Below are 40,716 nucleotides of genomic sequence, written 5' to 3'. Positions count from 1 at the left end.
TAGTAAACCAGTTTCTTACGTCCCACTTTGTCGATGATGACAAGCGCCAGGACGGTGGTCAAGGTGTTAACTAGTCCTACGAGAACTTGGTAAAAATTGCAAGTTTGTAGCTTTGTTTGTTAAATATATGCTGAGAAAATCTTATCTTTGTCATCGTTATACTAACTAATACCCCCATTTATGAAAAGAAATCATTATTTACTTACCCTTGTTCTCTTGATAGGGTGCTCCCTTTATGTGAAAGCCTCAGACACAGTTTTTGTCCATCAGACACAAATTCCTATTTTAATTGAGCGGCAGGACAATGTATTGTTCTACTTTCGTTTAGATGCAAAAGAAAGCCGGATGATGGATGAGATCGTTCTTGATTTTGGCAAGAGTGTGAATTTGTCGGATGTACAGGCCGTTAAACTCTATTATGGAGGTACAGAAGCTTTACAAGATAGAGGAAAGAAAAGGTTTGCACCGGTCGATTATATATCCAGTCATCGTCCGGGAGGAACATTGGCAGCGATACCATCTTATTCAATTAAATGTGCGGAAGTACAGAAACCTTCTGCGAAAGTCGTATTGAAGAGTCATTATAAGTTATTTCCGGGTGTTAATTTCTTTTGGATCAGTTTACAGATGAAACCCGAAGCTTCTCTTTTCACGAAAATAAGTTCCGAACTCCAGTCGGTAAAGATAGATGGCAAAGAAGCTGTTTGTAAAGAACGGTCACCGAAAGATATAATTCACCGGATGGCTGTCGGTGTTCGGCATGCCGGTGATGATGGCTCAGCTTCTTTCCGCATTCCCGGATTGGTCACTTCCAATAAAGGAACACTGCTTGGCGTATATGATGTTCGTTATAATAGCAGTGTCGATCTGCAAGAATATGTAGATGTCGGTTTGAGTCGTAGCACGGATGGCGGCAAAACATGGGAGAAGATGAGACTGCCTCTTTCGTTTGGTGAGTACGATGGTTTGCCTGCTGCGCAGAATGGAGTAGGGGACCCTTCTATTCTGGTAGATACCCAAACGAATACAATATGGGTTGTTGCGGCATGGACACACGGCATGGGTAATCAGCGTGCCTGGTGGAGTTCTCATCCCGGGATGGATATGTATAAAACGGCACAATTGGTTATGGCAAAAAGTACGGATGACGGTAAGACTTGGTCGAAGCCGATTAATATAACCGATCAGGTAAAAGATCCTTCCTGGTATTTCTTGCTTCAGGGACCGGGACGGGGAATCACGATGAGTGACGGAACTTTAGTATTTCCTACTCAGTTTATCGATTCTACCCGTATACCTAATGCCGGAATCATGTATAGTAAAGACAGAGGAAAAACGTGGAAGATGCACAATCTGGCACGTACCAATACAACCGAAGCGCAAGTGGTAGAAATAGAGCCCGGAGTGCTGATGCTGAATATGCGGGATAACCGTGGAGGAAGCCGTGCCGTAGCAATTACAAAAGACTTAGGAAAGACATGGACAGAACATCCTTCCTCTCGAAAGGCACTGCAGGAGCCTGTGTGTATGGCAAGTTTGATTCATGTTGGAGCTAAAGATAATGTACTTGATAAGGATATTCTTTTATTCTCGAATCCGAATACTACCAAAGGACGTAATCATATAACTATTAAAGCAAGTCTGGACGGAGGAGTGACCTGGCTTCCCGAACATCAGTTAATGCTGGATGAAGGAGAAGGCTGGGGATATAGCTGTCTGACAATGATCGATCGGGAGACTATTGGCATCTTATATGAAAGCAGTGCAGCTCATATGACATTCCAAGCGGTGAAACTGAAAGATCTGATTCGATGAGAAGTCTTCGAATCTTTTTAGGAATTGCATTTTTATTCCATACATTATATATATTGGGAGCAGGTCAGTTGCATCTGCTTCCCCAACCTCAGCAATGTATTTTGGCAAAAGGATATTTTGTCATGGGTAAAATGCGGCTTTCTACTCCTGTGCTTTCACAGGAATGGAAGCAGTTTGTGACAGAGATGGGAGGTACTTTGGCCGATCAGTCGGCATCCTCCATAAATATAAAACTGATTGACACGATTGAAAATATACCTGTCAATCAGGAAGAGGCTTATCGTCTGACTATTACTCCAAAGACTATTACGGTAGAGGCTGTAGCAGAGCGTGGCGTATATTGGGCGATGCAGACACTTTTTCAATTGAAAGAAGCGGGTGGAAGAAGAAATCGTTTGCAATGTTGTACGATCACTGACTGGCCGGCTTTCCGGATTAGAGGTTTCATGCAGGATGTAGGACGCAGCTACTTGTCTGTAGAGGAACTGAAGCGTGAGATAGCTATATTATCCCGGTTTAAAATCAATACTTTTCACTGGCATTTAACGGAGAATCAGGCATGGCGTTTGGAAAGTAAAATTTTTCCAATGCTGAACGATAGTATCAATATGACTCGTATGGCGGGCAAATATTACACGTTGGAAGAAGCCAAAGACTTGGTAGCTTTCTGTAAGGCCCATCAGGTACTATTGATTCCGGAGATTGATATGCCCGGGCATAGTGCGGCATTTATTCGTACTTTCCGTCATGATATGCAAAGCCCGGAAGGAATGAAAATATTGAAGCTTCTGTTGGATGAGGTCTGTGAAACATTTGATGTTCCCTATATCCATATTGGTACAGATGAGGTGCAGTTTACCAATCCACAGTTTGTCCCTGAAATGGTGGCTTATGTCCGTAACAAAGGAAAGAAAGTGATTTCCTGGAATCCCGGATGGAAGTATAAGGCAGGTGAAATTGACATGATGCAGCTTTGGAGTTATCGGGGAAAAGCCCGGCAAGGTACTCCGGCCATTGATTCCCGTTTCCATTATCTGAATCATTTTGATACGTTCGGTGATATTATTGCATTGTATAATAGTCGTATTTATAATGCGGATATGGGAAGTGATGATCTTGCGGGAGTTATTATGGGCATCTGGAATGATCGTTTGATAGATAAGGAATGGAATATGATTCTGGAGAATAACTTTTACCCGAATATGTTGGCGATTGCAGAACGTGCGTGGCGGGGAGGAGGAACTGAATATTTTGATAAGCAGGGAACAATTCTTCCTGCGGATGAGAAGTCGGAAGTCTTTAGCAACTTTAAGGACTTCGAAAGTCGTATGTTATGGTATAAAGAGCACATGTTTAAAGGATATCCATTTGCCTACGTCAAACAGACTAATGTAAAATGGAATATTACAGATGCTTTTCCAAATGAAGGAGATCTGACTAAAGTGTTTCCACCGGAAGAGGAGTTGAAAGATTCATATATTTATGAAGGAAAACACTACGGAGTACGTCCTGCCATAGGAGCTGGTATTTATCTTCGACATGTCTGGGGCAAAATAGTACCGGCTTTTTATAAAGATCCGCAGGAAAATCATACAGCTTATGCCTATACGTATGTTTATTCTCCTAAAGCACAGGAGGTAGGTCTATGGGCAGAATTTCAGAACTATGGACGTTCGGAGAATGATCTGCCTCCATTACCGGGGAAATGGGATTATAAAGAAAGCCGTATTTGGATTAATAATCAGGAGATATTACCTCCGGTATGGTCTGCTACTCATCGGGTGAAAAATTCGGAGACAGCTTTAGGAAATGAAAATTGTGTGGCTCGTCCGCCGCTACAGGTTCATTTGAATAAGGGCTGGAATAAGGTATTGCTGAAACTGCCTGTCGGTAAATTCTCGATGAATGAAGTACGATTGGTGAAATGGATGTTTACTACGGTATTTGTTACTCTTGACGGAGAAAAGGCTGTGGAAGGACTGATCTATTCTCCGGAGAAGAAATTGTAAAAGCTTACGTTAACAAGAAAAATGAAGAAGTCTTTTATTATTTATTTGTTTCTGACTTTGAGTGTAGTACTCTATGCGCAGCAACATCGTATAAAAGTCGCTTGCATAGGTAATAGTATAACCTATGGTTATGGATTGCCCGACCGGGCTACACAGTCATATCCGGTGCAATTACAGAAAATGCTGGGAGAGTCCTATCAAGTTGAAAACTTCGGTAAGTCCGGTGCTACGCTGTTGAATAAGGGGCACCGGCCTTATATGCAGCAAGATGAATACCACAGGGCTATTGACTTTGCCGGAGATATTGTGGTCATTCACCTGGGCATCAATGATACTGATCCTCGTGACTGGCCCGATTACCGTGATTTCTTTGTGAAAGATTACATTGCACTGATTGACTCTTTTCGGGTTGCCAATCCCGAAGCCCGGATTATGATTGCCAGACTCACACCTATTGCCGACCGTCATCCTCGTTTCCTGTCAGGAACACGTGACTGGCATGGAGAAATACAACTGGCGATTGAAAATGTGGCCTGCTATGCCGGGGTGCAGTTGATTGATTTTCATAAGCCGTTGTACCCTTATCCTTTTATGTTGACGGACGCTGTACATCCTGATCCCGAAGGAGCATTTGTTTTGGCTCAGACAGTATATTCAGCCATCACCGGAGATTATGGCGGACTAAAAATGCCGTTGCTTTATACAGATAATATGGTATTGCAACGGGAGGTTCCATTAACGATTCAGGGAACTGCCAATGCGGGAGATCAAGTGACTGTAAGTATAGCTGACCGACAAATGAAAACAAAGGTAGGTCCGAATGGGAAATGGTCGGTAACGCTGCCTCCTTTAAAGGCAGGGGAGCCTTATACCCTGAAGATTTCAACCAATCAGAAGGTACTTCAATATCATAACGTATTAGCGGGTGAAGTCTGGCTTTGCTCCGGTCAGTCCAATATGGAATTTATGCTGAAACAGGCTGCGACTGCCCGGCTTGATATTCCACGTGCCGCAGATCAGGAGCTTCGTCTGTATGATATGAAAGCGCGTTGGCGCACAAATGCTGTCGAATGGGAAACGACTGTACTTGATTCATTGAATCATCTCCAATATTATAAGGATACAGAGTGGAAAGAATGCGCTCCGGAAACCGTTTCTGATTTTTCGGCAATTGCATACTATTTTGGTAAGATGTTAAGAGACAGTCTGAAAGTTCCGGTTGGATTGATTTGTAATGCTGTTGGTGGTTCTCCCACAGAAGCTTGGATAGATAGAACTAGTCTGGAATATCATTTCCCTGCCATTTTAAAGGATTGGACCCAAAATGATTTTATTCAGGAATGGGTACGTGGACGGGCTGCATTGAATATAAAAAAGTCAGTGAACAATCGGCAGAGACATCCGTATGAGCCCTGTTATTTATATGAGTCGGGTATTCGTCCTTTAGAACAGTATCCGATACGAGGGATAATCTGGTATCAGGGAGAATCGAATGCTCATAATTGGGAAGCCCATGAGGCGTTATTTAAACTACTGGTGAATGCTTGGCGAAAGAACTGGAATGATGATTGCTTACCTTTTTATTATGTGCAATTATCCAGTCTAGATCGTCCGTCCTGGCCTTGGTTTCGTGATAGTCAGCGCAGAATGCTGAATGAAATCTCTGACATCGGAATGGCTGTGTCCAGTGATCATGGTGATTCTTTGGATGTACATCCTACTTGTAAACAACCAGTGGGAGAACGTCTGGCACGATGGGCTTTGAATAAGACATATCTGAAAGACATTGTTCCTTCAGGTCCCTTATTCCGTGGTGCAGATGTTCGGGGTGAGAAGGTTTATTTGTCTTTTGATTATGGACAAGGGATGCGAAGCTCTGATGGAAAGTCTTTGCGATGCTTTGAGGTTGCGGAATTTGAGGGTATCTATTATCCGGCAACGGCTGAGGTGGTAGGAGAACAAGTGAAGGTATACAGTAAAGAAGTACGGAATCCTCGTTATGTACGGTATGGCTGGCAACCTTTCACGCGGGCTAATCTGGTTAATCGTGCGGGACTTCCTGCTTCGACGTTTCGTGCTGAATTTGCGGTGAAATGAGATATTTTGTGGCTTCAATAGGAAATATTTGACAAAAAAGTAATATCTTTACTCCGTTAATATCTAATGCCCCCACTATGATCTTAAATTTGACAGAAAAGATAGCTCCGATAGCATGTGGATTGCTATGTTGCTGTAGTATGGTTTATGCTCAGGGAAATGACACTTCGGAAGTCATGCTACTGGATACCGGTTGGGAATTTTCTCAATCAGGAACAGAAAAGTGGATGTCAGCTACGGTTCCCGGTACGGTCCATCAGGATCTGATCAATCATGAATTACTGCCGAATCCCTTTTATGGAATGAATGAAGAGAAAATTCAATGGGTGGAGAATGAGGACTGGGAATACAGAACCTCTTTTATAGTTTCCGAAGAACAATTGAATCGTGACGGAATCCAGCTTATATTTGAGGGTCTTGATACTTATGCAGACGTATATCTGAATGGTTCATTATTGCTTAAGGCAGATAACATGTTTGTCGGTTATACGGTTCCTGTGAAATCTGTATTGCGAAAGGGCGAGAATCACTTATATATTTATTTCCATTCACCTATCCGGCAAACATTGCCACAATACGCCTCTAATGGTTTTAATTATCCTGCGGATAATGATCATCATGAGAAACATCTTAGTGTGTTTACTCGTAAAGCTCCGTATAGTTACGGTTGGGATTGGGGAATCCGAATGGTGACAAGTGGAGTCTGGCGTCCGGTCACACTTCGTTTTTACGATGTGGCTACCATATCCGATTATCATGTCAGACAAGTATCGCTGACGGATGAAACGGCACGCTTATCTAATGAACTCATTGTAAACCAGATCCTTTCTCAGGAAGTTCCGGCTGAAGTAAGAGTTCGTGTTTCTTTGGATGGTACTGCTGTTGCAGAAGTTAAACAGCAGGTGAAATTGCAGCCCGGAATAAATCATATAACTCTTCCTTCCGAGGTGACGAATCCTGTACGATGGATGCCTAATGGTTGGGGAACTCCGACTTTGTATGACTTCTCTGTTCAGATAGCTTGTGGAGAACGGATTGTTGCAGAGCAATCTCACCGGATCGGTTTGCGAACGATTCGTGTTGTGAATGAAAAAGATAAGAATGGAGAGTCTTTTTATTTTGAGGTCAATGGCATACCGATGTTTGCCAAAGGAGCCAATTATATTCCTCAGGATGCATTGCTGCCTAATGTTACTGCTGAACGATATCAGACCTTGTTCCGTGATATGAAGGAAGCCAACATGAATATGGTTCGTGTATGGGGTGGCGGGACATATGAGAATAATCTTTTCTATGACCTTGCTGATGAGAATGGTATACTCGTCTGGCAGGACTTTATGTTTGCGTGTACTCCTTATCCTTCGGACCCTGCTTTCTTGAAGCGGGTAGAGGCAGAGGCTGTTTATAACATTCGTCGTCTTCGGAATCACGCCTCTTTAGCTATGTGGTGTGGCAATAATGAAATATTGGAAGCATTGAAATATTGGGGCTTTGAGAAGAAGTTTACTCCGGAAGTTTATCAGGGATTATTGCATGGCTATGATAAACTCTTTCATGAATTACTGCCTTCAATGGTCAAAGAATTTGATGCAGATCGTTTCTATGTGCATAGTTCTCCTTACCTTGCCAATTGGGGACGTCCGGAATCGTGGGGGACAGGAGATAGTCATAACTGGGGAGTTTGGTATGGTAAGAAACCTTTTGAGTCTTTGGATACCGATTTGCCGCGTTTTATGAGTGAATTTGGTTTCCAGTCATTCCCGGAAATGAAAACTATTGCAACTTTTGCTGCCCCCGAAGATTATCAGATTGAATCGAAAGTGATGAATGCCCATCAGAAGAGTAGTATTGGAAATTCATTGATTCGTACTTATATGGAACGCGATTATATCATTCCTGAAAGTTTTGAAGATTTTGTCTATGTCGGATTAGTCTTGCAAGGGCAGGGGATGCGACATGGACTGGAAGCTCACAGACGCAATCGTCCTTATTGTATGGGGACATTGTATTGGCAGTTGAACGACAGTTGGCCTGTGGTATCCTGGTCAAGTATTGATTATTATGGAAACTGGAAGGCGTTGCATTATCAGGCAAAACGTGCTTTTGCTCCCATCTTGATTAATCCTATACAGCAGAATGACAGTTTATGTGTCTATCTGATTTCAGATTGGCTGGATGCGATGGAGCAAATGGCATTGGAAATGAAAGTGGTAGATTTTGATGGAAAAACATTAGGCAAGAAGGTGCAGATACATTCGTTGAAAGTTCCGGCTAATACTTCCCAATGTGTTTATCGCGTCAATATTGATGGTTGGCTGACTCCCGAGGAGTGTCAACGCTGCTTTTTACAATTGATACTTAAAGATAAATCAGGGCATCCGGTTGCAGAGGCCGTCCATTTCTTTAAAAAAACGAAAGATTTGCAGCTTCCTCCGGCATCAGTATCATATAAAATGAAACAGACAGATGGTAAATGTGAATTGACTCTTTTCTCGTCAACATTGGCAAAAGACCTTTTCATTGAGATTCCATTGCAAGGAGCCCGTTACAGTGACAACTTCTTTGACCTTCTGCCTGGAGAACGTAAAAAAGTGATTATTACTTCTCCTCAGATAAAAAAAGGGGAGGAGCTCTCTGTAAATATCAAGCACATTCGTGAAACCTATAAATAAAACTAATTTATTAACTACTAACACCTAATTTTTTATTTTATGAAACAACTCCTAAAACTAACCGGATGTCTGGCACTGGCAGGGCTAATGAGTTCTTGCGGTTCAGTACAAGAAGAAGCCAATTATCAGATTATCCCGTTACCACAAGAAATTGTCACAACGCAAGTAAACCCCTTTATTCTGAAAAGCGGTGTGAAAATCCTCTATCCGGAAGGAAATGAGAAGATGCAACGTAATGCGAAATTCCTTGCTGAATACCTGAAGACTGCAACCGGCAGAGATTTCTCGATTGAAGCCGGAACAGAAGGAAAAAATGCAATAGTGCTGGCATTGGGATCGGAAGTAGAAAACCCTGAAGCTTATCAGTTGAAAGTCACCGACCAAGGTGTTACGATTACTGCCCCTACAGAAGCTGGAGTTTTTTATGGTATTCAAACGTTGCGTAAGTCATTGCCTATTGCACAGGGAGCTGACGTAGCACTGCCTGCTGTAGAAATTAAAGATGCCCCCCGCTTCGGTTATCGTGGTGCACATTTCGATGTCAGCCGTCATTTCTTCACAATAGATGAAGTGAAGACTTATATTGACATGCTGACCTTGCACAATATGAATCGTCTGCACTGGCATATCACTGATGACCAAGGATGGCGTCTGGAAATCAAAAAATATCCGAAGTTGACAGAGATCGGTTCTCAAAGATCAGGAACTGTAATCGGACGTAACTCAGGCGAATATGATAATACGCCTTATGGTGGATTCTATACGCAGGAACAGGCAAAGGAAATCGTTGACTATGCTGCTGAGCGTTATATTACCGTTATTCCGGAAATTGACCTTCCGGGACATATGCTGGCTGCACTTACTGCTTATCCAGAATTAGGATGTACCGGTGGCCCGTATGAAGTATGGAGACAATGGGGAGTAGCCGATGATGTGCTTTGTGCTGGAAATGATCAGGTCTTGAAATTTATAGAGGATGTATATACTGAATTGATAGATATCTTCCCGTCGGAATATATCCATGTTGGTGGTGACGAATGTCCGAAAGTTAGATGGGAAAAATGTCCGAAATGTCAGGCACGTATCAAAGCATTGGGATTGAAATCGGATAAGAACCATAGTAAGGAGGAACGTTTACAGAGCTTCGTTATCAATCATATCGAAAAATTCCTGAATGATCACGGACGTCAGATTATCGGTTGGGATGAGATTCTGGAAGGCGGACTTGCTCCTAATGCAACTGTTATGTCATGGCGTGGTGAAAGTGGTGGTATTGAAGCTGCCAAGCAGAAACACGATGTTATCATGACACCGAACACTTATCTGTATTTTGATTATTATCAAGCTAAAGATACTGAAAACGAACCTTTTGGTATCGGAGGTTATTTGCCAATCGAAAGAGTTTACAGCTACGAGCCCATGCCGGCTTCTCTTACTCCGGAAGAACAGCAATATATAAAAGGTGTACAAGCTAATCTTTGGACAGAGTATATTGCTACTTTCTCTCATGCTCAATATATGGTATTGCCTCGTTGGGCAGCTTTGTGTGAAGTACAGTGGTCAACACCTGATAAGAAGAACTATGAAGATTTCTTATCTCGTCTTCCACGACTGATTAAATGGTATGATGCAGAAGGATACAATTATGCAAAGCACGTATTTGATGTGAAAGCTGAATTTAATCCGAATCCGGCTGATGGTACTTTAGACATTATACTTTCTACAATCGACAATGCACCTGTCCATTACACTTTGGATGGTACTGAGCCGACTAGCGCTTCTCCAGTTTATGACGGTGTCTTGAAAGTCAAGGAGAATGTAGATTTCTCAGCTATTGCCATTCGTCCCACAGGAAATAGTCGTGTCGTTTCAGAGAAAATCAATTTCAGTAAATCAAGCATGAAGCCGATTGTTGCTAATCAGCCTGTGAATAAACAATATGAGTTTAAAGGTGTGACTACTTTGGTCGATGGCCTGAAGGGAAATGGTAACTATAAAACCGGACGTTGGATTGCATTTAGAGGTAATGATATGGATGTGACCATTGATTTCAAACAGCCTACCGAGATTTCAAGTGTTGCCATTTCTACATGTGTAGAGAAGGGAGACTGGGTATTTGATGCAAGAGAATTTTCTGTGGAGGTATCAGATGATGGCACGAACTTCAAGAAAGTGGCATCCGAAAACTATCCTGCAATGAAGGAAACTGATAAAAATGGCATCTATGACCATAAACTAACATTTACACCTGTAACAGCACAATATGTGAAAGTGATAGCTTCGCCCGAGAAAAGTATTCCGGAATGGCATGGTGGGAAGAATTATCCAGGTTTTTTATTTGTAGACGAAATTACTGTTAATTAATGGATATAAGAAAGAGATACACTAAAGTTTGTCTTTTCTTATGGGTAATCGGGATGTGCTTTTGTGCACATCCCATAAAAGCACAGTCCGTAATACCTGTTCCCTTAAAGATGGAGCAGGGTACGGGCTCTTTTTTACTTTCTGAAAAAACTAAGCTTTATACAAACTTACAAGGAGAAGAAGCTGCTCTTCTTGGCGACTATTTGAGAACTGCCTTATCACTACAATTTAAGGAAGGAAAGAAGAAAGATAAACAGAATGTCTTGTCTTTACTAATATCAGAAAAGAATCCTCTGCTGGTGTCACCGGAAAGTTATATACTGTCTGTTACTCCTGAGCATATTTTAATCAAAGCTTCTTCTGGGGCAGGACTATTTTATGGAATTCAGACATTGTTGCAGCTGTCTCAACCTTCGGGTACAGATTATTCTATAACTTCTGTTGATGTGCAGGATACCCCTCGTTTTGCCTATCGTGGAATGATGCTGGATGTTTCCCGTCACTTCCTCTCTAAAGAATTTGTGAAAAAACAGATAGATGCACTGGCATTTTATAAAATAAACCGATTGCATTTGCATCTGACAGATGCAGCAGGATGGCGACTTGAAATAAAGCAATATCCTTTGTTGACGGAATTTGCAGCTTGGCGTACAGATGCTAACTGGAAGAAGTGGTGGAACGGCGGACGGAAATATCTTCGTTATGATGAACCCGGTGCTTCCGGTGGTTACTATACTCAAGATGATATGAAGGAGATTATTGCATATGCACGACAACATTATATCACAATCATTCCTGAAATAGAGATGCCTTCTCACTCGGAAGAAGTATTGGCTGCCTATCCGCAATTATCCTGTTCGGGCGAACCATACAAGAATGCTGATTTCTGCGTGGGGAATGAAGAGACATTTACTTTCCTGGAAAATGTATTAACTGAGGTAATGGAACTTTTTCCATCGGAATATATACATATAGGCGGTGATGAAGCTGGTAAGGGGGCATGGAAGACTTGTCCGAAATGTCAGAAAAGGATGCAGGATGAACATCTTTCTAATGTAGACGAACTGCAGAGTTATCTGATTCATCGTGTAGAACTGTTCCTGAATGCTCACGGACGTAAGTTGTTGGGATGGGATGAAATCCTCCAAGGTGGTTTGGCTCCTAATGCTACTGTAATGTCATGGCGTGGCGAAGAAGGAGGCATTGCTGCTGTACGTTCTGGTCATCAGGCAATAATGACACCCGGTAAATATTGCTATTTGGATAGTTACCAGGACGCTCCATATTCTCAGCCGGAAGCTATCGGAGGGTATCTGCCATTGGAGAAAGTTTATTCGTACAATCCAGTCTCAGATTCTTTAACCGTAGAACAGGCAGAACTTGTTTATGGTGCGCAGGGTAATCTCTGGGCTGAGTATATTCCTACACCGGAACATATGGAGTATATGATATATCCTCGTATCTTGGCTTTGGCAGAAGTGGCGTGGTCAGCTCCTGAACGTAAATCATGGCCCGATTTCCATAATCGTGCTTTAAAAGCGGTTGATGATTTGCAAGCAAAGGGATATCATACCTTTGATCTTAAAAATGAGATTGGAAGTCGTCCGGAGTCTTTAAAACCGATCAACCATCTGGCTGTAGGGAAGAAGGTTATTTATAATGCTCCCTATAGTCCTCATTATCCGGCTCAGGGAAATACAGCTCTGACTGATGGTATTCGTGGCGACTGGACCTATGGAGATGGATCTTGGCAAGGATTTATCGATAAAAAACGTTTGGACGTTATAATTGATATGGGGGCAAGGACTTCCATCCATTCGGTTTCTGCCGATTTTATGCAAGTAGTAGGAGCAGAAGTCTTTCTGCCTGAGTCCGTCCTTATTTCTGTTTCCGATGATGGGACCAGCTTCACAGAGTTGAAACAATACACTTCTAAGGTTAATAAAGAGGAAGCTATTAAATTTATTAGTGTTTCATGGGAAGGCAATGCTAAAGGTCGGTATATACGCTATCAAGCTTGCGCCGGAGAAGAATTTGGCGGATGGATATTTACGGATGAAATAGTTGTGAAATAATTAGATGTATATTTATGACTTTAAATATTAAGAATTTATTAGGAATAGCCGTGCTTTTTTCTTTCTCTGTGATCAGTGCGCAAGTACGTACCTCATACACTTTTGAGAAAGGATGGAAGTTTACGCGTGAAGATAATGCCGATTTTATTCAGCCTGACTATAATGACGTCAAGTGGCAATCGGTAGTAGTACCTCATGACTGGGCTATTTATGGACCTTTTGGTATAGATAATGATAAGCAGTTGACCGCCATTGCCCAAGACGGGCAGAAAGAGGCAATGGAGCATGCCGGACGTACGGGGGGGCTTCCTTTTGTGGGGGTAGGCTGGTATCGGCTGAATTTTGATGCTCCTTCTTTTGCTAAGGGTAAAAAGGCAACATTGATTTTTGATGGAGCTATGAGCCATGCACGTGTATATGTCAACGGTCAGGAGGCTGGCTATTGGCCCTATGGATACAATACTTTCTATCTGGATGTAACCCCTTATCTGAAAGAGGGGATGATGAATACTTTGGCTGTTCGTCTGGAGAATGAAACGGAATCCTCCCGCTGGTATCCGGGAGCCGGACTTTACAGGAATGTGCATTTGGTAGTGACGGAAGATGCACATATTCCGACATGGGGTACACAGTTAACTACTCCGGTAGTAAAGGACGACTATGCGAAAGTTAATATAAAGACTACTTTGGTTGTACCTTCCGGAAAACAATTTGATGCTTATCGTATTGTGACTGAACTAAAAGATAAAAATGGAAAGGTAGTAACTACCAATGAAAAACAAGGTACTCGTTTTGATGATAATGTCTTTAGTCAGGAACTTGTTGTTACTCATCCGGCTTTATGGAGTCCGGAAACTCCTGTCCTGTATCAAGCCGTCTCTAAAGTCTATGAAGGCAATACATTGAAAGATGAATATGTAACATCATTCGGTATCCGTACTATTGAAGTCATTCCCAACAAAGGATTTTTCCTGAATGGGAAGAGAACTCCATTCAAAGGTGTATGCAATCATCATGATCTCGGTCCTTTGGGAGGTGCCGTAAATGATGCCGCCATCCGTCATCAGATTCGTATCCTGAAAGATATGGGCTGTAATGCGATCCGTACTTCTCATAATATGCCTGCTCCTGAATTGATCAGAGCTTGTGATGAGATGGGAATTATGGTGATGGCAGAATCGTTTGATGAATGGAAAGCTATGAAGGTAAGGAACGGCTATCGCCATGTTTTTGACGAATGGGCAGTGAAGGATTTGACGAACTTAATACGCCATTATCGTAATAATCCGAGTGTGGTGATGTGGTGTATCGGAAATGAGGTTCCCGAACAGTGGGATGGGAATAAAGGACCTAAAATGTCTTATTTCCTGCAAGAAATCTGTCATCGTGAAGACCCGACCCGTCCTGTCACACAGGGGATGGATGCACCGGATGCCGTTGTCAATAATAATATGGCTGCAGTAATGGATGTTGCCGGATTTAACTATAGACCGCATAAATATCAGGAAAATTATAAAAAGCTTCCCCAGCAGATTGTTTTGGGGAGTGAGACTGCTTCTACAGTTAGCTCTCGTGGAGTATACAAATTCCCCGTTACCCGTCAATGGATGAAGAAGTATGACGATCATCAGTCTTCTTCTTATGATGTAGAGTCTTGCTCCTGGTCCAATCTTCCCGAAGATGACTTTATCCAGCATGAAGATCTGCCTTATTGTATAGGAGAGTTTGTTTGGACAGGATTCGATTATCTGGGCGAACCGACTCCCTATTATACAGATTGGCCTAGTCATTCTTCCCTGTTTGGTATTATCGATTTAGCAGGTTTGCCGAAAGATCGCTACTATCTCTATCGCAGTCACTGGAATAAAGAAGAGGAAACACTGCATATTCTTCCTCATTGGAACTGGGCGGGACGTGAAGGAGAGATAACTCCTGTCTTTGTCTATACTAACTATCCTTCAGCTGAATTATTTATCAATGGAAAGAGTCAGGGAAAACGTACCAAAGACCTTTCTGTAACCATCAATAATAGTGCCGACTCTGTTTCAATAATGAACTTGAAGCGTCAGAGTCGTTATCGTCTGATGTGGATGGATACAAAATATGAGCCGGGTACGGTGAAAGTTGTGGCTTATGATGCAAATGGTAAAGCTGTAGCTGAAAAAGAACTTCATACAGCCGGTACTCCCGACCATATTGAATTGGTAGCTGATCGTGATGTTATTAAGGCAGACGGGAAAGATCTCTCTTTTGTGACAGTACGTGTAGTAGACAAAGATGGTAATCTGTGTCCAGATGCCTCCCATGAGATTAGTTTCAAAGTGAAAGGAGCAGGCACTTATCGTGCAGGAGCTAATGGGAATGCGGCTTCTTTGGAATCTTTCCAGCGTCCGAGGATGAAAGTCTTTAGTGGCATGATGACTGCTATTGTGTCTTCAACAGAACAATCGGGGAAAATAACCCTTGAAGCTACGGGTAAGGGCTTAAAAAAGGGAGTCTTGATCATTGAAAGCCGCTAGGAAGCTAAGAAGTAAGAAATGTCGTTGTAATATGTGTAATTCCTCTAAGTGTATCGCTATGAAACACTTAGAGGAATTTCTGTTGGCTCAGGCAAGAGTTTAACATCTTGGTGGGCAAAATAAAAGCTGTAAAAGTATGTTCTTTTATTAATTTGTATTACTTTTGCATCGTTTTAGTACTGTATCCGTTTCTCTATGAACCTTGGTTCTTATATGGAGATAAGATAAAAAGGCTAAATCCTTAAGAGATGCGCTACTGCTTCATAAATGGATTTCATTTGTGGAAGTCAGGGCGCTTTTGTCTTTTAAGTAAGTGATGAAATAAAAACAAGGGGTAATGGGTGATAATGAATGATTTGGACAAAGAACGACAAACAGAGGGAAGGAAGGCATGGTATGCCATACAAACCTTCTATTGTAAAGAAGAGCATTTGGGGAAATATTTGGAGGAAAAAGGGGTAAATTATTTTATTCCGATGCGTTTTGTAGAGTATGAGACACTCGATGGTAAAAAGCATCGGAAGCTGACTCCAGCTGTACACAATCTGCTGTTTATCGAGAAAGAATTTACGGAAAAGGAACTATTAGAGAGGGTAAAGGATTGTACTATACCTTTTCTGCTTGTTCGTGACCGGAGTACACGGCGGTGTTATGAAATTCCAGACCATGAGATGTTGGAATTCCGTGCCGTATGCGATCCTAATTATAAAGGAACTCTTTATGTCGATACAGTTACAGCAGAAGCCCGTCCCGGACAAGCAGTTCGGGTGATCCGTGGCCCGTTTGCCGGACTCGAAGGCAAACTTACGCAATACAAGAAGAGCTATTACGTAGTTGTTACGTTGGCTACTATCGGCGTCATGCTGCACATTCCAAAGTGGTATTGCGAAAAAATCAACTAATCATAACATTACGATCATCTGGTCGACACCTTGTCGTCGGACAACTTATGTCTGGCTTGTAGAACTATTTTTCAAATTCAGAAGATAATCTATTTATTTAATAAAATATTCAGTTTTTGAGTAGAAGGATATATCCTGCTATTCTAATTTTGAGTACTCATAACAAATCAATGAAAGGAATCGTTTTAGCCGGTGGTTCAGGTACCCGTTTGTATCCGATCACAAAAGGAGTGAGCAAACAACTGCTCCCTATCTTTGATAAGCCAATGATTTATTACCCTATTTCAGTGCTGATGTTGGCTGGTATCCGTGAGATTTTAATAATTTCTACTCCTTATGATCTTCCAGGCTTTAAACGCCTTTTGGGAGATGGTTCAGATTATGGTGTGCGTTTCGAATATGCGGAGCAGCCTTCTCCGGATGGATTGGCCCAGGCTTTTATTATCGGAGAAGAATTTATCGGTAACGATTCTGCTTGTTTAGTGCTCGGTGATAATATTTTCTATGGACAAAGTTTCACCCGTATGCTTAAAGAGGCTGTTCGTACTGCAGAAGAAGAAAATAAAGCTACTGTTTTCGGATATTGGGTTGCTGATCCAGAACGATATGGTGTTGCTGAATTTGATAAAGAGGGAAATGTCTTAAGTATAGAAGAAAAACCTGTTCAGCCAAAATCTAATTATGCAGTAGTTGGTCTTTATTTCTATCCTAATAAAGTGGTGGAGGTAGCTAAAAATATCAAACCGTCTTCGCGTGGTGAATTAGAGATTACGACAGTGAATCAGCAATTCCTGAATGATCAGGAACTTAAAGTGCAGCTACTGGGGCGTGGATTCGCCTGGCTAGATACGGGAACGCATGATTCTCTTTCAGAAGCCAGTACTTTTATTGAAGTTATAGAAAAACGTCAAGGTTTGAAAGTAGCCTGCTTGGAGGGTATCGCTTTGCGTCATGGATGGATAACTGAAGATAAAATGCGCGAACTGGCCAAGCCTATGTTGAAGAATCAATATGGACAATATTTGCTTAAAGTCGTAGATGAATTAAAAATGAGTTGTTTATAATCTATAATTGCTCTGATAAGTATAATTATATAGATGCAAACTTCAGTTTTAATGATTAACCTGTATATGGCAAAAGAGAAAATGTATGTGATTGGTTGTACGTCATTGATCATGCTCGTGCTATTGATGTGATTTTTCATAATGGGGGGAGATAGCCAAAACTTATACCATACACTAGATTAGTACTAAATAATAATGACAGAATATTCTAGTAATAATAAGCGAATAGTTAAAAATACATTATTGCTATATATCCGTATGATGTTTACAATGGCAGTGGCGTTGTTTACAAGTCGTGTAGTGTTAAATGCTCTTGGAATTAGCGATTTTGGTATTTACAATGTTGTTGGTGGGTTTATAGCAATGTTTACTGTACTAAGTGGTAGCTTTTCTAATGCAATTACGCGTTTTATAACTTTTGAGTTAGGTAAGAAAGATTCTCAAAGGTTAAATGCTGTCTTTTGTACAGGTGTAAATATTCAGTTGATAATGTCTGTGGTAATTGTTATTGCGGCAGAAATTATAGGTCTGTGGTTTTTGAATTATCACATGAGTATTCCTGATGACAGATTGAATGCTGCTCATTGGGTATTACAATGTGCTATTGGTGCATTTGTTCTAAATTTGATAAGTGTTCCGTTTAATGCTGAAATTATAGCTCACGAAGAAATGGGGGCTTATGCTGTGATTAGTATTGTTAATGCAGTTCTACAGTTAATTATTGCATATATGCTGTACTTGTCGCCATTAGACAAGTTGAAAACATATTCGGTATTATATTTGGTTGTTGCATTTATTATTCGTATAATATATGGTATTTATTGCAGGCGTAAGTTTGAAGAATGTACCTATCATTTACTTCTTGATAAAGACTTGTTTTCCGAAATGGGTAAATTTGCTGGTTGGAACTTTCTAGGTTCATCAGCTTTTATGCTGAACACACAAGGCGTAAATATGCTGATGAATATTTATTTCGGTGTGGCAGCAAACGCAGCTCGTGGTATTGCCGTACAAGTTGATTCGGCAGTAAAATCTTTCGCCAATAGTTTTACTACAGCAATTAATCCTCAGATAACGAAATCTTATTCTGCAGGAGAATTGGATTATATGTATCAATTGGTTTGTCGTGGAGCAAAGTTTAGTGCATTTCTATTTCTGTTTATTGCGGTGCCTATTGTGCTTGAAACACCGACAATACTGAAAATTTGGCTTAAAACTGTTCCAGAATATACGATTGTGTTTGTAAGGCTGATAGTGTTTTCTTCATTTGTAGATTCTCTATTAGGAAATTCATTTTGGACTGCTATTATGGCAACTGGTAAGATAAAAGGCTATCAGATAGTCATAGCAATTGTCGGGGTTATGGTTTTTCCTTTTTCATGGTTATGTTTTGAATTTGGTTGTGGTCCTGAATCTACTTATATTGTATACATAATTATTTATTGTATAGCATTGCTGGTTCGTTTGTATTTTATGAAAGTACTATTATATATGCCATTGAGTTATTTCTTTAGAGATGTATTGGGACGTGTAGCTGGCGTTATGTTATTAACATTTATAATCCCATTACCATTACTTTTGGTTTTAGACGGTGGTTGGATTAGATTATCTGTTGTTTGTTTGTGCAGTTTGCTTGTAACATCTACTGTTGTTTATACAATAGGTCTCACACAGAATGAGAAAGTTACTGTTACGTCCAAGTTAAAGAAAATCGTACAGAGGTTTTCATAAGAATGTAATTTTTGCAAAAGTCTTAAAGCGGAATATATGAATTTAAATGTAAAAAGTGGCATTTTATGAATAATCAAAGATTAAAAATTTTATTATTGGGTGGAACTGGGGCGATGGGAATACATCTTTCGAAGATATTGAATAATCAAGGGGAGGATGTGTATGTGACTACACGTAGAGAACGTAAAGGTGTAGGAATTACTTATATACAGGGTAATGCACATGAAACCGCTTTCTTAAGTGATATTTTACGAAAGTATCATTTTGATGTACTTATTGATTTTATGATTTATAATACATCAGAGTTTGCAGATAGAGTGGATTTGCTGTTATCTTCCGTAGGACAATACATTTTTCTGTCGAGTTCCAGAGTTTATGCCGATTCGGAAACTCCTATAACGGAAAATTCTCCGCGTCTTTTAGATGTATATAAAGATGAAGAATATCTCAAAACAGATGAATATGCTCTTAGTAAGGCGCGGCAAGAAGATATTCTTCACAGATCCGGAAAAAATAATTGGACAGTTATTCGCCCGTATATTACATATAGTGAAATTCGTTTGCAATTAGGTGTGTTAGAAAAAGAATTATGGCTTTATCGTGCTTTGAATGGACGAACAATCGTTTTTTCAAAGGACATCGCAGAAAAAAGTACTACGCTTACATATGGGTATGATGTAGCATTGGGAATAGCATCAATAATCGGTAAAGAAACAGCATTAGGGGAGGCATTCCATATAACATCGGATGAAAGTTATACATGGAAGGAAATATTGGAAATCTATCTTGATACTATAGAAAAGAAAACTGGGATGCGTCCAAAAGTGCTGTTACTTGATAAAAGTCCACATTTAGAATGGATAGGTGCGAAATGGCAGGTTATATTGGATAGATATTATAACAGGCGGTTTGATAATAGTAAGATACAGCAGTATATAGATACATCTCAATTTGTACGAACCGAAAGTGGACTAATATCTTGTCTTGAATCTTTTCTTTGTCATCCTCAATTTAAAAAAATGGGATGGGGTATACAGGGTACATATGACAGAATAACTGGAGAGTGGGCTCCATTTAGTGAGATCTCTATAATAAAAGATTGTATAAGTTATTTGCTTCATAGAACTGTAGTGCCCCCAAAAAGTAAATTGTCAATATAAATATCAGATAAATATGAAAGAGTATTATTCAGCAGAGCGTAATGTACAGATTGTTATAGCTTTGCTTAAAGCCTATAATATAAAGAAAATAGTTGCAAGTCCAGGTACTACTAATATACCTTTTGTATGTAGTGCTCAAAATGACTCTTATTTTGAAATGTATTCATGTGTTGATGAACGTTCGGCAGCATATATGGCCTGTGGACTTTCGGCAGAATCTGGTGAGCCTGTCGTATTAACATGTACAGGCGCTACCGCATCTCGCAACTATTTTTCAGGTTTGACAGAGGCTTTTTATCGCAGACTTCCGATTTTAGCATTGACTTCAACACGTCCATTGTCATATATTGGTAACCATTTAGCCCAAGTTATTGATCGTACGGCAGTTCCAAATGATATTGTAAAAATTAGTGTGTTTGCCCCTCTTGTAAAAGACAGTAATGATGAATGGGATTGCCAATTGAAGGTCAACAGAGCGTTGATTGCATTAAAGAAAGATGGGGGGGGGCCTGTACATATTGATTTGGAAACAAACAGTAGCTTTGATTTTTCTGTGCAAGAAATAAAAGATGTTCATGCTATACAGTATATTACGATACGTGATACTTTTCCAATATTACCGAAAGGACGTATTGCTATTTTTGTCGGTTCGCATACAACCTTTACACAAGAACTTACTGTAGCAATAGATATTTTCTGTGAAAACAATAATGGTGTCGTTTATTGTGATCAAACAAGCAATTATCGTGGAAAGTATAGGATTATGTCTTCTTTGTTGGGATGCCAAGATAAATACAAGAGCGTTGCTTGCCATATGGATCTACTCATTTATATCGGTGATATATGTGGTGCTTATGAATCAGTGCTGCTTATGCCTAAGGCAAAGACTGTTTGGCGTGTAAGCGAAGATGGTATTATTCGCGATCCTTCACATAGTTTATCGAAGATGTTTTATATGCAGGAGGTTGACTTCTTTAATCATTATATTGAAGCGCAGACGAATGAAAAGAACTTATCCTTTTATAATGAATGTAAGCAAGATTACGATCATCTTTATTCACTGATATCGAAGAAAATACCATTTTCGAATATTTGGCTAGCATATGAGTTGTCTCCACGTATCCCGGAAGGTAGTGTGATGCATTATGCTATTTTAAACTCATTACGTGCATGGAGTTTCTTTGAAACGCCTAATACTGTGAGGGGATATAGTAATGTAGGGGGATTTGGTATTGATGGTAATATTTCTGCGTTGATAGGTGCTTCATTGTATAATAAGGATAGATTGTATTTCGGTATAATAGGTGACTTGGCATTTTTCTATGACATGAATACATTAGGCAATAGACATGTAGGGAAAAATGTCAGAATATTACTTGTAAATAATGGCAAAGGTATGGAATTTCGTAACTATACACATCCAGCCTCACGTTTTAGCGATGTACTTGTGGACCAGTATATGGATGGTGCTGGGCATTTTGGACAGAAGTCAATATCGTTGGTACGTCATTACGCTGAAGATTTAGGATATGAATATCTAACAGCTTCCTGTAAAGTAAGTTTTAGTAAAAATGTAGAACGTTTTCTTATTCCTGAGATTACAGATAAACCTATGATTTTTGAGGTTTTTACAGAACAAGTTGATGAGAATGAGGCTTTGTATACAATACGTAATTTAGAAAAGTCTACAGATAAGATTATGGAAAGTATAGCAAAGAAATTAATTGTCAATGTAGCAGGGGAAGAGGGATTTGAAAAAGTGAAAAAAATAATTAGAGGTAGATAATAATGAAAATTGGTATATTGACATTTTATCGTGTAGCTAATTTTGGAGCTAATTTGCAGGCGTTATCTACTTATAGTTACCTATGTAAACATGGACACGAGGTAGTATTTCTTGAATATGTATCTTTTCAAACAGTATGGTTAAGATTAGTCTCATATTACAAGAACTTTATAAAGCCAAAACGTAGCTATTTGCAGTTGGCAGAACATTTTAAGTTTATTGATAATAATATGAAAGAGCAAATACCACATTTGCTAACTGCTGACCGAGTAAGGAATGCTATAAAAAAACATGGAATTGATGCTGTGATAATAGGTTCTGATGCAGTTGTACAGAATTGGCCGTTATTTTCAACATTAAAGTTAGGTAAACGGCGTCCATATTGGATTGAGCCATTGCCTTCAGAACGTCGTTACCCCAATCCTTTTTGGGGGTATGGTTTTTCTGATATCATACCTACGGCTATGATGTCTGTGTCATCACAGAATAGTAAATATCAGAAATTTAGTAGGTATATGCTTAAGCGCATGGGCAAAAGTTTGAAAAGACTGAAATATATTTCGGTGCGTGATGCTTGGACCAAGGACATGATGCTTGCTGCAGGACCTGAACTTTCAATTGACATCACTCCAGATCCTGTTTTTGCTCTTAATCAAAATGTAGGAGAAAAGATACCTTTGGAAGAGGATATTCGTAATCGTTTTGTTCTTCCCGATAAATATGTATTGATAGGGATGCGAACTCAGATCTTGTCTATACCTTTTCTTGAAGCTCTAAATGACGCTATGCGGATAGAAGGTAAAGAGTGTGTTGCTTTCCCTATAGATGGAGCAATGGCATTCAGTCATCCATTTAAACACTCAATATCTATACCACTTTCTCCACTTGATTGGTATGCTTTGATTAAATATTCAGCAGGATATATAGGAAGCAATATGCACCCTATCGTATCTAGTTTGGCGAATGGTGTTCCTTGTTATAGTTTAGATAATTGGGGAAGTACAAATTTCTGGGGAAAAAAGGAAAATAATGCTAGTAGCAAAGTTTTTGATATTTTGAAACAATACGGGTTGGAGAATAATTGGGCTCAAATAGAAAATAATGTATGTAATGTTACTGTTAATGAAATAGTTAAGAGACTAAAAGAATATCCAATTGAACAGGTTATTACAATTTCAAAGGTAAGATATGCAAAATATGAAAAAATGATGCAGGATATTATTGAATCTCTGTTTGGCAGATAAGTATATTCAAAATCTTTTGAATATTAAGAATGAAAAGTTACAATACTCTTAGAATCATAAAGAAAGCTATTACTATATATATGCTATTTTGCATAGTTATAGAATGCATAGCTTTTCCTGCTCTTGAAAATCTGTTTGGTTGTGTGGTACTACTATATGGGTGGCTATTTATAAGTCGGACAGTATTGAAAGTAGATTTTTTATATCATTATTTTATACCTTTTGTTGCGATTTTCTTTTATGGAATTTGCTTTTTTGCTTTACCATTAGGCGTAACATTGATAGAAGGTAAACCTATAACTTTCCGTTTTAATGTACCCTATATTACGTTTTTCAATTTAATGCTGAATGTGACAACTATTGTATTGGCGTTTCATACTTGTCGACGGATATATAAAGAAGGGTGGCTTTTAGGTATATGGAAAAAACTTGGATATTTTAAAGTTCCTACAGAAGCTCAAATATGGGCTATGGCCGGTGCGGGCATTTTTGCCTTACTATACAATATAACTATTCAAGGGACTGATATGATGGACGCAGAGAATAAAGGTGCTTGGGGACAAATTATGAATCAAATGACTAAGTTTGCAATACTTCCAATCGCTATGCTTTTTCCCAAATATTATGGTCGGAAGAATACCGCGATTCCTCGTACTTCATTGATTGTCTACTTTTCTTTTATCATTTTTTTAGCAATTGTTACTACTAAAAGAACATTGATGTTTACCGGCATAGTCTCATGGGGGCTTATGGCTTTCTTGGTCGTTTTACTTGAAAACAAAAAATTATTTAAGACAAAAACAAATATTCTGATAATTATTGGATTATATTTGGTGACAGGGCCTGTTGCAGACTTGGCTACGGCTATGATATTGAATAGGCAATCAGCTTATTCAAGCAAAGCAGGGGAAACATTTACCAATATTTGGAAGTTGTATTCTGATAAAGAGAAATTGCATAATGCTTATAACATGGCATCTTTGTCTAATTCTGATAATGGAGGAGATAATTTCTATGCTTGGAGTGAATATTATGTAGACAATATTTTATTGGACAGAATATGTAATCTTCGTACTCAAGACTTGACATTGGATTATGCCACTAAATTAGGGTATGACAATTCAAAGATGCACAGATATGCTGAAAATTTCCTCATGTTTCAAATACCTACGCCTATTTTGGATATTTTCGGGTATACAACTAATAAATTTGATAGCAACTACACACCTGGTGATTTACTCTCTACAGAAGGGCTTGGTCTCAAGAATATGTATAAAGGGTTTCGTGTCGCAGGCGATTCAGGTATAGGGCTTTATTGGATGGGATATTCTTATTATATTTTCGCGTTCTTTATATACGTTTTAGTTTTCTACTTTTTTTCTTCATTGGTTTCTACGAAGTTACAATTTATTATTCCTATTCCCATTATAATAGCTTTGTTGAAATATATGACCTATTTTAATAATTCTACAGGCATCTTTAAAAGTTTGAATCTCATACTTAGAAATGGAATGCAGGATATTTTATTGTATGTAATATTGTTTGGTGTAATTCGTTTAATAATTAGACAAAAATAAGTTGTGATAAATGCATTGTAAAATGAAATATGGAATAATACAACCAACATATGCTCTTACAAATAATAGTGGTGTAATGGTACAATGTAAAATGTGGGCAGAGGGATTAAGAAAATTGGGGCATGAGGTCTTGTTAATAAACTTCTGGGATAAAAATGAATGGAAAAGTTTTGATGCGATTATTGTAGTCAGTTTTTCATTGGGATTAAGGATCTTGATTAAGGACTTGTTTAAAAATAACGCCAACTTGGTTATGGCTCCTATTATTGACCCTAGCATACCAGCTTGGCGTTATAAGTTTTATTGTAAGTGGTGGGGAAATCAGAAATATTTAGGATTGACATCTCGTTTTCATGACTTATGGTTGTCTAAAGACTGGTTTAAACTTTGGTTAGTTCGTTCTGAAGAAGAACGTCACTATACTAATTACTGTTTAGAACGTTCACAAAAGATAATTAAAAAAGTTCCATTACATTTTCGTATTCCGCCTATAGAAGAGATGCCGCTTAAAGAAAATTTCTGTTTTCATGCTAGTCGATTGGCTTCAACTAATAAAAATGTTCCTCGTCTTATTGAAGCTGCAAAGAAGTATGGTTTTAATTTGAAATTAGCAGGTTATCTTCACGGAGTATTAGAAAAGAATTGGCTTGAAACTTTAATAGGTGATGCAGAAAATATAGAATATGTTGGTGAAGTATCTGAGAAGGAGTTATGGAATTTATATAAGCATGCTAAAGTTTTTGCTTTGCCGTCACTTCAAGAGGGGGTTGGAATGGTAGCATTAGAAGCAGCAGCATATGGATGTGAAATAGTATTAACTAACTATGGTGCCCCTAAAGAATATTATGGGGGGCGGGCAATATTGGTGAATCCTATGAATGTTGATGAAATAGGTGAAGCTATAATGACTGCAATGAATAGAGGTTATGCTCAACCAGAACTGATGTACTATATGAATGAAAACTATAGTGAAAAGGCCTGCTGTCAATTGCTTGATAAATATATTCAGGAGGCTATATCTTTAAAATAGTCGGAATATACGTCTTATGTGAAGTTTTATGTTAGTTGTAATTTTATTCCAATAAGAATGAACAAACCTTCTATTTCAATAATTGTTCCCTGTTATAATGTTGAAGAATTCCTTAATGAAACCATTGAATGTATTCTAAATCAAACTTACCAGGATTGGGAACTACTACTGGTAAACGATGGTTCTAAAGACTTTACTCCGCAAATATGCGATGAATATGCAAACAAAGATAAACGAATTAAAGTAATTCATAAAGAGAATGGCGGACTTGTGTCAGCACGCAATGCTGGATATGATGCAGCAATAGGTGATTGGCATATGTATTTAGATGGTGATGACTGGATAGACATAAATACTTGTGAGAAATTGATGTTCTATCTTTCTAGGCATACGGATGTGGATATAGTATTTTGGAAATGTATTCAGGAGTTAGGTGATATCTCCATTAAAGGAAAATGGGAATGGATATGTTCGGAGCAAGAGCATATTTACATAGATGATGAGTGCCATGATTTAGCCAGACATACTCTTATCTACAAAAGTGGTATTGCAACAGCTTACTGTAAACTGATACGAGCAGATTATGCGAAAAGGAATGGGATAAGACATAATGATCGTCTGAAACAAGGAGCCGAAGGACTAGAGTTCTCTTTACGTTCATTTTATCATGCAAAGAAAGTTCTTTTTGTTAATGAATATTTTAATCATTATAGATATAATCCTAACTCAATATCTAAGAAGGTTGATGAAAAAAATACTGGATATTTGGTAGACTGCTTTCATGTAATTCAGGAAAATATTGAAACATTTCCAGACAAAAAAGTATTTATCGAACCGTTATACCAAAGAGTGGCTTATGTGGTTATAGCTATAGCAATGAGTACTTACTTCCATCCTGATAATAAGGATTCTGTGTTTAAGAAGATAAACAAGTTTGCAAAGGTTATTAAAGAGAACGATTTATTCTCGACATCTATTGCTAAATGCACTACTACAGGAATGGATAAACAACGTAAATTGACACTAACTTTTATTAGACTACATATATATATTATGCTTCCATTTATTGGCTGGTTAAAACAATATTGTCTAAAAAAAGGAAAATATAATTATTGATATATCAGTATGACTAATAAAAAACTAGCTCTTGTCACTTGCTATTTTCAACCCAATTATGGGAGTCAGTTGCAGGCATATGCTACCCAGTTACTATTTGATAAGATGAAAGTAGAAAATGTAACAATCTGCATAGATGGGTTGCAAAGTGAGATTAATAAAGCGAAATATCGTTATTTCTTGAGCAGAATATGGGATATTAATACAGTAAAAGATAAGTGGGCAACGGTGAAAAAAATGACAGCTATCTATACTAAGGGGAAGGAATATCGGGATAGCATGGCTTTACGTAAAGAAATGTTCAAGAGCTTCAGCCAAACTAAATTCCATATTTCTGAGGTTTACAACTCGAAGCAAGAGCTTGCCAATGCTGCGCACGAATATGCGGCTTTTATAGTAGGCAGTGACCAGTTGTGGTTACCTTCAAATATTGAGGCTAATTACTATACGTTGAATTTTGTTCCTGACAATGTGCCTAAGATAGCTTTAGCTACTAGTTTTGGTATAGCAAGACTTCCTAAACGACAGGCGCAGAAAGCTGCGAAATTTCTGAAGCGGCTGGATTTTTGCTCCGTACGTGAATTAAGCGGACAGAAAATAGTGAAAGAACTTACGGGAAGAGAAATCCCTGTGGTTTGTGATCCGACTATCCTTTTCGCCGCCGAAGAATGGGATGGTATCACAAAGAAGGAACATTTTGTTAAGGAGCCCTATCTGTTTTGTTATTTTCTCGGCAACAATCCAGAGCAGCGGGATTTTGTGAAACGTTTCAAGGAGAAAACTGGTTATAAGATTGTGCAGCTACAGCATTGCGATGAGTATATAAAAAGCGATGTAGGATTTCCAGATTATACTCCCTATAATGTCGGTCCTGCAGAGTTCGTACAGTTGATTCGGGATGCGGAGTATGTGTTTACAGATTCGTTTCATTCGTCTGTATTTTCTTTGTTGTATGGGAAACGGTTCTTTACTTTCAGGCGGTATAATAATGATGGCATTGTTTCTACAAATGGTCGTTTGTACTCATTGCTTTCGTTGGTAGGATTAGAGGAAAGACTTTTAAAAGCGGATGAAGACGTGGAGAAGTGTATGTTAATGCAGATTGATTATATAAAGATACATAGAAAATTAGAAACATTAAGAGAATTCACCAAACAATATATAAAAGAGGCTTTGTTCCAATCGGGTATAAATTATGATAACTATTAAAGATAAGTGCTCGTGTTGTGGCTGTTCAGCCTGTGCGTCTGTATGTCCGAAGCATTGCATAACCATGTGTGAAGACGATGAAGGTTTTCTTTATCCGGCTGCAGATGAGAATACATGTATAGAGTGTGGATTATGTGAGGTCGTTTGCCCTGTGATTCATGTACAACCAGATGTTGAGAAGGAACAAAGGGCATACTTGGTACAGCATAAAAATGAGCAGGTATTACGTGAAAGTACTTCTGGCGGCGCATTTACGGCTATTGCTAGATGGGTGCTTGATAGAGGAGGTGTTGTTTGTGGTGCAGGTTTCAGCACTGATTTTGAGGTGGTGCATCAGTGGGCTAATTGTTATGAAGATTTGAGAATGTTTCGTAATAGCAAATATGTACAGAGCAGAATAGGTAACACATACAAGGAAGCGAAACAGTTTCTTATGGAAGGAAAGTGTGTTTTATTCAGTGGTACTCCTTGCCAGTTGGAGGGATTGTTTTCTTTTTTGAGAAAGCCATATGAGAATTTGGTTACGGTAGACGTAGTCTGTCATGCTTGTCCATCTCCATTAGTTTATCGAAAATATTTGGAAGCACAAAAAAAGAAAATAGGATCTGAATTTACGAATATATTGTTTAGAGATAAATATTATGGATATAAATATTCAACTATGTCTATTATTGGATGTAATGATTCTATAGAGTATCATGAGGGAATTGATACAGATATTATGATGCGTGCTTTTTTTGCTAACATGAGTGTTCGTCCTAGTTGTTATCAATGTGCATTTAAAAAACGTTATCGTAATACAGATTTTACAATATGGGATTGTTTCGATGTTGACAAGTTCAGTAAGGAATTGGATAATGACAAAGGGGTAACTCGTATCTTAGCTCATTCAGATTTAGCCAATATTATATTGAAAGAATCCAGTTCTCAGTTGAAAGTACTGGAAATAAATTCAAACAAGGCTGTAGAAGGAGTGAAAGAAATGTTTCATTCCGTTAGCATGAATCCTAAACGTGAAGCCTTTTTTGTCGATTTAAATCTGCTGGATGCAGAAGTTTGTTTCCATAAATATTTTCCTGTAACCTTACGACATCGTTTGGAAAAGCAAGCTCGCCTGTGGACTGCTCGCTTGGGATTGTATAAATATATAAAAAAAATATTCAAAGCGATTAATGGGAATCGGGAAATTAAAAGATAGCTACAGCAAAGACTTGGAGAATAAAAATACAATTTTATGAATATATTATTTATCGGGGGAGCAGGTTTTATAGGATCTAGTTTGGTGAAGCGTTTTATTTCTGATGAAAAGCATTCAGTATTTATTTTGGAACCAGAGTTTGCTGATATATCAAGACTTAAAGATTATAATTTGACAGTCTTTAGAAGTTCTTTGAGCAATATAAATGAAGTGAAGAATATTCTTTTGACCAATAAGATAGAAGTGGTGGTGCATTTAGTGTCAACATTGATTCCCGGCAGTACCTATGATGACTATATCGGTGAATTTAAGAATGTTATATTTCCTTCTATTGAACTGATGGAATTCTGTGCTAATGAAGACATTAAGTTTGTCTATTTTTCCTCGGGAGGGACAATTTATGGTAACAGAACAACATTTCAACCATTTGTAGAAACAGATAGCATGGAACCAATATCCTATTATGGATGGTCAAAGCAAATGATGGAAAATAGTATTTTGTTTAAGAATAGAACTCAGAAGCTAAAATTTCTCATTGTGAGACCTTCCAATCCTTATGGTCATGGGCAAAATCTGTATGGAAAACAAGGATTAGTAGCAGTGGCTATAGGTAAAATTATAGAAAATAAACCTGTAGAAGTGTGGGGAGATGGTTCTGCCATTCGTGACTATATCTATATAGAAGATCTCGCTAATATCTTTTATCAACTGATAAATAAGGATGTTTGTAATGAAACAATCAATTTGGGAAGTGGGAGAGGGTTTTCTGTGAATGATGTACTTGCCTTTTTGAAAATCATTTCAAAGGCAGATTTTAAAATTGAGTATAAAAATGCGCGTCCTGTAGATGTTTCCAATATGGTTCTTGATATAGAAAAAATGAAACAGTTTGTAGATGTGACTTTGACGCCAATGTTGGATGGTATTTCTTCATTCTATCATGAATCAATAAAGATATAATACTATGTTAAGGATAGCTGTAATAGCCGGTGTATTGCACTCGGGCGGTAAACGTAATCTAATAATGGAATACTATCGTCATATAGATCGTACAAAAGTGCAATATGATTTTATCTGCGATTCAGATTCAAATGGTATTCCCGAAGAAGAAATCAAAGCTTTGGGTGGGAGAGTATATAAGGTGGCACCATATAAGAATCTTATTACACATTTGAAGGATACATATAAGATTCTGAAGGAGAATAAGTATGAAGTGATGCATGCTTTTGATAATACGCTCAATATATTTCCTATGTTTTTGGGTAGAATAGCCGGAGTTAAAGTGAGGATATCCGAAAGTATATCGAAAGGTGATAAAAATGAAAAGAAAACACTCATAAAGTATGCCTTACGTCCTTTTTCTCATTGGTTTGCAAATTGTTATATGGCTAATTCTATAGATTGTGGCATTTGGCAATTTGGTAAGAAGACTTATGATAAAGGAGAGGTAAGTATATTTAAGACAGTGATTAATGCAGATACTAATGCTTTTGATGACAAACTTAGAGAAAGTACCCGAAAGAAGTTTGGCTGGGAAAATAAAGTGATATATGGGTTTATTGGTAGATATGTTCCACAGAAAAATCCATTATTCCTAATAGATATTTTCAATGAAATTACAAAAAAACAGGAAAATGCAACTCTGGTAATGATCGGATTTGGAGAGTTGGAGAATGAAATGCATGATCGGATTCAGAGTTATGGGATTACTGACAGAGTTATGAATTTAGGGCGCAGGGATGATATAAACCAGTTTTATAATGCTTTTGATACTTTCTTATTGCCCAGTTTATATGAAGGAATGCCTGTTGTAGGGATAGAGGCACAATGTGCAGGACTTCCTATTTTTTTTTCTAAGAATATCACTGAGGAGACAACGGCATCCGAACTTGCACATTACATTGGATTAGAAGAATCTCCGGTTATATGGGCTGATAAAATAGTTAAAGTGGTTGAAGATTATATGCCTAAACGCAGGAGTTATGCAGCTGAAGTGAAGATAAATGGTTTTGACTCTAAGAGTGAAGCATTAAGAATGCAGAGTTTCTATTTAGCTCAAATAAATTCAGTGGATGGATATGAACGGAATTCCTAAACGTTTACTGTCTAATATGCAGGTGTAAAATCTAAAATATCATTAGTCAATATATAAATGAATAATTTATGCAGGAAGTCCAACGTTTTAATAAAGTCCTAAAATTCATTGTCCTTTTAGGAGATGTTCTTTTATTGAACTTGCTGTTGTGGGGATTTGAACTAATTTTTGGAACCCGGTTCTATTCAGGAGTTTCTTCTTCCCTTTATCAGGGAATGGTGCTGTTGAGTTTGTGCTATTTGGTATGTAATATTCAGTCAGGAGTAATTTTGCATCATCCGGTAGTTCGTCCGGAGCAGATCATGATCCGTGTGCTTCGCAACATGGTTCCTTTTGTTTTGTTTTCCATTTGCTTTTTGTCACTTTTTCATTTTGAATTTTTCCGTTCACGGTTATTTGGATTGTATTATGTAGCTTTGCTGGTCATCTTAATTTGCTACCGTCTTGCATTTCGTTATTTCTTGGAGCTTTATCGTGAAAAAGGGGGAAATGTCCGTATGGTTGTACTCGTCGGCAGTCACGAGAATATGCAGGAACTTTATCATTCAATGACGGACGATCCTACTTCCGGTTATCGTGTGATGGGATATTTTGAAGATTCTCCTTCCGGCTGCTATCCGGAAGAAGTTGCATATTTGGGGCAACCGAAAGAAGCTGTTGAATATCTGGAACAAAATGCAGGCAAGATAGCACAACTCTATTGCAGTCTCCCTTCCGTGCGAAGTGCGGAGATTGTTCCGCTCATTAATTATTGCGAGAACCACTTGGTGCGTTTTTTTAGTGTGCCCAACGTTCGTAACTATTTGAAACGGAGGATGTATTTTGAATTGCTGGGCAATGTTCCCGTGTTATCTATCCGCCGCGAACCATTGGAACTTCGTGAGAATCGTGTTTTAAAACGCATCTTTGATATCATATCCTCATCGGTATTCCTGTGTACTATTTTTCCTTTAGTTTATATAATCGTAGGGATAGCTATCAAACTTAGCTCGCCGGGCCCCATCTTCTTTAAACAAAAACGCAGCGGCGAAGACGGACGTGAGTTCTGGTGCTATAAATTCCGTTCTATGAAGGTGAATGCGCAGTGTGATATTCTTCAGGCTACAGCAAATGATCCTCGTAAAACACGTATTGGCGAGTTTATCCGTAAGACGAGCATTGATGAACTGCCTCAGTTTATCAATGTCCTGAAAGGAGATATGTCCGTTGTCGGCCCTCGTCCTCATATGCTGAAGCATACAGAAGAATACGCACAGGTGATTAATAAGTTCATGGTCCGCCATTTTGTGAAACCCGGAATTACCGGTTGGGCACAAGTGACCGGATATCGCGGCGAGACAAAAGAACTTTGGCAGATGGAAGGTCGTGTGAGTCGTGACATATGGTATATTGAACATTGGACATTTATGCTTGACCTGTATATAATCTATAAAACCGTATATAATGCTGTCCACGGAGAAAAGGAAGCGTATTAAGAAATAGAGATGCATGAAAATCTGCAGACAGATGATAGTACATGAATATCTGCAGATTAATGATGCATGAAAGCTTGTTGACAAAATAATCTAAACAACAAAAAATAAAAGAATAGATATCTAATTCATCACAGTTATGAGAATATTGAGTAAATTGATTTTTGTAGTGTTACTGCCTTTTCTGTTCACGGCCTGCCAGTCCTACAAGAAAGTACCTTATTTGCAGGATACAGAAGTAATAAATCAAACAGAGCAGAAAGAAAAACTGTACGATGCAAAGATCATGCCTAAAGATCTGTTGACCATCGTAGTATCCTGTACAAGTCCGGAACTGGCAGCACCTTTTAATCTGACGGTTGCCAGTCCGACGAATTTGTCAGTGGCCAATACCTTGGCTACTACACAACCCGTGTTGCAAACCTATCTGGTAGATAATAAAGGAAAAATCTCTTTCCCTGTGCTGGGAGAACTGGAACTTGGTGGATTGACCAAGAAACAGGCAGAACAAATGATTGTAGATAAGTTGAAACCTTATATGAAAGAGGCGCCTATCGTAACGGTGCGTATGGTCAACTATAAGATTTCGGTGATAGGAGAGGTAACCCGTCCGGGTACTTTTACTATTTCTAATGAGAAAGTAAACTTGCTGGAGGCGCTTGCTATGGCAGGGGATATGACGGTATATGGCTTACGCGATAACGTGAAGCTGATTCGTGAAGATGCTACCGGTAAGCAGGAAATTATTACTCTCGACTTGAATAAGTCGGAAACCATTCTTTCTCCATATTATTGGCTGCAACAGAATGATGTCGTATATGTAACTCCCAACAAAGCAAAAGCCCGTAACTCGGATATCGGTAACAGCACAAGCCTGTGGTTCTCCGCTACCTCCATTCTGGTGTCTTTAGCCAGCTTATTATTTAACATCTTAAAATAACGTTTTGAAATAATGAAAGAAGAATTTGCAAACGAAAGACAACGTGAAGCTGATGACGAGAAGATAGATATTCAGGAAGTGCTTTTCAAATATATCATCCATTGGCCTTGGTTTGTCGGTGCAGTTTTAGTTTGCCTTATCGGTGCATGGATATACTTGCGCATGGCTACTCCTGTCTATAATATATCGGCTACGGTCCTGATCAAAGATGATAAAAAAGGAGGGAATACAGGAGGCATGGCAGGACTGGAAGAACTGGGGTTAAGCGGCTTGATCAGCTCTTCTCAAAACATAGACAATGAGTTGGAAGTCTTGCGTTCGAAGACATTGGTGAAGGAAGTTGTCAATCAGCTGAACCTGTATGTGTCATATACAGACGAAGACGAGTTCCCTTCCAAGAATATGTATAAGACTTCTCCTGTTATCGTTAGCCTGACTCCACAAGAAGCAGAGAAGTTGAGCGATCCGATGATTGTTGAAATGTCATTGTACCCGCAAGGCAGTCTGGACGTAGGAGTGACGATTGGTGATAAAGAATACCAGAAACATTTTGAGAAACTTCCTGCTGTCTTTCCGATGGACGAAGGTACCCTGGCATTCTTCCAGTCACCGGACTCACTGATGGCGAATAAAGATACAACGGAAGAGTCTTCAGCTCAGAATGTCCGTCGTATCACGGCAAAAATCAATTCGCCGATGAAGGTGGCGCGGGTATATTGTGAGAATCTGACTATTGAGCCGACCTCTAAAACTACCTCAGTGGCTGTAATATCTCTGAAGAACTCCAGCCTGCAACGCGGACAGGATTTCATCAACCAACTGCTGGAAATGTACAACCGCAATACGAATAACGATAAAAACGAGATTGCCCAGAAGACAGCAGAATTCATTGACGAACGTATTGATATTATCTCGAAGGAGCTTGGAAATACGGAAGCGAATCTGGAGAACTTCAAGCGTAATGCCGGTATAACCGACCTGACCAGTGAGGCTCAAATAGCCTTGACCGGTAATGCGGAATATGAAAAGAAGAGGGTGGAAAACCGGACACAAATCAGTCTGCTGGAGGATTTGCGGAAATATATAAGAGGGAATGAATACGAAGTATTACCAAGTAACGTCGGTTTACAGGATGCTGCATTAGTAGCAACGATTGAACGATATAATGAAATGTTGGTTGAGCGGAAACGTTTATTGCGTACTTCGACAGAAAATAATCCGGCTATTGTAAATTTGGATACGAGTATCCGTGCTATGAAATCGAATGTTCAGGCTACTCTTGATGGTACATTGCAGGGGATGTTGATTACAAAAGCCGATCTTGATCGTGAAGCAAATCGTTTTTCTCGTCGTATTAGTGATGCTCCGGGACAAGAAAGGCAGTTTGTGAGTATTGCCCGTCAACAAGAAATCAAGGCCGGACTATATCTGATGCTTTTGCAGAAACGCGAAGAGAATGCTATAACCCTTGCAGCTACCGCAAACAATGCGAAGATCATTGATGAAGCTATTGCTGACGACATCCCTGTATCTCCGAAACGGAAAATAATTTATCTGATTGCTTTAGTACTGGGCGTTGGCATCCCCGTAGGCATTATCTACCTGATTGGTCTGACCAAGTTCAGGCTCGAAGGACGGGCAGATGTTGAAAAGCTGACCACCGTTCCTATCGTCGGCGATATTCCGTTGACAGACGAAAAGAACGAGAAGGATGGTTCTATTGCCGTATTTGAGAATCAGAACAATCTGATGAGCGAGACCTTCCGAAATATCCGTACCAATCTTCAGTTTATGCTGCAGAATGACAAGAAAGTAATACTGGTCACTTCTACGGTCAGTGGAGAAGGAAAATCGTTTATTTCAGCGAATCTGGCGATCAGTCTTTCTCTCTTAGGGAAGAAAGTAGTCATTGTGGGACTTGATATTCGTAAACCGGGACTGAATAAGGTCTTCCGCCTTTCGACGAAGGAGAAAGGTATTACTTTATACCTGGCAAATCCGGATACAGACCTGATGAGTCTGGTACAGCCTTCAGATGTCAATAAGAATCTGTCCATCCTTCCGGGTGGAACGGTTCCTCCTAATCCGACGGAATTGCTGGCTCGTGACGGACTGGACAAAGCCATTGAAATACTGAAGAAGAATTTTGACTATGTGATCTTGGATACTGCACCTGTAGGTATGGTTACCGATACCTTACTGATCGGACGTGTAGCAGATTTGTCTGTCTACGTTTGCCGTGCCGACTATACTCACAAGGTAGAGTACACGCTGATCAACGAACTTGCCGAAGAAAAGAAACTGCCTAATATCTGTACCGTTATCAACGGCGTAGACTTGAAACGCAGAAAGTATGGCTATTATTATGGCTACGGTAAGTATGGCAAATACTATGGATATGGTAAGCGCTATGGCTACGGTTATGGCTACGGTCAGGAAAATAATAAATCATAGAAATACTGATAAATCATAGGAACACTTGTCAATCATATCAGCATGATAAGCCGTATTTGATTGACAAGCTGCAGGAGTACCATAAAATCGTACTGCCCTATACAAAGAAGAAAAGCGAGTGTCTGCACAACCAGATACTCGCTTTTTTTGTTATATTTGCATTATCCCTTAAAAAAACTGATAATTATGGAACACAGCAGACTTACTATTTGGAGCCTTTTTTTTCTGGTAGCTTCATGCGGAAGTGTATTTGCTCAGAGAAAACCAGTTCTTCCTCCTCCCGTAGACTCCCTGATAACGGTAGGCTATGCCACCGGAAGTATGAAAACGATCTCCGGATCGGTGGAGAAAATCACGGAGACACAGATGAATAAAGACCAGATCACGAACCCGCTGGAGGCTATTCGCGGACGGGTTCCGGGATTGACCATTCAGCGTGGAACCAACGGCCCTGCAGCTCTCGACGCAGTCCGCCTGCGTGGTACCACTTCATTGACCAGCGGGAACGACCCGTTAATTATCGTCGATGGAGTATTCGGAGATTTGAGTATGCTTGCTTCCATTTACCCTACGGATATCGAGAGTTTTACCATCCTCAAGGATGCTTCCGAAACATCACAGTACGGATCGCGGGGGGCCTCCGGTGTCATCGAAATCACTACGAAGAAAGGAATGAGCGGTAAGACGCAAGTGAGCTACAACGGTATCTTCGGAATATCCACCGTCTACAAGAACCTGAATATGCTGTCGGCAAATGACTTCCGGAGAGTCGCTTCCGAACGGGGCATCTCTATTCTCGACAAAGGCAACAGTACCAACTTCCAGAAAGAAATTGAGCAAACAGGATTGCAGCAGAACCATCACATCGCCTTCTATGGCGGTTCCAATGAATCCAGCTACCGTGTATCCCTCGGTTTCATGGATCGTCAGGGAGTCATTCTGAATGAAGACATGAAGAACTTCACTTCCAATATGAATATGACCCAAAAGATGTTTGACGGTTTTCTGAACTGCGAACTGGGTATGTTCGGCTCTATCCAGAAGAACCACAATCTGGTAGACCTTCAGAAAACGTTCTATTCTGCCGCTACTTTCAATCCCACCTATCCCAACCACAAAGACCCTGTGACCGGTTCGTGGGACGGAATCACCACCGCCAGCCAGATTACCAATCCGCTGGCATGGATGGAAGTGCAGGATCATGACGCCACTTCCCATATCAGCACCCATGCCCGTCTGACCTTTAACTTGATGGACGAACTCAAGTTGGTACTCTTCGGTGCCTATACCTATAATATAGTCGAAAATTCACAGTACCTGCCCACTTCCGTCTGGGCGCATGGACAAGCATATAAAGGCACAAAAAAGATGGAGTCTCTCCTGGGCAACATGATGCTGACCTACAAGAAAGGCTGGAAGAAACACTTCTTCGACGCCCTCGCACTGGCGGAACTTCAGAAGGAGACTTATACAGGATTCTATACCACAGTCACCAACTTCAACACGGATAAATTCGGCTACAACAACCTGCAAGCGGGTGCTCTCCGTCTTTGGGAAGGCACCAACTCATATTACGAACAGCCGCATCTGGCCTCCTTCATGGGACGCTTCAACTACACCTATGCCGACCGTTACAGCCTGACAGTGAACGCCCGTACCGACGCCTCCTCCAAATTCGGCGCCAACCACAAATGGGGCTTCTTTCCGTCAGTTTCCGCCGCTTGGGTGATCAGTGAAGAAAAGTTCATGAAGCGTCTTCCCATCATTGATAATCTGAAATTCCGTATAGGTTACGGTCTGGCAGGAAATCAAAGCGGAATCGACTCATACACTACGCTGAGTCTTGTCAAACCGAACGGTGTGATTCCTGTAGGAAATTCGGCAGCCGTATCCTTAGGCGACCTGCGCAACACAAACCCCGATCTGAAATGGGAAGTGAAACATACCTTCAATACAGGTATCGACCTGGCTATGTTCGGCAACCGCCTGCTGCTCTCCGCCAATTATTACAACTCCAAGACGACGGACATGCTTTACCTCTACAACGTCAGTGTCCCGCCTTTCACCTACAATACGCTGCTGGCTAATATCGGTTCCATGCGCAACAGCGGTCTGGAAATAGCCATCGGTATCACTCCGCTGAAAACGCAGGACATGGAACTGAACATTAATGCCAACATCACCTTCCAGCAAAACAAACTGCTTTCTCTGAGCGGTATGTACAACGGAGAAATGATTTCCGCTCCCCAGTATAAGAGCCTCGCCAGCCTCGACGGAGCCGGATTTCATGGCGGCTACAATCATATCGTCTACCAAGTGGTGGGACAGCCGCTAGGTGTCTTCTACCTGCCTCATTCCAATGGACTCGTTTCCGACGGAAACGGCGGCTACACCTATGATATTGCCGATCTGAATGGCGGTGGTGTCAGTCTGGAAGATGGCGAAGACCGCTATGTAGCGGGACAGGCCGTGCCCAAGACAATTCTCGGATCGAACATCAGTTTCCGTTATAAGCGCTTCGACCTTTCAGTACAGATTAATGGCGCTTTCGGACATAAAATATACAACGGAACCTCCCTGACCTATATGAACATGAATATATTCCCCGATTACAACGTGATGGAGGAGGCTCCGCAACGGAATATCAAAGACCAGACTGCTACCGACTATTGGTTGGAGAACGGGGCGTATGTAAACTTCGACTACGTGACACTCGGCTGGAACGTGCCGATAGAGAAAGTGCAGAAACTGAAGAAATACGTCCGCTCGCTGCGACTGGCGTTTACGGTCAACAACCTGGCGACGATTTCCGGCTATTCGGGTCTTTCGCCCATGATCAACAGCTCAACGGTCAATTCCACTTTGGGGCTGGATGATAAACGGGGATATCCATTGGCGAGAACCTACATGCTGGGATTGAGTATTAATTTCTAACGACGTCAGAACAACGTACAAACTTTTAACGGAGGAGTAAATCATGAAAAAATATATAAGAAATACAGCTATCGCACTGATGACGGCAACGGCTTTGTTCTCGTGCGACAAGTTTCTGGAAGAGAGTCCCAAAGACAAACTGCCGGAAGATGAAGTCTACAATAACCTCTCGGATTTATATCTGAATGCCGTGGCCTCTCTTTATACTTATATCGGTGGTTATAGCGACAGTCAGGGATTGCAGGGAACGGGTAGGGGAGTTTATGACCTGAACACCTTCACCACCGACGAAGCCATCATCCCCACCCGTGGCGGCGACTGGTACGACGGCGGATTCTGGCAAGGATTGTTCCTGCACCAATGGGGAATTGAAAACGACGCCATCCAAGCCACTTGGGAATATCTTTATAAAGTAGTCATGCTGTCCAACAAATCGTTGGAACGGATCGACCAGTTCTCCGAAACTCACACTGATGCCGAACTTCCCGCCTATCGTGCCGAAGTACGGGCGATGCGCGCGATGTATTACTATTATCTGATGGATCTGTTCGGACGTGTCCCGCTGATACTCACCTCATCTCCATCCATGAAGGACGTCGTACAGAGCGAACGGAAAACAATATTCGACTTTGTGTTCAAAGAGTTGCAGGAATCAGCCCCTTTGCTTAGTGAAGTTCATAGCAATCAGTCCGGTCCGTATTACGGACGCATCACCCGTCCCGTAGTTGTCTTCCTGCTGGCGAAACTGGCATTGAATGCTGAAGTCTACACCGACAATGACTGGACAGACGGACAACGTCCCGACGGAAAGAATCTCTTTTTCGAGGTAAACGGCAACCGTCTCAATGCCTGGCAGACGGTGATCGCATACTGTGACCAGCTGCAAGAAATGGGCTATCGTCTGGAACCGGATTACAAAACCAATTTTACCGTATTCAACGAACCCTCTGTCGAGAACATCTTCACGATTCCGATGAATAAGACCTTGTACACCAACCAGATGCAATACCTTTTCCGTTCCCGTCATTACAATCACGCCAAAGCCTATGGGCTGAGCGGCGAAAACGGGCCGAGCGCCACGATCGAAGCATTGGAAACCTTCGGCTATGAAACAGCCGGACAGGACCCGCGTTTTGACATCTGTTATTTTGCCGGAGTCGTCTATGACCTAAAGGGGAATGTAGTCCGCTTGGACAACGGAACCATTCTTGAATATCTGCCGTGGAAAGTCGCCCTGGATATTTCGAACACCC

General features: G+C 40.1%; 25 protein-coding genes and 1 pseudogene (1 of these 26 running past the window's edge). All 26 read left to right on the top strand.

Annotated features, from left to right (window positions below; all coding sequences use genetic code 11):
• Positions 1-180 precede the first annotated feature (180 nt).
• Positions 181-1,815: a sialidase family protein gene (locus BLW31_RS04640; protein WP_029425512.1), complete on the top strand. Its 1,635-nt coding sequence runs from the start codon at positions 181-183 to the stop codon at positions 1,813-1,815.
• The gene (locus BLW31_RS04635) at positions 1,812-3,824 is read left to right on the top strand and encodes a beta-N-acetylhexosaminidase (RefSeq protein ID WP_010537716.1); all 2,013 of its coding nucleotides are present in this window, start codon (positions 1,812-1,814) and stop codon (positions 3,822-3,824) included. The genes BLW31_RS04640 and BLW31_RS04635 overlap by 4 nt, the downstream gene beginning before the upstream one ends.
• A gap of 21 nt (positions 3,825-3,845) precedes the next feature.
• On the top strand, positions 3,846-5,921 hold the full coding sequence (locus BLW31_RS04630; protein ID WP_010537717.1) for a GDSL-type esterase/lipase family protein: 2,076 nt from the start codon (positions 3,846-3,848) through the stop codon (positions 5,919-5,921).
• A gap of 77 nt (positions 5,922-5,998) precedes the next feature.
• The gene (locus tag BLW31_RS04625) at positions 5,999-8,593 is read left to right on the top strand and encodes a beta-mannosidase (protein ID WP_010537718.1); all 2,595 of its coding nucleotides are present in this window, start codon (positions 5,999-6,001) and stop codon (positions 8,591-8,593) included.
• Positions 8,594-8,632: 39 nt separating this feature from the next.
• Positions 8,633-10,957, top strand: coding sequence for a glycoside hydrolase family 20 protein (locus BLW31_RS04620; protein ID WP_010537719.1), 2,325 nt, complete (start codon positions 8,633-8,635; stop codon positions 10,955-10,957).
• Positions 10,957-13,032 (top strand): glycoside hydrolase family 20 protein, encoded by a 2,076-nt coding sequence (locus tag BLW31_RS04615; RefSeq protein ID WP_029425513.1) that lies wholly within the window; start codon positions 10,957-10,959, stop codon positions 13,030-13,032. The genes BLW31_RS04620 and BLW31_RS04615 overlap by 1 nt, the downstream gene beginning before the upstream one ends.
• Before the next feature lie 14 nt (positions 13,033-13,046).
• On the top strand, positions 13,047-15,551 hold the full coding sequence (galB, locus tag BLW31_RS04610; RefSeq protein ID WP_010537721.1) for a beta-galactosidase GalB: 2,505 nt from the start codon (positions 13,047-13,049) through the stop codon (positions 15,549-15,551).
• A gap of 347 nt (positions 15,552-15,898) precedes the next feature.
• Positions 15,899-16,453, top strand: a complete 555-nt coding sequence (locus BLW31_RS04605) for a UpxY family transcription antiterminator (RefSeq protein ID WP_010537722.1) — start codon at positions 15,899-15,901, stop codon at positions 16,451-16,453.
• 170 nt (positions 16,454-16,623) lie between these two features.
• On the top strand, positions 16,624-17,517 hold the full coding sequence (gene rfbA, locus BLW31_RS04600; protein WP_010537723.1) for a glucose-1-phosphate thymidylyltransferase RfbA: 894 nt from the start codon (positions 16,624-16,626) through the stop codon (positions 17,515-17,517).
• 59 nt (positions 17,518-17,576) lie between these two features.
• Positions 17,577-17,663: pseudogene (locus BLW31_RS24670) on the top strand (dTDP-glucose 4,6-dehydratase); the annotation flags it as partial.
• Positions 17,664-17,712: 49 nt separating this feature from the next.
• Positions 17,713-19,248 carry a lipopolysaccharide biosynthesis protein gene (locus tag BLW31_RS04595; RefSeq protein ID WP_010537724.1) on the top strand — a complete coding sequence of 512 codons (1,536 nt, stop codon included), beginning with the start codon at positions 17,713-17,715 and terminating at the stop codon, positions 19,246-19,248.
• Between the two features lie 65 nt (positions 19,249-19,313).
• Entirely contained in the window at positions 19,314-20,408 is a 1,095-nt protein-coding gene (locus tag BLW31_RS04590; protein ID WP_010537725.1) for an NAD-dependent epimerase/dehydratase family protein, read from the top strand.
• 13 nt (positions 20,409-20,421) lie between these two features.
• Positions 20,422-22,194: a thiamine pyrophosphate-binding protein gene (locus BLW31_RS04585; RefSeq protein WP_010537726.1), complete on the top strand. Its 1,773-nt coding sequence runs from the start codon at positions 20,422-20,424 to the stop codon at positions 22,192-22,194.
• Between the two features lie 2 nt (positions 22,195-22,196).
• Positions 22,197-23,438 carry a polysaccharide pyruvyl transferase family protein gene (locus BLW31_RS04580; RefSeq protein WP_010537727.1) on the top strand — a complete coding sequence of 414 codons (1,242 nt, stop codon included), beginning with the start codon at positions 22,197-22,199 and terminating at the stop codon, positions 23,436-23,438.
• A gap of 29 nt (positions 23,439-23,467) precedes the next feature.
• Positions 23,468-25,015 (top strand): hypothetical protein, encoded by a 1,548-nt coding sequence (locus BLW31_RS04575; RefSeq protein ID WP_022301105.1) that lies wholly within the window; start codon positions 23,468-23,470, stop codon positions 25,013-25,015.
• Between the two features lie 22 nt (positions 25,016-25,037).
• A complete protein-coding gene (locus BLW31_RS04570; protein ID WP_022301104.1) occupies positions 25,038-26,045 on the top strand; it encodes a glycosyltransferase in 1,008 nt (335 codons plus the stop codon).
• Positions 26,046-26,102: 57 nt separating this feature from the next.
• Complete coding sequence (locus BLW31_RS04565; protein ID WP_010537730.1) at positions 26,103-27,161, top strand: glycosyltransferase family 2 protein; 1,059 nt, start codon at positions 26,103-26,105, stop codon at positions 27,159-27,161.
• A gap of 9 nt (positions 27,162-27,170) precedes the next feature.
• Positions 27,171-28,370, top strand: coding sequence for a polysaccharide pyruvyl transferase family protein (locus tag BLW31_RS04560; RefSeq protein WP_010537731.1), 1,200 nt, complete (start codon positions 27,171-27,173; stop codon positions 28,368-28,370).
• Positions 28,371-28,434: 64 nt separating this feature from the next.
• Entirely contained in the window at positions 28,435-29,568 is a 1,134-nt protein-coding gene (locus BLW31_RS04555) for a Coenzyme F420 hydrogenase/dehydrogenase, beta subunit C-terminal domain (RefSeq protein ID WP_010537732.1), read from the top strand.
• A 36-nt stretch (positions 29,569-29,604) separates the two neighbouring features.
• The gene (locus BLW31_RS04550) at positions 29,605-30,528 is read left to right on the top strand and encodes an NAD-dependent epimerase/dehydratase family protein (protein ID WP_010537733.1); all 924 of its coding nucleotides are present in this window, start codon (positions 29,605-29,607) and stop codon (positions 30,526-30,528) included.
• 64 nt (positions 30,529-30,592) lie between these two features.
• On the top strand, positions 30,593-31,663 hold the full coding sequence (locus tag BLW31_RS04545; RefSeq protein WP_224207179.1) for a glycosyltransferase: 1,071 nt from the start codon (positions 30,593-30,595) through the stop codon (positions 31,661-31,663).
• Positions 31,664-31,731: 68 nt separating this feature from the next.
• Complete coding sequence (locus BLW31_RS04540) at positions 31,732-33,138, top strand: undecaprenyl-phosphate glucose phosphotransferase (protein WP_010537735.1); 1,407 nt, start codon at positions 31,732-31,734, stop codon at positions 33,136-33,138.
• A 136-nt stretch (positions 33,139-33,274) separates the two neighbouring features.
• Positions 33,275-34,075, top strand: a complete 801-nt coding sequence (locus BLW31_RS04535; protein WP_010537736.1) for a polysaccharide biosynthesis/export family protein — start codon at positions 33,275-33,277, stop codon at positions 34,073-34,075.
• A gap of 12 nt (positions 34,076-34,087) precedes the next feature.
• A complete protein-coding gene (locus BLW31_RS04530; protein ID WP_010537737.1) occupies positions 34,088-36,529 on the top strand; it encodes a GumC family protein in 2,442 nt (813 codons plus the stop codon).
• Positions 36,530-36,712: 183 nt separating this feature from the next.
• On the top strand, positions 36,713-39,463 hold the full coding sequence (locus BLW31_RS04525) for a SusC/RagA family TonB-linked outer membrane protein (RefSeq protein WP_074759478.1): 2,751 nt from the start codon (positions 36,713-36,715) through the stop codon (positions 39,461-39,463).
• Between the two features lie 43 nt (positions 39,464-39,506).
• A protein-coding gene (locus tag BLW31_RS04520; protein ID WP_010537739.1) for a RagB/SusD family nutrient uptake outer membrane protein crosses the window boundary here: on the top strand, positions 39,507-40,716 show its 5' portion. It continues 422 nt past the right edge of the window; only the first 1,210 of its 1,632 coding nucleotides appear in the window; it begins with the start codon at positions 39,507-39,509; the stop codon falls past the right edge of the window.

Source organism: Bacteroides faecis MAJ27, from assembly GCF_900106755.1.
Classification (GTDB): Bacteria; Bacteroidota; Bacteroidia; order Bacteroidales; family Bacteroidaceae; genus Bacteroides; species Bacteroides faecis.
This window is presented reverse-complemented; position numbering and strand designations above follow the sequence as displayed.

Coding starts and splice junctions, on each gene's coding strand:
- BLW31_RS04640 (WP_029425512.1), top strand. CDS start 181: ATGAAAAGAAATCATTATTTACTTACCCTTGTTCTCTTGATAGGGTGC.
- BLW31_RS04635 (WP_010537716.1), top strand. CDS start 1,812: ATGAGAAGTCTTCGAATCTTTTTAGGAATTGCATTTTTATTCCATACA.
- BLW31_RS04630 (WP_010537717.1), top strand. CDS start 3,846: ATGAAGAAGTCTTTTATTATTTATTTGTTTCTGACTTTGAGTGTAGTA.
- BLW31_RS04625 (WP_010537718.1), top strand. CDS start 5,999: ATGATCTTAAATTTGACAGAAAAGATAGCTCCGATAGCATGTGGATTG.
- BLW31_RS04620 (WP_010537719.1), top strand. CDS start 8,633: ATGAAACAACTCCTAAAACTAACCGGATGTCTGGCACTGGCAGGGCTA.
- BLW31_RS04615 (WP_029425513.1), top strand. CDS start 10,957: ATGGATATAAGAAAGAGATACACTAAAGTTTGTCTTTTCTTATGGGTA.
- galB (WP_010537721.1), top strand. CDS start 13,047: ATGACTTTAAATATTAAGAATTTATTAGGAATAGCCGTGCTTTTTTCT.
- BLW31_RS04605 (WP_010537722.1), top strand. CDS start 15,899: ATGAATGATTTGGACAAAGAACGACAAACAGAGGGAAGGAAGGCATGG.
- rfbA (WP_010537723.1), top strand. CDS start 16,624: ATGAAAGGAATCGTTTTAGCCGGTGGTTCAGGTACCCGTTTGTATCCG.
- BLW31_RS04595 (WP_010537724.1), top strand. CDS start 17,713: ATGACAGAATATTCTAGTAATAATAAGCGAATAGTTAAAAATACATTA.
- BLW31_RS04590 (WP_010537725.1), top strand. CDS start 19,314: ATGAATAATCAAAGATTAAAAATTTTATTATTGGGTGGAACTGGGGCG.
- BLW31_RS04585 (WP_010537726.1), top strand. CDS start 20,422: ATGAAAGAGTATTATTCAGCAGAGCGTAATGTACAGATTGTTATAGCT.
- BLW31_RS04580 (WP_010537727.1), top strand. CDS start 22,197: ATGAAAATTGGTATATTGACATTTTATCGTGTAGCTAATTTTGGAGCT.
- BLW31_RS04575 (WP_022301105.1), top strand. CDS start 23,468: ATGAAAAGTTACAATACTCTTAGAATCATAAAGAAAGCTATTACTATA.
- BLW31_RS04570 (WP_022301104.1), top strand. CDS start 25,038: ATGAAATATGGAATAATACAACCAACATATGCTCTTACAAATAATAGT.
- BLW31_RS04565 (WP_010537730.1), top strand. CDS start 26,103: ATGAACAAACCTTCTATTTCAATAATTGTTCCCTGTTATAATGTTGAA.
- BLW31_RS04560 (WP_010537731.1), top strand. CDS start 27,171: ATGACTAATAAAAAACTAGCTCTTGTCACTTGCTATTTTCAACCCAAT.
- BLW31_RS04555 (WP_010537732.1), top strand. CDS start 28,435: ATGTGTGAAGACGATGAAGGTTTTCTTTATCCGGCTGCAGATGAGAAT.
- BLW31_RS04550 (WP_010537733.1), top strand. CDS start 29,605: ATGAATATATTATTTATCGGGGGAGCAGGTTTTATAGGATCTAGTTTG.
- BLW31_RS04545 (WP_224207179.1), top strand. CDS start 30,593: ATGGAATACTATCGTCATATAGATCGTACAAAAGTGCAATATGATTTT.
- BLW31_RS04540 (WP_010537735.1), top strand. CDS start 31,732: ATGCAGGAAGTCCAACGTTTTAATAAAGTCCTAAAATTCATTGTCCTT.
- BLW31_RS04535 (WP_010537736.1), top strand. CDS start 33,275: ATGAGAATATTGAGTAAATTGATTTTTGTAGTGTTACTGCCTTTTCTG.
- BLW31_RS04530 (WP_010537737.1), top strand. CDS start 34,088: ATGAAAGAAGAATTTGCAAACGAAAGACAACGTGAAGCTGATGACGAG.